The organism is Cupriavidus sp. DB3 (assembly GCF_020418465.1).
GTDB lineage: Bacteria > Pseudomonadota > Gammaproteobacteria > Burkholderiales > Burkholderiaceae > Cupriavidus > Cupriavidus cauae.
In genome coordinates this window covers 341,059-398,729 of record NZ_JAIZPL010000005.1, presented here as the reverse complement: position 1 = coordinate 398,729, position 57,671 = coordinate 341,059, and the positions used below count along the sequence as shown (strand labels likewise).

50 protein-coding genes (2 of these 50 only partly in view) are annotated in these 57,671 nt (G+C 63.3%); 36 read left to right on the top strand and 14 right to left on the bottom strand.

Going from position 1 to position 57,671, the window contains the following annotated elements; genetic code table 11:
- Positions 1-319, bottom strand: the 5' end (the start) of a protein-coding gene (argH, locus tag K7G19_RS18185; RefSeq protein WP_226108448.1) for an argininosuccinate lyase. Its footprint begins 1,091 nt before the window's first position; the window shows 319 of its 1,410 coding nt (coding positions 1-319); the start codon lies at positions 317-319; its stop codon lies beyond the left edge, outside the window.
- Between the two features lie 285 nt (positions 320-604).
- Here argH and K7G19_RS18180 point away from each other — a divergent pair, with 285 nt between their 5' ends.
- Both K7G19_RS18180 and K7G19_RS18175 read left to right on the top strand, forming a co-directional pair.
- Positions 605-955, top strand: coding sequence for a type II toxin-antitoxin system RelE/ParE family toxin (locus K7G19_RS18180; RefSeq protein ID WP_150084390.1), 351 nt, complete (start codon positions 605-607; stop codon positions 953-955).
- Positions 936-1,253, top strand: coding sequence for a DNA-binding protein (locus K7G19_RS18175; protein ID WP_149317732.1), 318 nt, complete (start codon positions 936-938; stop codon positions 1,251-1,253). The genes K7G19_RS18180 and K7G19_RS18175 overlap by 20 nt, the downstream gene beginning before the upstream one ends.
- A 44-nt stretch (positions 1,254-1,297) precedes the next feature.
- Here K7G19_RS18175 and ppc read toward each other — a convergent pair whose 3' ends face one another.
- Entirely contained in the window at positions 1,298-4,378 is a 3,081-nt protein-coding gene (gene ppc, locus K7G19_RS18170) for a phosphoenolpyruvate carboxylase (protein WP_226108446.1), read from the bottom strand.
- Positions 4,379-4,540: 162 nt separating this feature from the next.
- Between ppc and hemC the strand changes: the two genes are divergently transcribed.
- From hemC to K7G19_RS18155, 3 genes are read left to right on the top strand one after another with little or no spacing between them, the layout of a single operon-like run.
- Positions 4,541-5,566, top strand: a complete 1,026-nt coding sequence (hemC, locus tag K7G19_RS18165) for a hydroxymethylbilane synthase (RefSeq protein ID WP_226108445.1) — start codon at positions 4,541-4,543, stop codon at positions 5,564-5,566.
- A gap of 9 nt (positions 5,567-5,575) precedes the next feature.
- On the top strand, positions 5,576-7,924 hold the full coding sequence (gene hemDX, locus K7G19_RS18160) for a fused uroporphyrinogen-III synthase HemD/membrane protein HemX (RefSeq protein WP_226108444.1): 2,349 nt from the start codon (positions 5,576-5,578) through the stop codon (positions 7,922-7,924).
- A 3-nt stretch (positions 7,925-7,927) separates the two neighbouring features.
- Positions 7,928-9,118, top strand: a complete 1,191-nt coding sequence (locus K7G19_RS18155) for a heme biosynthesis protein HemY (protein ID WP_149317736.1) — start codon at positions 7,928-7,930, stop codon at positions 9,116-9,118.
- 214 nt (positions 9,119-9,332) lie between these two features.
- Here the strand turns inward: K7G19_RS18155 and K7G19_RS18150 are convergent, their stop codons facing one another.
- Positions 9,333-10,898, bottom strand: a complete 1,566-nt coding sequence (locus tag K7G19_RS18150) for a deoxyribodipyrimidine photo-lyase (protein ID WP_226108443.1) — start codon at positions 10,896-10,898, stop codon at positions 9,333-9,335.
- A gap of 142 nt (positions 10,899-11,040) precedes the next feature.
- Between K7G19_RS18150 and K7G19_RS18145 the strand changes: the two genes are divergently transcribed.
- The 7 genes from K7G19_RS18145 to K7G19_RS18115 all read left to right on the top strand — a co-directional run bounded on the left by K7G19_RS18145 (position 11,041) and on the right by K7G19_RS18115 (position 16,958).
- The gene (locus K7G19_RS18145; protein WP_226108442.1) at positions 11,041-11,781 is read left to right on the top strand and encodes a 16S rRNA pseudouridine(516) synthase; all 741 of its coding nucleotides are present in this window, start codon (positions 11,041-11,043) and stop codon (positions 11,779-11,781) included.
- Positions 11,782-11,915: 134 nt separating this feature from the next.
- Positions 11,916-12,488, top strand: coding sequence for a YqgE/AlgH family protein (locus K7G19_RS18140; RefSeq protein ID WP_006575892.1), 573 nt, complete (start codon positions 11,916-11,918; stop codon positions 12,486-12,488).
- The gene (gene ruvX, locus K7G19_RS18135; RefSeq protein ID WP_223819794.1) at positions 12,481-12,948 is read left to right on the top strand and encodes a Holliday junction resolvase RuvX; all 468 of its coding nucleotides are present in this window, start codon (positions 12,481-12,483) and stop codon (positions 12,946-12,948) included. The genes K7G19_RS18140 and ruvX overlap by 8 nt, the downstream gene beginning before the upstream one ends.
- The gene (gene pyrR, locus K7G19_RS18130) at positions 12,945-13,520 is read left to right on the top strand and encodes a bifunctional pyr operon transcriptional regulator/uracil phosphoribosyltransferase PyrR (protein WP_226108441.1); all 576 of its coding nucleotides are present in this window, start codon (positions 12,945-12,947) and stop codon (positions 13,518-13,520) included. Before ruvX ends, pyrR begins: the two co-directional genes overlap by 4 nt.
- A 121-nt stretch (positions 13,521-13,641) precedes the next feature.
- Positions 13,642-14,613, top strand: a complete 972-nt coding sequence (locus K7G19_RS18125) for an aspartate carbamoyltransferase catalytic subunit (RefSeq protein ID WP_226108440.1) — start codon at positions 13,642-13,644, stop codon at positions 14,611-14,613.
- Between the two features lie 97 nt (positions 14,614-14,710).
- Positions 14,711-16,021: a dihydroorotase gene (locus tag K7G19_RS18120; RefSeq protein WP_157072054.1), complete on the top strand. Its 1,311-nt coding sequence runs from the start codon at positions 14,711-14,713 to the stop codon at positions 16,019-16,021.
- Between the two features lie 130 nt (positions 16,022-16,151).
- Entirely contained in the window at positions 16,152-16,958 is an 807-nt protein-coding gene (locus K7G19_RS18115) for a 1-acyl-sn-glycerol-3-phosphate acyltransferase (RefSeq protein ID WP_226108438.1), read from the top strand.
- 47 nt (positions 16,959-17,005) lie between these two features.
- On the opposite strand, the gene K7G19_RS18110 is transcribed toward K7G19_RS18115, so the two are convergent.
- Positions 17,006-17,854 carry a symmetrical bis(5'-nucleosyl)-tetraphosphatase gene (locus tag K7G19_RS18110; protein ID WP_226108436.1) on the bottom strand — a complete coding sequence of 283 codons (849 nt, stop codon included), beginning with the start codon at positions 17,852-17,854 and terminating at the stop codon, positions 17,006-17,008.
- 236 nt (positions 17,855-18,090) lie between these two features.
- Between K7G19_RS18110 and rfbB the strand changes: the two genes are divergently transcribed.
- The 23 genes from rfbB (at position 18,091) to K7G19_RS17995 (ending at position 45,844) form a co-directional block, all read left to right on the top strand.
- Positions 18,091-19,155: a dTDP-glucose 4,6-dehydratase gene (gene rfbB / locus K7G19_RS18105; RefSeq protein ID WP_226108434.1), complete on the top strand. Its 1,065-nt coding sequence runs from the start codon at positions 18,091-18,093 to the stop codon at positions 19,153-19,155.
- A complete protein-coding gene (gene rfbD, locus K7G19_RS18100; RefSeq protein ID WP_226108432.1) occupies positions 19,145-20,062 on the top strand; it encodes a dTDP-4-dehydrorhamnose reductase in 918 nt (305 codons plus the stop codon). Before rfbB ends, rfbD begins: the two co-directional genes overlap by 11 nt.
- 11 nt (positions 20,063-20,073) lie before the next feature.
- Complete coding sequence (gene rfbA, locus K7G19_RS18095; RefSeq protein ID WP_226108637.1) at positions 20,074-20,952, top strand: glucose-1-phosphate thymidylyltransferase RfbA; 879 nt, start codon at positions 20,074-20,076, stop codon at positions 20,950-20,952.
- Positions 20,949-21,509, top strand: a complete 561-nt coding sequence (gene rfbC / locus K7G19_RS18090) for a dTDP-4-dehydrorhamnose 3,5-epimerase (protein ID WP_226108430.1) — start codon at positions 20,949-20,951, stop codon at positions 21,507-21,509. Before rfbA ends, rfbC begins: the two co-directional genes overlap by 4 nt.
- An 89-nt stretch (positions 21,510-21,598) precedes the next feature.
- Positions 21,599-23,014: a mannose-1-phosphate guanylyltransferase/mannose-6-phosphate isomerase gene (locus K7G19_RS18085; RefSeq protein ID WP_226108428.1), complete on the top strand. Its 1,416-nt coding sequence runs from the start codon at positions 21,599-21,601 to the stop codon at positions 23,012-23,014.
- A complete protein-coding gene (locus K7G19_RS18080) occupies positions 23,001-23,837 on the top strand; it encodes an ABC transporter permease (protein ID WP_370639574.1) in 837 nt (278 codons plus the stop codon). The genes K7G19_RS18085 and K7G19_RS18080 overlap by 14 nt, the downstream gene beginning before the upstream one ends.
- A gap of 4 nt (positions 23,838-23,841) precedes the next feature.
- Positions 23,842-24,615, top strand: coding sequence for an ABC transporter ATP-binding protein (locus K7G19_RS18075; RefSeq protein WP_370639573.1), 774 nt, complete (start codon positions 23,842-23,844; stop codon positions 24,613-24,615).
- A 125-nt stretch (positions 24,616-24,740) separates the two neighbouring features.
- Positions 24,741-26,123, top strand: a complete 1,383-nt coding sequence (locus K7G19_RS18070; protein WP_226108426.1) for a phenylacetate--CoA ligase family protein — start codon at positions 24,741-24,743, stop codon at positions 26,121-26,123.
- Positions 26,120-27,685, top strand: a complete 1,566-nt coding sequence (locus K7G19_RS18065; RefSeq protein WP_226108425.1) for a polysaccharide deacetylase family protein — start codon at positions 26,120-26,122, stop codon at positions 27,683-27,685. The genes K7G19_RS18070 and K7G19_RS18065 overlap by 4 nt, the downstream gene beginning before the upstream one ends.
- Complete coding sequence (wecB, locus tag K7G19_RS18060) at positions 27,682-28,797, top strand: non-hydrolyzing UDP-N-acetylglucosamine 2-epimerase (RefSeq protein WP_226108423.1); 1,116 nt, start codon at positions 27,682-27,684, stop codon at positions 28,795-28,797. The genes K7G19_RS18065 and wecB overlap by 4 nt, the downstream gene beginning before the upstream one ends.
- Positions 28,798-28,831: 34 nt before the next feature.
- Positions 28,832-30,001 (top strand): glycosyltransferase, encoded by a 1,170-nt coding sequence (locus K7G19_RS18055; protein WP_226108422.1) that lies wholly within the window; start codon positions 28,832-28,834, stop codon positions 29,999-30,001.
- A gap of 71 nt (positions 30,002-30,072) precedes the next feature.
- Positions 30,073-31,200 carry a glycosyltransferase gene (locus K7G19_RS18050; protein WP_226108631.1) on the top strand — a complete coding sequence of 376 codons (1,128 nt, stop codon included), beginning with the start codon at positions 30,073-30,075 and terminating at the stop codon, positions 31,198-31,200.
- Complete coding sequence (locus K7G19_RS18045; protein ID WP_226108421.1) at positions 31,197-32,195, top strand: NAD-dependent epimerase/dehydratase family protein; 999 nt, start codon at positions 31,197-31,199, stop codon at positions 32,193-32,195. Before K7G19_RS18050 ends, K7G19_RS18045 begins: the two co-directional genes overlap by 4 nt.
- 2 nt (positions 32,196-32,197) lie before the next feature.
- The gene (locus K7G19_RS18040) at positions 32,198-33,208 is read left to right on the top strand and encodes a glycosyltransferase family 4 protein (protein ID WP_370639572.1); all 1,011 of its coding nucleotides are present in this window, start codon (positions 32,198-32,200) and stop codon (positions 33,206-33,208) included.
- Positions 33,209-33,211: 3 nt separating this feature from the next.
- Positions 33,212-35,131: a nucleoside-diphosphate sugar epimerase/dehydratase gene (locus K7G19_RS18035; protein ID WP_226108420.1), complete on the top strand. Its 1,920-nt coding sequence runs from the start codon at positions 33,212-33,214 to the stop codon at positions 35,129-35,131.
- A gap of 52 nt (positions 35,132-35,183) precedes the next feature.
- Positions 35,184-36,158 carry a glycosyltransferase gene (locus tag K7G19_RS18030; protein WP_226108419.1) on the top strand — a complete coding sequence of 325 codons (975 nt, stop codon included), beginning with the start codon at positions 35,184-35,186 and terminating at the stop codon, positions 36,156-36,158.
- Positions 36,155-38,326 carry a glycosyltransferase gene (locus tag K7G19_RS18025; RefSeq protein WP_226108418.1) on the top strand — a complete coding sequence of 724 codons (2,172 nt, stop codon included), beginning with the start codon at positions 36,155-36,157 and terminating at the stop codon, positions 38,324-38,326. The genes K7G19_RS18030 and K7G19_RS18025 overlap by 4 nt, the downstream gene beginning before the upstream one ends.
- On the top strand, positions 38,323-41,262 hold the full coding sequence (locus K7G19_RS18020; protein WP_226108417.1) for a glycosyltransferase family 4 protein: 2,940 nt from the start codon (positions 38,323-38,325) through the stop codon (positions 41,260-41,262). The genes K7G19_RS18025 and K7G19_RS18020 overlap by 4 nt, the downstream gene beginning before the upstream one ends.
- Complete coding sequence (locus K7G19_RS18015) at positions 41,262-42,332, top strand: glycosyltransferase family 4 protein (protein WP_226108416.1); 1,071 nt, start codon at positions 41,262-41,264, stop codon at positions 42,330-42,332. Before K7G19_RS18020 ends, K7G19_RS18015 begins: the two co-directional genes overlap by 1 nt.
- Positions 42,329-43,312, top strand: a complete 984-nt coding sequence (locus tag K7G19_RS18010; RefSeq protein WP_226108415.1) for a glycosyltransferase — start codon at positions 42,329-42,331, stop codon at positions 43,310-43,312. Before K7G19_RS18015 ends, K7G19_RS18010 begins: the two co-directional genes overlap by 4 nt.
- Before the next feature lie 143 nt (positions 43,313-43,455).
- On the top strand, positions 43,456-44,358 hold the full coding sequence (locus K7G19_RS25120) for a glycosyltransferase (RefSeq protein ID WP_226108413.1): 903 nt from the start codon (positions 43,456-43,458) through the stop codon (positions 44,356-44,358).
- A gap of 17 nt (positions 44,359-44,375) precedes the next feature.
- Positions 44,376-44,966 carry a histidine phosphatase family protein gene (locus tag K7G19_RS18000; protein WP_226108411.1) on the top strand — a complete coding sequence of 197 codons (591 nt, stop codon included), beginning with the start codon at positions 44,376-44,378 and terminating at the stop codon, positions 44,964-44,966.
- 26 nt (positions 44,967-44,992) lie between these two features.
- A complete protein-coding gene (locus tag K7G19_RS17995) occupies positions 44,993-45,844 on the top strand; it encodes a hypothetical protein (protein WP_370639571.1) in 852 nt (283 codons plus the stop codon).
- 402 nt (positions 45,845-46,246) lie between these two features.
- Here the strand turns inward: K7G19_RS17995 and K7G19_RS17990 are convergent, their stop codons facing one another.
- Genes K7G19_RS17990 through K7G19_RS17970 form a run of 5 tightly spaced genes read right to left on the bottom strand, consistent with a single transcriptional unit; the run spans position 46,247 to position 51,087 of the window.
- Positions 46,247-47,821, bottom strand: coding sequence for a hypothetical protein (locus K7G19_RS17990; protein WP_226108407.1), 1,575 nt, complete (start codon positions 47,819-47,821; stop codon positions 46,247-46,249).
- Positions 47,793-48,212: a GtrA family protein gene (locus K7G19_RS17985; RefSeq protein ID WP_226108405.1), complete on the bottom strand. Its 420-nt coding sequence runs from the start codon at positions 48,210-48,212 to the stop codon at positions 47,793-47,795. Before K7G19_RS17985 ends, K7G19_RS17990 begins: the two co-directional genes overlap by 29 nt.
- Positions 48,213-48,269: 57 nt before the next feature.
- The gene (locus K7G19_RS17980; RefSeq protein WP_226108403.1) at positions 48,270-49,025 is read right to left on the bottom strand and encodes an SDR family NAD(P)-dependent oxidoreductase; all 756 of its coding nucleotides are present in this window, start codon (positions 49,023-49,025) and stop codon (positions 48,270-48,272) included.
- A gap of 2 nt (positions 49,026-49,027) precedes the next feature.
- Positions 49,028-50,329: an FAD-binding oxidoreductase gene (locus K7G19_RS17975; RefSeq protein ID WP_226108401.1), complete on the bottom strand. Its 1,302-nt coding sequence runs from the start codon at positions 50,327-50,329 to the stop codon at positions 49,028-49,030.
- A complete protein-coding gene (locus tag K7G19_RS17970; RefSeq protein WP_226108399.1) occupies positions 50,323-51,087 on the bottom strand; it encodes a UbiA family prenyltransferase in 765 nt (254 codons plus the stop codon). Before K7G19_RS17970 ends, K7G19_RS17975 begins: the two co-directional genes overlap by 7 nt.
- Positions 51,088-51,162: 75 nt before the next feature.
- On the opposite strand from K7G19_RS17970, the gene K7G19_RS17965 reads away from it, so the two are divergent.
- Positions 51,163-51,980 (top strand): IS5-like element ISJp4 family transposase gene (locus K7G19_RS17965; protein WP_086004422.1). Its coding sequence is split into 2 segments (ribosomal slippage): positions 51,163-51,511 and positions 51,511-51,980, totalling 819 coding nucleotides; the frame shifts between segments, so codons are not numbered across the junction.
- Here K7G19_RS17965 and K7G19_RS17960 read toward each other — a convergent pair.
- The 5 genes from K7G19_RS17960 to K7G19_RS17940 all read right to left on the bottom strand — a co-directional run.
- Positions 51,955-52,674, bottom strand: coding sequence for a haloacid dehalogenase-like hydrolase (locus K7G19_RS17960; RefSeq protein ID WP_226108398.1), 720 nt, complete (start codon positions 52,672-52,674; stop codon positions 51,955-51,957). The genes K7G19_RS17965 and K7G19_RS17960 overlap by 26 nt on opposite strands.
- Positions 52,675-53,318: 644 nt before the next feature.
- Positions 53,319-54,419, bottom strand: a complete 1,101-nt coding sequence (locus tag K7G19_RS17955; RefSeq protein WP_226108397.1) for a glycosyltransferase family 4 protein — start codon at positions 54,417-54,419, stop codon at positions 53,319-53,321.
- Positions 54,409-55,677: a lipopolysaccharide biosynthesis protein gene (locus K7G19_RS17950; protein ID WP_226108396.1), complete on the bottom strand. Its 1,269-nt coding sequence runs from the start codon at positions 55,675-55,677 to the stop codon at positions 54,409-54,411. The genes K7G19_RS17955 and K7G19_RS17950 overlap by 11 nt, the downstream gene beginning before the upstream one ends.
- On the bottom strand, positions 55,677-56,807 hold the full coding sequence (locus K7G19_RS17945) for a glycosyltransferase (protein WP_226108395.1): 1,131 nt from the start codon (positions 56,805-56,807) through the stop codon (positions 55,677-55,679). The genes K7G19_RS17950 and K7G19_RS17945 overlap by 1 nt, the downstream gene beginning before the upstream one ends.
- Positions 56,808-56,962: 155 nt before the next feature.
- Positions 56,963-57,671, bottom strand: partial view of an exopolysaccharide biosynthesis polyprenyl glycosylphosphotransferase gene (locus K7G19_RS17940; RefSeq protein WP_223819792.1) — the 3' portion only. It continues 608 nt past the right edge of the window; 709 of the gene's 1,317 nt are visible here — the last part of the coding sequence; its start codon lies off the right edge, out of view; its stop codon occupies positions 56,963-56,965.

Below are 57,671 nucleotides of genomic sequence, written 5' to 3'. Positions count from 1 at the left end.
CGGCATCGCCGACCAGCGCGGTCAGCCGCGCCTCGATATTCAGGTGAACGTCTTCCAGGTCCAGCTTCCATTCGAAGCTGCCGGCCTCGATTTCGCCGCGGATCTGCGCCATGCCGCGCTCGATCTCGGCGCGGTCGGCGTCGCTGATGATGCCCTGCCGGGCCAGCATCGCCGCATGCGCCAGCGAGCCCTGGATATCGAACAGCCCGAGGCGCTTGTCGAAGAACACCGAAGCGGTGTAGCGCTTCACCAGGTCGGACATCGGTTCGGAGAAGCGGGCGGACCAGGCTTCGCCTTTCTTGGCAAGTTGGGAGGTCATGGCGGTAGGGAACTGGACAGTGCCCACGCACCGAGGCGTGCCGGGCAACGGAAAGGAGGATAGGAAAAGCGGCAATTATATCGTTGCCGGGCACCGTTGACGGACGGGAACACTTTCACCGTGCCGCCGAGCCTACGCTCGAGCGTCCATTCCAACGCGGCAGCACGCCGCCACCGAAGGCCCAGCCGCCGAGACATGGCGACCACGACATGCGGCCGCAACGAGACGTAAGGCGTCCCTTTCCCTCCGAAAATTCGGTTGACCCCAATTCGTCTTTAAACGAAAATGACCCGCTACTTGATCGAACACTATGTCACGGCCGACGGACAGCGGGATCTCTTCATGGAGTGGCTGAGCCGCTTGCGCGACCGCGAGGCCAAAGTCGCGGTGATTCGTCGCGTGGCTCGCATGGAGCAAGCCAATTTTGGCGACTACAGGTACTGCCGCGAAGGGGTGTGCGAGCTGCGCATCGACGTGGGGCCCGGTTATCGGGTGTACTACGCGTTGCACGGACAGCGCGTCGTGGTGCTGCTATGCGGGGGCGACAAGCGCACTCAGCAGGGCGATATCGATCGAGCGGTATCTTATTGGCAAGACTGGCAACAACGAGGCGACGATGAGAAGCAGACCGCATGACGAGGCGATGGCCGAGCTGTACCGCAGCGATCCGGCGCTCGCGCTCGATGTCATCAACGGCATTCTCGAACATGGCGACCAAGGCGAATTGCTGACGGTGCTGCGGCAACTGGCGCAGGCGTTCGGCGGCGTGCAGGCGGTAGCGGAGCAGGCCGACCTCAATCCCACCCAGCTTTACCGCACGCTCTCGCCAAAGGGAAACCCGGCGCTGAGCAGCCTGACTGCCATCCTGAAGGCGATGGGATTGTGCCTGGCGGTGCGGCCGCTGAATTCATCCGCGCCGCGTCACGTGGCTTGACGGCAGCGCTGGAGGGCAGCGGGCTACCCTCCAGCCCCCGCCCCTCAACCCGTATTGCGCAGCCCCGCCGCAATCCCGTTGATGGTCAGATGGATGCCGCGCCGCACGCGCACGTCGTCGCCGTCCTTGCCGGCCCGGTAGCGCTTGAGCAGTTCCACCTGCAGGTGGTTCAGCGGGTCCAGGTAGGCGAAGCGGTTCTTGATCGAGCGGGCCAGCAGCGGGTTGTCCGCCAGCCGCTCGTGCTTGCCGGTGACCAGTCCCAGCATCTCGCCGGTCAGATGCCACTCGGTGCTGATCCGGTTGAACACGGCCTTGCGCAGCGCCGCGTCTTCGCACAGCTGGGCGTAGCGCGAGGCAACCGCCAGGTCTGTCTTGGCCAGCACCATGTCCATGTTGGACAGCAGCGTCGAGAAGAACGGCCACGTCTTGACCATGCGTCGCAGCGTCGCCACCAACGCCTTGCGGGCCTTGTCGTCACCGGCCTCGTCGAGCAGCGCGCGCACGGCGCTGCCGAAGCCGAACCAGCCCGGCAGCAGCAGGCGGCACTGGCCCCACGAGAAGCCCCAGGGAATCGCCCGCAGATCCTCGATGCGGCGGTTCTTCTTGTCCATCAGCTTGCGCGAGGCCGGGCGCGAACCCAGGTTCAGATCGGCGATCTCGGTGATCGGCGTGGTCGCGAAGAAATAGTCCTTGAAGCCCGGCGTCTCGTAGACCAGGTCCCGGTAGGCGACGAAGGCGCGGTCCGACAGCTTCTGCATGATGCTCTCGAACGCCGCCAGGTCTTTCGGCGCGTTCGCCGTCGGCAGCAGCGACGCCTCCAGCGTGGCGGCGATCACCGTTTCCAGGTTGCGGCGCCCGATCTCGGCGTTGGCGAACTTGCTGTTGATGATCTCGCCCTGCTCGGTCAGCCGGATCTGGCCGTTCACCGTGCCCGGCGGCTGCGACAGGATGGCCTGGTAGGTCGGACCGCCGCCGCGTCCGACCGTGCCGCCGCGGCCGTGGAACAGCCGCAGCTTGATCTTGCGCTGCGCGAACAGCTGCACCAGCGCCAGTTCCGCCTTGTACAGCTCCCAGTTCGAGGTCAGGAAGCCGCCGTCCTTGTTCGAATCCGAATAGCCGAGCATCACCTCCTGCTCGCCGCCCTGGTTCGCCAGCACCGCGGCGAAGCCGGGCAGATCGAGCAGCGCCTGCATGATGCCGCTGGCGTTGCGCAAGTCCTCGATGGTCTCGAACAGCGGAATCACCATCAGCTCCATGCGCGCCGGATCGCTCGTGCTGCCCAGCGTGCCGCGCAGCATGCCGGTCTCCTTCTGCAGCAGCATGACCTCGACCAGGTCCGACAGCGTCTCGGTGTGCGAGATGATGTAGTTGCGCGCCACGCGGGCGCCGTAGCGGGCGCGCAGCTCGCGGGCCGCCGTCAGCACGCGCAGCTCGCTGCGGGTTTGCTCCGAATAGGTATGCCAGGGCAGCGTCAGCAGCCGCGGCTGGCGCAGCTCGGCCAGCAGCAGCTCGAGCTTGCGCTCCTCCGGCAGCGCGGCGTAGTCCGCCTCGACGCCCGCGGCCGCGAACAGCTCGGCGATCACGGCCTCGTGCACGTCGGACACCTGGCGCATGTCGATCGACGCCAGATGGAAGCCGAACACGCCGATCGCGCGGTGCAGCGCATCGATGCGGGCACGCGCCAGCGCCTCGCCGTGGTGCTCGCGCAGCGAATCGATGACGACTTCGATGTCGGCGGCGAAGGCCTCCGCGCTGGCGTAGGGCTCGGCGTCGGCGACCGGATGGCGCGGCGCCGCGCGGCCGGTCAGCGCATGGCAGGTCGCGGCCAGCCGCGCGTAGATGCCGATCAGCGCCCGCCGGTACGGCTCGTCGGCGCGGTGCTCGGAGCGGTCGGGCGAGGCCTCGGCCAGCGCCAGCAGCGCGGGGCTGGCCTCGACCATCAGCGTGGACATCGACAGCTCGGCGCCCAGCGCGTGGACCTCGTCCAGATACCACTCGAGGATCAGCAGCGCCTGCTGGCAGGCCGCGTGCTCCAGCGTGTCGGCGGTGACGTTGGGATTGCCGTCGCGATCGCCGCCGATCCACGAGCCCATCTGGAAGAAGGGCGGCAGCGGGCCGGGCTCGGTCCTGGCGCGGCGCGAGGCCGGGTAGACCGCGGCGATGTCCTCCTCCAGCTCGGTCATCAGCTGCGGAATGCCGCGCAGGAACGTCGTGCGGTAGTACGACAGCGCGTTTTCGATCTCGTCGACCACCATCAGCCGGGTATTGCGCAGCATCCGGGTCTGCCACAGCGTGGTGACCTTGGCGCGCAACTGCGCAGTGTTGTGCGCCAGTTCGCGCGCGGTCATCGGCAGGTCGCGCTCGGCCAGCAGGCGGGCGATCTCGCGCTCGGCGTCCAGGATGCTCTTGCGCTGGACCTCGGTCGGGTGCGCGGTCAGCACCGGCACGATCAGCGCTTCATCGAAGAACTTGCGCAGCTGCTTGCCGGTGACCCCGGCGGCGTCGATCGCCTGCAGCGCGCGGGCCATGCTGCCCGGCTGCGGCGGCGAGCCGGCCAGCGCATGGACGCGCCGGCGGCGGTTGTGGTGCTGGTCTTCGGCGATATTGGCCAGATGCGAGAAGTAGCTGAAGGCGCGCACCACCTGGTTGGTCTGGTCGCGCGACAGCCGCTTGAGCAGGCGGTCCAGTTCCGCAGCAGCGGCGCGGTCGTTCTCGCGGCGGAAGCGCACCGCGGTCTGGCGGATGGTTTCCACGACCTGGAAGGCTGCCTCGCCTTCCTGCTCGCGCAGCACGTCGCCGAGCAGGCGGCCCAGGAAGCGGATGTCCTCGCGCAGCGGCAGGTCCTTGTCGCTGGCCGCCTTGCGTGCCGGTGCGGCCGGCACCACTTCGAGGTGGGAGGCCGGTTTTGCGGCGGCGCGGCGGGCCGTTCGAGCCGAAGGCGCGGAAGGGGCCGAACGGGCGGTGGAGGGTGCCGCCTGGGCCGATTCCCCGTTCTCGGCGTTGTCGGGCGAAGCGCCGGGCGTCCCGGGCTCGGCCGGCCGATTCGGCTCGTTCCCGGCGGTTTCCGATCGGCCTCGGACAGCGCGGATCCGGCGGCCGGCCGGGCGCGCAGCTGGCTGCGTCATGCAATCTCCTCTGCGTTTGGTTCTGATGTGGCTGGTGTTTCCGATCGTTCCGATCGCCTGCCGGACCCGCTGTTGCCCCGGCTCTTCGGCCTTCGGGCGCCACGCCGCCAGCGTCCGGGGCGGCGGCCGGAGCGGCAGGGGGTGCGTGCTACCATTCGCGGCATGCAAGCTTCCGTCCCTTCCGCATCCTCATCCGCCGCGCCGGGCAGGCTCGTGATCGCGTCACGCGAAAGCCGACTGGCCATGTGGCAGGCCGAATATGTGCGTGCTGCGTTGCAACAATACTATCCCGCGTGCGATGTGTCCATTCTGGGTATGACTACCCGGGGCGACCAGATCCTGGACCGAAGCCTCTCCAAGGTCGGCGGCAAGGGCCTGTTCGTCAAGGAGCTGGAAGTGGCGATGGCCGAGGGCCGGGCCGACCTGGCGGTGCATTCGCTGAAGGACGTGCCGATGGAGCTGCCCGAGGGCTTCGCGCTGGCCGCCGTGATGGAGCGTGAAGATCCGCGCGATGCGCTGGTGTCGACGCGCTTCGCCTCGCTCCACGAGATGCCGCCCGGCACCGTGGTCGGCACCTCGAGCCTGCGCCGCGAGGCCGCGCTGCGCAGCCGCTATCCGCATCTGGTGGTACGGCCGCTGCGCGGCAATCTCGATACCCGGCTGGCCAAGCTCGATCGCGGAGACTACGGCGCGATCATCCTGGCCGCGGCCGGCCTGAAGCGTCTGGGCCTGGCCGATCGCATCCGCGCGCTGCTGGACCCGGCGACGTCGCTGCCGGCGGCCGGGCAGGGCGCGCTCGGCATCGAGATCCGCTCGGATCGGCCCGAGCTGGCCGCCTGGCTGGCACCGCTCAATCATGTTCCCACCGCGCTGGCGGTCGGCGCCGAACGCGCGGTATCGCGCCGGCTCGGCGGCTCCTGCCAGGTGCCGCTGGCCGCCCATGCTTATTGGAATAGCAGCGGGGATGGCAGCCGGGATGGCAGCCGCCTCCAACTGGACGCCTTCGTCGCCACGCCCGACGGCTCCCGCAGCGTGCATGCGCAGCGCGCGGCCGAAGTCGGCAGCGCCGCCGATGCCGAAGCGCTGGGCAACGCCGTCGCCGACGCGCTGCTGGCCCAGGGCGCCGATGCGCTGCTGGCCGTCGCGCTGCGGAACGACGGCGCGCCGGCGGGCCCCGGCGGCCACTGAGGGGAAGCGATGCCCCGCCCGACCGTCGTTGTCACACGACCCGCCGGGCAGTCCCGGCAACTGACCGAGGCGCTGCAGGCCGCGGGTCTGGACGTACTGAGCTTTCCGCTGCTGGCGATCGGGCCCGCGGCCGATGACGGCCCGCTGCGCGCGGCGCTGGCGCGGCTGCCGGAGTTCGCGCTGGTCGTGTTCGTCAGCCCCAACGCGATTGCCTATGCGCTCGATGCGCTCGCGCTGGCGCAGGGCGGCGCCGCGGCCTGGCCGGAATCGGTGCCGGTCGCGGTGGTCGGGCCCGCCAGCGTGGCGGCGCTTGCAGAGCGCGGCATCGCCGCGCCGCGCCACCGCGTGATCTCGCCGGCCGGCGCCGATGGCGCCGCAGCCGACATCGATCCTGCCGAGGCGCGTTTCGATTCCGAGGCGCTGTGGGCGCAGCTCGACGTGCCGGCGCTGGCCGGCCGCGAGGTGCTGATCGTCCGCGGCAACGGCGGCCGCGACTGGCTCGGCGACAAGCTGCGCGAGGCCGGTGCCACCGTGCTGGCGGTCGAGGCCTATCGACGCACGATGCCCGTGCCGGGCTCGATGCAATGGCAGGCCGTGCGTGACGGCCTGAAGCCGGGCGCGGCGCCGCAGGCGTGGCTGCTGACCAGTTCCGAAGCCGTGCGCAACCTCGACCAGCTGGTGCGCGACAACCTGTCGCCGCAGGAAGACGCCGCGCTGCGCGAGGTGCAGTGCATTGCCCCGCATGCGAGAATTGCCGAGCAGGCGGCGGCCCTGGGCTTCACGCGCGTGCTGCTGGCCGCGCCGGGGGACGAGGGCCTGCGGGCGGCCTGCCTGCGTTGGGCGGAGCCGTATCGGAGTCAATTGCAGGCGACGGCGCAATCGGCTTCACAGCCGGCGTCGCAATCGGCGTCGCAACCGGCGTCGCAACCGGCGTCGCAACCGGCGTCGCAACCGGCGTCGGAATTGGCGTCGCCCGCGGTATCGCAACCTGTGCCGCCATCGATGTCGCCGTCGGTCTCGCAGTCGGAGCCTGGCCCGACTGCCGCGCCCGTCCCCGCGGCCGCTTCGACCGCGCCGGCTCCGGCGCCGGGACCCGCAACGCATCGGCAGGCGCCATCGCTCGCCGCATCGGCGGCACCGGCGAGCCCGCCCGCCGCGCCGCCCCCAATCCCGCCCACCGAATCACCGCAATCCACGTCAACGAAGGTCGATCGCGTGACGCAACAGCAAACCTCCACCGCTTCCTCCTCTTCTCCACCGGCCGGCATGCCGCCCGGCCCGACGCCCGCTGGCGCCTCGCCCGGCGAGCGGCCCGCTTCACGGGGCCGCGGCGCCCTGGCCTGGCTGCTGCTGGCGATCTTCGTGCTGGTCGCCGGCGGCGCGTTCTGGTGGCTGCAGCAACGGGTCGACCGGCTGACCGAGGAACTGGCGCGCCGCCAGCAGAACAACGACGCGCTGGTACAGGAGTCTCGCGTGCTGACCCGCGAGGCGCAGACCACCGTCAAGGAAATGCAGGCGAAGGTCGGCGCGCTGGAGGCCCAGGTCGGCGAGACCCGCGACAAGCAGGCCACGCTCGAGCAGGTCTACCAGGACCTGATGCGCAACCGCGACGACTGGGAGATCGCCGAGATCCAGCAGCTGCTGACCAACGCCGGCCAGCAACTGCAACTGACCGGCAACGTGCAGGTCGCGCTGTCGGCGCTGCAGAGCGCCGACGTTCGCCTGGCCCGCTCCGACAAGCCCGAATACAACCAGCTGCGCCGGGCGATCGCGCGCGACATCGGCCGGCTCAAGGCGATGCCCGACACCGACCTGACCGGCGCCGCCATCAAGCTCGACGAAGCCATCAACCAGATCGACGCCTTGCCGCTGCTGTCGAGCGAACGGATGCTCGAACGCAGCGAAGGCACGCCGCGCGGCACGGCGGCCGCGTCCCAGCCCGGCGCGGCCTCGGCCGTTGCCGCAGGCAATGGCGACGGCACCGGCAATCGCGTGACGCAGTGGTTCGCCGGCGTCTGGGGTACCGTGCGCGACGAGCTGATGCGCGTGATCCGCGTGCGCCGGGTCGACGATACCGAGGCGCTGCTGCTGACCGGCGACCAGGGCTGGTTCCTGCGCGAGAACGTCAAGCTGCGGCTGCTCAACGCGCGGCTCGCGCTGCTGTCGCGCAATGAGCAGGTGTTCCGCAACGATCTGGCCGCGGCGCACGGCATGATCGAACGCTATTTCGATACCAAGAGCCGCCGCGTGCAGGCCGTGCAGACCCTGCTGAAGCAGGCGCAGGCCGGCGCGGTGGCCGTGCAGCTGCCGACGATGTCCGACAGCCTCGGCGCGCTGCGTTCCCTGAAGAAGGAGTAGCGCATGCGACTTCTATTCTGGGTGGCGATCCTGTTTGGCGGCGCCGTCGGGCTGGCGCTGTTCACGCAGTTCAATCAAAGCAATGTGGTGCTGTTCTACCCGCCGTATCGGGTCGAGCTGTCGCTCAATCTGGCGCTGGCGCTGCTGTTGCTGCTGTTCTTCATAGCCTGGACCGTGCTGTCGGCGATCCGGCATCTGTCCGAGATGCCCCGGCGCGCCGCGGCCTATCGCGAGCGCAACCGCATGCTGAAGGCCCAGGCCGCGTTGCGCGAGGCGATCGAGAACCTGTTCGCCGGCCGCTTCGCCCGCGCCGAGCGCACCGCGCGCGAGGCCCAGGTCTGGCCCGAGCAGGCGCAGACCGCGGCGCTGATCGGCGCCCGCGCCGCGCACCAGATGCAGGAGGCCGATCGGCGCGACGGCTGGCTGGCCCAGGTCACCGCACCCGAGCGCGAGCAGGCCCGGCTGGTGTCGCTGGCCGAGATGCTGGTCGACGCGCGCGATGCCGATGGCGCGCTGGAAACCATCGCCCAGCTGCAGGCGCAGGGCGGGCGGCAGATCCATGTGCAACGGATCGCGCTGCGTGCGCATCAGCATCTGAAGAACTGGAGCGAGGTGCTGCGGCTCGCGCGTTCGCTGGAGAAGCGCAACGCGCTGCATCCGGTGCTGGCACTGCGTCTGAAGCAGCTGGCCTGCGAGGCCATGCTGGAGGAACGCCGCCACGACGCCGACGCGTTGCAGGACTTCTGGCGTTCGCTGTCGAACGACGAGCGCCGCGCCGCCCGCATCGCCGAGCCGGCCGCGCGCTATTTCTCGGCGCTGGGCCGCCAGCAGGAAGCGCGCCGGATCGTCGAGGACGCGTTGAAGGTCAACTGGGACAGCCGGCTGGTACTGCGCTACGCCGACTGCGCCGAGCCCGGCCAGGCGCTGCCGCAGATCCAGCAGGCCGAGAAATGGCTGGCCCAGCATCCGAACGATGCCGAGCTGCATTTCACGCTGGGCGTGCTTTGCCTGGGCGAACAGCTGTGGGGCAAGGCGCAGTCCAATTTCGAGCGCGCGCTGAAGTACGCCACCAGCGAGGAACAGCGCCGCCTGCGCGTGCGCGCGCATCTGGCGCTGGCGCGGCTGTTCGAGCAGACCGAACGGCCGGAGGACGCGCAGCGGCATTATCGGGAAAGCGCGCTGCTGGCGGCGTAACGCTTGCTGGTGGTGTGACACCGCGGGTGGTGTAACACCGCTGGTGGTGTGGCACTGCTGGTGGCGTACCCCAGCCTGAGGGCGTAACACGCCTTGGGGCCTGACACGGCTGAGGAGTAACAGGGCTGGTCGCGTCACGCGAATACCCGGGCAGCCGTGGTTTGCTCCCTCTCCCGCGCGCGTGAGCGGGGCCGGGGAGAGCGCAAGGTGGCTGCTATCCCGATCGCTCGCTCGCGGCCGCTGCCGCGGGCGCTCCCACTCCCGCCTTCACCACCGCATACCGCTCCAGCGTTTCCTGCCGCGCCAGGTCGTGCTGCACGACCGGGCGCGGATAGTCCTTCCCCAGCGTGATTCCCGCCGCCGCCAGCACCGCTTCCGGCGCGGTCCACGGCGCGTGCAGATATTTGTCCGGCAGCGCGGCCAGCTGCGGCAGATAGCGCCGGATGAAAGCGCCCTCCGGGTCGAACTTGCGCGACTGCGTAACGGGATTGAAGATCCGGAACCACGGCTGCGCATCGCATCCCGTCGATGCGGCCCATTGCCAGCCGCCATTGTTTGCCGCGAAGTCGTAGTCGTTCAGCAGGTCGGCGAACACCGCTTCGCCGCGGCGCCAGTCGATGCCCAGATCCTTGACCAGGAAGCTGGCGCTGACCATGCGCAGGCGGTTGTGCATATAGCCGCTCTGGCGCAGCTGAAGCATCGCCGCATCGATCAGCGGATAGCCGGTCCGCGCCTCGCGCCATGCGGCGAAGTACTGCTCCGCAACGGGCCCGGTGCGCCAGCGGATCGCGTCATAGGCGGCGTGGTACGAGCGGCCATCGGCCAGGTCCGGCCGGTGGTGCAGCACCATGAAATAGAAATCGCGCCAGATCAGTTCCGACAGCCAAGTCGCCGCGCCGTTGGCGTCGGCACCGCCCTGCAGCATGGCCGCATGCGCCGCGCGCGCCAGCGTGCGGATCGAGATGGTGCCGAAGCGCAGATGCACCGACAGATAGCTGGGCCCGCGCACGGCGGGGAAATCGCGCCGGCGCGCATAGTCGCCCAGCCGGTCGAGGAAGGCATCGAACAGCGCGTGCGCGCCCGGACTGCCCGGCGCGAGCGGCACTGCCTCCGGCTCGGCCGGGGCGAAGCCGAGCGCGTCCAGTGTCGGCAGCGGCCGGTCGTGCGCCGCGGGCAGCGGCGCCAGCGCAGGCAGATAGGGCGCGACCGGGTAGGGCCGCAGATCGAAGGGCTGCAACGCCTTCAGCCATGCGTTCTTGTACGGCGTGAAGACCGAAAAGGGCTTGCCCTGGCCGTTCAGGATCTCGTCGCGCTCGAATACGACCTGATCCTTGAAGCTGAAATAGACGCGCGCATCGGCCGCCAGTGCGTTCGCCACGGCGCGGTCGCGGTCGATGGCCGCGGGCTCGTAGTCATGGTTGGCGAAGACGGCCTGCGCGCCGAGTTCGCGGGCGAGCGCGGGGATCGCCGTGCGGGCCGCGGCGTGCAGCACGATCAGGCCGCCGCCGGCCTTGCGCAAGGCGGCGTCCAGCGGGGCCAGCGAGGCGAGGATGAAGGCCACGCGACGATCGCTGGCCTTGCCGCGCGCCAAGCTGCGCGCCAGCAGCGGGTCGAGGATTTCCCGATCGAATACGAACACGCACCACACCTGGCGGGCATGCTTGAGGGCATAATGCAGCGCCGCGTGGTCGTCCACGCGCAGGTCGCGGCGAAACCAGACCAGCGCGCGGGCGAACGAACGGCCGACGCGGTACGGTTCGCGATGGGGGGATGGGTTCAAGCTCGATTCTCCGTGAGCACCGCGCCGCCGGTCGCGCGATCGTTTACCGTAGCATGACCCCCTGCGCCATTCCCCTGCAACGCGCCGCTTCGCCCCTGACCGCCCTGACTCCCTTCACTCCCTCACTCCCTCCTTACCGCCGATGAACGCGAAGACCGCCAAACCGCCCAAGACCACGCCGCTCGACCGCATCCTGCAATCGCAGGGCTTCGGCACGCGCCGCTATTGCGGGGATCTGGTGGCGGCCGGCATGGTCGAGGTCGAGGGCGAGCTGTGCGAGGACCCGCGCGCCGAATTCGTGCTCGAAGGGCTGCGGCTGACCGTCGATGGCGAGGACTGGGTCTGCCACGACAAGGCCTATCTGATGCTGCACAAGCCGACCGGATACGAATGCTCGCAGCGGCCGCTGCATCATCCCAGCGTCTACACGCTGCTGCCGGTGCCGCTGCGCGAGCGCGGCGTGCAGGCGGTCGGCCGGCTCGACCAGGACACCACCGGGCTGCTGCTGCTCAGTGACGACGGCCAGTTCATCCACGCGCAGACCTCGCCCAAGCGCAAGGTGCCCAAGATCTACGAGGTGACGACGGCCGAGCCGGTCACCGAGGCCCAGGCCGCGGCGCTGCGCGAAGGCGTGCAATTGGAGGACGAACCGGCCCCGATTGCCGCGCTGGCCTGCGAGATCGTCGGCGAACGCGCGCTGCGGCTGACGCTGGCCGAAGGCAAGTATCATCAGGTCAAGCGGATGGTCGCCGCGGCCGGCAACCATGTCGCCGCGCTGCACCGCAGCCGCATCGGCGGACTGGCGCTGGACCCGGCGCTGGCGCCCGGCGAATGGCGCTGGCTGACGCCGGCGGATCTGGCCGAACTGGCGCGCAAGGACTGAGGCGGGGGCCAACCGCGGCCGCGATGCTGCGGCGCAACGGCTGTGGGGCGGCGCGCACCGTCCAGCTCCCTGCGCGGGCCCGGACGAGGGAATCTTTTCCGGAACATTGGCGCTGATTTGATAAAATGCAACGCATGGCGACGTCCGCAGCCCCCATCAATCTGACGAATCAATTCCTGATCGCCATGCCCGGCATGGCGGATCCGACTTTTACCGGCGCCGTCGTCTACATCTGCGAACACAACGAGCGTGGCGCGCTCGGCCTGGTGATCAACCGGCCGATCGACATCGACATGGCCACGTTGTTCGACAAGATCGATCTCAAGCTCGAAATCCAGCCCGTTGCGCAACAACCCGTCTATTTCGGCGGCCCGGTGCAGACCGAGCGCGGCTTCGTGCTGCACGACCCGGTCGGCGTCTATGTGTCGTCGCTGACGGTGCCCGGCGGCCTGGAGATGACCACCTCCAAGGATGTGCTCGAGGCCGTCGCCAACGGCAGCGGCCCGCATCGCTTCCTGCTGACGCTGGGCTATGCCGGCTGGGGCGCAGGCCAGCTGGAGGAAGAGCTGAGCCGCAACGGCTGGCTGACCGTGCAGGCCGACCCCGAGATCGTGTTCAGCGTGCCTCCCGAGGAACGCTTCGCCGCCGCCATTCGCCTTTTGGGCATCGACATCACCATGCTCTCCGGCGAGGCGGGGCATGCCTAGCGCGGACGCGGCCACGCCGCTCCACAAGCCGGCGCCGCAAGGCGCGCCCGTGTCTGCCGTGCCAACCGACGGCACCGTATTGGGTTTCGACTACGGCGAGCGCAAGATCGGCGTGGCGCTGGGCAACTTCATCACGCGCGAGGCGCGGCCGCTGACCATCCTGCCGAACATCACCGTCGAAGGGCGCTTCGAGGCCGTCGCCGCGCTGATTGCCGAGTGGGCGCCGGTGCATCTGGTGGTGGGCCTGCCGCTGACCCCGGAAGGCGGCGAACAGCCCGCGACCAAGCTGGCGCGTCGCTTCGGCAATCAGCTCAATGGCCGCTTCAATCTGCCGGTGACCTGGGTCGACGAGCGCTACAGCTCGCTGGAGGCCCAGGCCGCCGGCGCCAGGCCGGGGGCGCTCGATCACGAAGCCGCCCGCATCATCCTGCAACAGTATTTCGACCAACTCCCGCTATGATTTCCAACGTCACCCTCGACGCCGAGGCGCTCTACCGCGCGCTGCGCGACCACGTGCAAGGGATGCTGTCCGCGGCATCGGGCTCGGCCTCGGGCTCTGCCTCGGGCGGCGCGCCCTGGTCGATCGCCGGCATCTATTCGGGTGGCGCGTGGATCGCCGAGCGGCTGGCGGCCGATCTGCAGCTGCCGCATTATGGCGTGATCAATGTGGCCTTCCACCGCGACGATTACGCGAAGAAGGGCCTGCACAGCCAGGCGCAACCGAGCACGCTGCCGTTTTCCGTGCAGGACAGCCATGTGCTGCTGATCGACGATGTGCTGGCCACCGGCCGCACCATCCGCGCCGCGGTCAACGAACTGTTCGACTACGGCCGGCCCGCGCGCGTCGCGCTGGCCACGCTGGTCGATCGCGGCGGCCGCGAGCTGCCGATCGGGGCGGACTTCGTCGGCGAGCGGATCACGCTGCCGCGCGGCACGAACCTGGTGTTGTCGCGCGAAGGCGAGGGGGCCGGCATCCGTTTTTCCTTTGCCACCGAAACGCTGAACGGCAACCACGATTCCGCCGCCGGCTGACCGGCACGCATTACCGCAGTAGAGAACGAGCACACAAGCCCGAGCCAAGGCAAGCACCAGCACAAGTACCAGCACCCGCGCACCCGTACCGAGCCAAACCGCACCCGCCCACGCCTCACCCATGACCAAGACGTTCCGCAACCCGCAGCTCACCAGGAACGGCGAGCTCAAGCATCTGCTGTCCATCGAGGGGCTGTCGCGCGACATGATCACGCACATCCTCGACACGGCCAGCCAGTTCGTGTCGCTGTCGGACTCCGACCGCGACGTCAAGAAGGTGCCGCTGCTGCGCGGCAAGAGCGTGTTCAACCTGTTCTTCGAGAACTCCACGCGCACCCGCACCACCTTCGAGATCGCCGCCAAGCGGTTGTCCGCGGACGTGCTGAACCTGAACATCAATGCCTCGTCGACCAGCAAGGGCGAATCGCTGCTCGACACCATCAACAACCTGTCGGCGATGTCGGCCGACATGTTCGTGGTGCGGCATGCCAGCTCGGGCGCGCCCTACCTGATCGCCGAGCACGTCGCCCCGCACGTGCACGTGATCAACGCCGGCGACGGCCGCCATGCGCACCCGACGCAGGGCCTGCTGGACATGTACACGATCCGGCATTACAAGCAGGACTTCACCGGGCTGACCGTGGCGATCGTCGGCGACATCCTGCACTCGCGGGTGGCGCGCTCGGACATCCACGCGCTGACCACGCTCGGCGTGCCCGAGGTGCGCGCGATCGGTCCGCGCACGCTGCTGCCGTCGGGGCTGGAGCAGATGGGCGTGCGCGTCTTCCACAACATGGAAGAGGGGCTCAAGGGCGTCGACGTGATCATCATGCTGCGGCTGCAGAACGAGCGCATGAGCGGCGCGCTGCTGCCGTCGGCGCAGGAATACTTCAAGGCCTTCGGCCTGACGCCCGAACGTCTGGCCCTGGCCAAGCCCGACGCGATCGTGATGCACCCCGGGCCAATGAACCGCGGCGTCGAAATCGATTCGGCCGTGGCCGACGGTCCGCAGTCGGTGATCCTGAACCAGGTCACCTTCGGCATCGCGGTGCGGATGGCGGTGATGGGCATCGTCGCCGGCAACAACGACTGAATGACTGAAGCGCGATCCACCGGGCAATCGTCGGCCTCGTGACGGTCGCCAGGCACCAAAACAAGCCGCAATGGCAAGCGATAGCAAGCGACACGATATGAAGATCCACATCAAGGGTGGCCGCCTGATCGACCCGGCCGGCAATATCGATGCCCAGCAGGACCTGTTCCTGGCCGCCGGCAAGATCGTCGGCATCGGCAGCGCGCCGGCCGACTTCCAGGCCAACAAGACCATCGACGCCAGCGGACTGATCGTCTGCCCGGGCCTGGTCGACCTGTCGGCCCGGCTGCGCGAGCCGGGCTACGAATACAAGGCCACGCTCGAATCCGAAGTGGCCGCGGCCACCGCCGGCGGCGTCACCAGCCTGGTGTGCCCGCCCGATACCGACCCGGTGCTCGACGAGCCGGGCTTGGTCGAGATGCTGAAGTACCGCGCCCGCACGCTGAACCAGACCCATGTGTACCCGCTCGGTGCGCTGACGCTGGGGCTGAAGGGCGAGGTGCTGACCGAGATGTCGCAGCTGACCGAAGCCGGCTGCGTCGGCTTCTCGCAGGCCGAGGCGCCGATCCTCAACACCCAGGTGCTGCTGCGCGCGTTGCAGTACGCGCAGACCTTCGGCTTCACGGTCTGGCTGCGGCCCGAAGACCCGTACCTGGGCGGCGGCGTCGCGGCCAGCGGCGCGGTCGCGTCGCGGCTCGGGCTGTCGGGCGTCTCGGTGATCGCGGAGACCGTGCGGCTGCATACGATCTTCGAGCTGATGCGCTCCACCGGCGCGCGCGTCCACCTGTGCCGGCTGTCGTCGGCGGCGGGCCTGGAACTGGTGCGGCAGGCCAAGCGCGAGGGGCTGCCGGTCACCTGCGACGTCAACATCCACCACGTCGCGCTGACCGACATGGACATCGGCTATTTCAATTCGCAGATGCGCTTCTCGCCGCCGCTGCGCAGCGGGCGCGATCGCGACGCCATCGTCGCCGCCCTGGCCGACGGCACCATCGACGCGCTGTGCTCAGACCACACGCCGGTCGACGACGACGAGAAGTTGCTGCCATTCGCCGAAGCCACGCCGGGCGCGACCGGGCTCGAACTGCTGCTGCCGCTGACGCTGCGCTGGGCCGACGAACACAAGGTGCCGCTGGTCAAGGCGCTGGGCCGCATCACCAGCGAGCCGGCACGCGTGATCGGCCTGCCGGCCGGCCGGCTCGCGGTCGGCGGCGCGGCCGACGTCTGCCTGTTCGATCCGAATGCCGTGTGGAAGGTCGAGCGCCGCTCGCTGAAGAGCCAGGGCAAGAACTCGCCGTGGCTCGGCTACGAGATGCGCGGCCGGGTCACGGCCACGCTGGTCGGCGGCCAGCTGGTCTACGAGCTGGCCGGCCAGCCGCGCAACGGCGAGGCGGTGGCCGCCCGCTGATCCCGAGGCTCGGCGTCGGCCCTGGCAGACCGACACTTCCCTCGCCCGCTTGCGGGAGAGGGGCGGGGGAGAGGGCAGCAGCCCTTGACCCGCCGCCACGGTTCCGACGCCTGCTATTTCCATCGATCCCATGATCGCCCTGCGCAAGCTCGCCCTCTGCCTGCACCTGCTGCGCGGCCTGCTGACCTGCGCGGTCCTGTTCCCTTGGCTCGGCAAGACATCTCGCCAATGGCATATCCGCCGCTGGTCGCGCCGGCTGCTGCGCATCTGCGGCGTCGACATCGAACTGATCGGTGCCGTTCCGGCGACCGGGCGCGGCGCCATGATCGTCGCCAACCATATCTCCTGGCTCGATATCTTCGTGATGCACAGCTGGGAGCCGTCCCGCTTCGTCGCCAAGTCGGAGATCCGCGACTGGCCGCTGATCGGCTGGCTGTGCGAGCAGACCGGCACGCTGTTCATCGAACGCGGCCGCAAGCGCGACGCGCACCGCGTGCTGCACGACATCACCGACTGCATGCTGCAGGGCGATCGCGTCTGCGTGTTTGCGGAAGGCACCACCACCGATGGCGCCGACGTGCTGCCGTTCCACGCCAACCTGATGCAGGCGCCAATCTCTGCGGGCCTGCCAGTGCTGCCGGTGGCGCTGCGTTATTGCGACGCCGCCACCGGCGAGCGTACCGTCGCGCCGGCCTATATCGGCGACTTGACGCTGCTGCAGACGCTCGACGCGATCCTGCACTCGCCGCCAATCATCGCGCAGATCGCGTTCGGCCAGCCGCTTCAGGCGGACGACGGCGGGCGCCGTGCGCTGGCCGAGCATGCGCGCGAAGGCGTGGTCGCGTTGTGCCGGCAACTAGAGGGCGAGACGGCGGTGCCCGCCGGCGGACCGTCCGCCACCGCGGCGGCAACCACGGCCACCGGCAATCCGGTCTGATCGTCGGTGCGCCTGCACACCGACATCCCGTCGAGGGGATGACAAAATCAGCCTAAAGGATCACAATATTGCGGGCAATCGACCTGGATGACCTCGCGGTCGGCCGGCTCGGGTGCCAGGCGGGCTGCGGTCAGCCGGCCGCCCCAGACGCAGCCGGTATCCAGCGCCATCAGGTCGGGCCGCATCACCAGCCCCAACGTGGACCAGTGGCCGCAGACGATCGTGGTATCGCCGGTGCGGCGTGCCGGCACGTCGAACCAGGGCAGCAAGCCATCGGGCGCCTTGCCCAATCCCTCCTTGGTCTTGAAGTCCATCACCCCGTCGACGGTACAGAAGCGCAACCGGGTCAGCGCATTGATCACGACGCGATGCCGCTCGATGCCGCGCAGCCCCTCGTGCCAGCGGTTCGCTGCATTACCAAAAACATCCGCGAGAAATGCTTTCCAGTCCGATCCCTGTAGCTTCCGCTCGACTTCGCCGGCAAGCTCGAGCGTCTGCTCGACGGTCCATTGGGGCAGCACGCCGGCGTGGATCAGCAGGAAGCCGTTCTCATGGAGGGCCAGCGGCCGGTGGCGCAGCCAGTGCAGCAGCTCCTCCCGGTCCGGCGCCTGCAGGATGTCATTGAGCGTGTCAGACGAACCCGGATTGCGTACGCCGGCGGCGACGGCTAATAGATGGATATCGTGGTTGCCCAGCACCGACTCGGCCCGCTTGCCCATTGCCCGGACTCTCCGCAAGGTATCCAGCGACGCCGGCCCGCGGTTTACCAGATCCCCGACGAAGCGAAGTGGCGCATCGTCGGGGATTTTGGTGACAAGTTGTTCCAGGGAGGGACAGCAACCTTGCAGGTCGCCGACGGCGTAGGGGTAAGGGGCTGGCACCGAGGAATGGGGCATAGAGGTAAAAAAGAGAGCCGGAGGCGGCTTTTTGTCGATTGTAAAGAGGGGGGGCGTGAGCCGTTACAACAGGCTACAAAAAGATGACTGGCCCGGGTAATCCCGGGGGGGCGCTCGGATAGAATACCGCCACTTCTGAGAACACTGATGATCCTGCCGTCCCACCCACGGATCAAGGTGGGCGCCGGGCTATTGTCCCGTTTTCGAAACATATCGATTGTTAGGGAGAAAGGGGTTTGCCGCACATCCTAGTGACTGGCGGCGCTGGTTTCATTGGCGCCAATTTCGTTCTGAACTGGCTGGGCAATGCCGACGCAGACAGTGTCATCAATGTCGACAAGCTGACGTACGCCGGCAACCTGAAGACGCTCGCCTCGCTCGACGGCGACCCGCGCCACGTTTTCTCGCGCACCGACATCTGCGATCGCGCCGCGCTGGATCGGCTCTTGGCCGAATATCAGCCCCGCGCGGTCCTGCACTTCGCCGCCGAAAGCCACGTCGACCGCTCGATCCATGGCCCCGGCGAGTTCATCCAGACCAATATCGTCGGCACCTTCACGCTCCTCGAGGCCGTCCGCGCCTACTGGAACGAGCTCGACGACGCCCGCAAGGCCGCCTTCCGTTTCCTGCATGTGTCGACCGACGAGGTGTTCGGCTCGCTGGGCCCGAACGATCCGCCGTTCTCCGAGACGACGGCCTACGCGCCCAACAGCCCGTACTCGGCCTCGAAGGCCGGTTCCGACCATCTGGTCCGCGCCTACCACCACACCTACGGCCTGCCGGTCCTGACGACCAACTGCTCGAACAACTACGGGCCGTATCACTTCCCGGAAAAACTGATCCCGCTGATGATCGCCAACGCGCTGGGCGGCAAGCTGCTGCCCGTCTATGGCGATGGCCTGAACGTGCGCGACTGGCTGTACGTGGGCGACCACTGCTCCGCGATCCGCGAAGTGCTCGCGCGCGGCCGGCTCGGCGAGACCTACAACGTGGGCGGCTGGAACGAGAAGACCAATCTGGACGTGGTCCACACGCTGTGCGACCTGCTGGACGAACTCAAGCCCAAGGCTTCCGGCTCCTATCGCGACCAGATCACCTTCGTCAAGGATCGTCCCGGCCACGACCGGCGTTACGCGATCGACGCGCGCAAGCTCGAGCGCGAGCTGGGCTGGACGCCGGCGGAAACGTTTGAAACCGGGCTGCGCAAGACAGTGCAGTGGTATTTGGACAATCAGGCCTGGGTGCAGGACGTGATGTCCGGGGAATATCGGAATTGGGTGGCGAAGCAGTATGCAGCGTGAGCCGTCATCTATCCCAACGATTCTTGTGACCGGAAGCAACGGGCAGGTCGGATTTGAGTTGCGGCGCAGCCTGGCACCGCTGGGCCGTGTTGTTGCGCTGGACCGTAAAGGTTGCGACTTATCACGGCCGGATAAGGTGCGTCAGGTGGTGCGCGACGTACGCCCGGATGTCATCGTCAATGCCGCCGCCTATACCGCAGTGGACAAGGCCGAAAGCGAGCCCGAGCTTGCCTACACGATCAACGGCACCTCGGTAGGTGTGTTGGCCGAAGAGACCAAGGCAAGCGGTGCGCTGCTGGTGCACTACTCTACCGACTATGTGTTCGACGGACGCAAGGAGGGCTGGTATGAAGAATCCGATCCGGTCGATCCGCAATCTGTATATGGGAAAAGCAAGCTGGCCGGCGAGCAGGCCATTGCTCAGATTGGTGCTACGGCAGTGGTGCTGCGTACGTGCTGGGTGGCCGGTGCCCATGGCGGCAATTTTGCCAAGACGATGCTGCGGCTGGCGTCAGAACGGGATAGCTTGCGCGTGATTGCCGATCAGTTCGGTGCCCCGACGACGGCGTCGCTGATTGCCGATGTCACTGCGCACATTGTGGGCCGGCATTGGCTCAACGGCACGCGGGAAACGTTTCCAGGGGGTATCTACCATCTTGCCGCAGGCGGGGAGACGACTTGGCACGGTTATGCCTCTGAAGTGCTCTCCCAGGCTGAGTCGAAGGGCGTTGCGTTGAAAGCTCGCGCCGCCAATGTCGCCCCGATATCCACCAGCGAGTATCCGTTGCCGGCCCCGCGTCCGGCGAATTCGCGGCTGGACACAGGCAAGTTGCAACTGACCTTCGGCATTTACCTGCCGGAGTGGAAGCAGGGCATTGCGTTCCTGATTGACCAGCTTTATTCGTGATTGAAAACGATATGCGCAAGGGCATCATTCTGGCCGGTGGTTCAGGTACCCGGCTTTACCCAATTACTCGTTCGGTGTCGAAGCAGCTTTTGCCAGTCTACGACAAGCCGATGATTTACTACCCGTTGTCGACCCTGATGTTGTCCGGCATCAGAGACATCCTTATCATCTCCACGCCTGAGGACACACCGCGGTTCGTGGATATGCTGGGCGATGGAAGCAAATGGGGGATCAATTTGCAGTATGCTGTGCAGCCGTCACCGGACGGTTTGGCGCAGGCGTTCATCATCGGGCGCGACTTCATTGGAAATGCTCCTTCCACGCTGATCCTCGGTGACAATATTTTCCATGGTCATGATCTGGTCGGTCAGCTGAACCGGGCAGCAATCAAATCCGCCGGGGCGACGGTATTCGCCTATCACGTTCACGATCCCGAACGTTATGGCGTGGTCGAGTTCGATGAGAACTTCCACGCTCTTTCACTCGAAGAGAAGCCAGTTGAGCCACGTTCGAATTACGCCGTGACTGGCCTTTATTTCTATGACAACCAAGTCTGCGACATCGCAGCGGCAGTGCGACCGTCAGCTCGGGGAGAGCTAGAGATTACTGACGTCAACAAACATTACCTGTCGATGGGTCAGTTGGATGTCGAGATCATGGGGCGTGGCTACGCGTGGCTCGATACCGGTACTCATGATTCCTTGCTGGAAGCGGCTAGTTTTATCGCTACGCTTCAAAACAGGCAGGGCCTCATGGTAGCGTGTCCGGAAGAGATCGCATATCGAAGCCGCTGGATTGACGCAGAGCAGGTGGCAAGATTAGCCGATCCTCTCGCCAAAAATGGATACGGAAAATACTTAAAGCAAATTATTTCGGAGCCGATCAAATGAACGCTATCCGCACCGAAATTCCGGATGTGATTATCATCGAGCCGAAGGTGTTTGGCGATGACCGAGGCTTTTTTTTTGAAAGTTTCAACGCGCGGCAGTTTGCCGAGGCCGCTGGTATTCAACGCAACTTCGTTCAGGATAATCACTCACGGTCCGCTCGCAATGTTCTGCGCGGACTTCACTACCAGATCCAGCATCCGCAAGGCAAGCTGGTACGAGTCTGTTCGGGTGAAGTACTGGATGTAGCGGTCGATCTTCGGCGACGTTCGCCCACGTTTGGTAAGTGGGTTGGTGTCAGGCTGTCAGCCGACAATAAACGTCAGCTGTGGGTGCCGGAAGGGTTCGCCCATGGCTTTGTGGTCCTGTCTGAGTACGCCGAGTTTCTCTACAAGACAACAGATTACTGGTATCCAGAGCATGAACGTAGCCTGCTGTGGAATGACCCAGCGTTGGCTATTGATTGGCAAATCAATGGCGAGCCCAAGCTAGCAGCAAAGGATGCTATCGGCAAGACACTCTCAGAAGCCGAGACGTTCGATATGGGTGTCTCTGCTTAGCTCATACTGGGAAGTGCGGAACGCGCCGCGATGTGCACACTTACCGCGGTGATCCAAACTTCTCAAGACTCGAATCGAAAGGATTATTCGTGAGTCTGATACCAACTATCCTGTGCGGCGGTGCCGGCTCGCGGCTGTGGCCATTGTCTCGCGAGCTGCATCCGAAGCCGTTCATTCGCATGCAGGACGGCGAGAGCCTTCTGCAAAAAGCGTTTCTGCGTGCGGTGAATCTTCCGGGCGTGGACACGGTGCTTACTGTGACAAACCGGGAACTGCTGTTCAAGACTGCCGATGAGTACCGCGACGTTAACCGTACAAACTGCGCCACCTCATTTCTATTGGAGCCGTTTGGCCGCAATACGGCCGCTGCAGTGGCGGTGGCTGCTCAGCATGTAGCCAGCACGTACGGTCCCGACAAAATGATGCTAGTGCTTGCAGCGGACCATCTCATCGCGGACCAATCGGCTTTTGCCGATGCTGTCCAGAAAGCTGTAGCGCTGGCCGGAGAGGGCCGAATTGTTACTTTCGGCATTCGCCCGGAACGCCCGGAAACCGGCTACGGCTATATCGAGGCCGATGGCGATAGGGTGGTCCGCTACGTCGAGAAGCCGTCAGTTGAGCGGGCTGGCGAGTACGTCGCGAGCGGGCGCTTCCTTTGGAACTCGGGCATGTTCTGCTTCACCGCTGCCAGCATGCTCAGGGAAATGCGAGAGCATTGTCCGGATATTTTGGACGCCACCTCAGTTGTCCTGCAGCACTCTCGTGGGGCCAAGGGCGACGGCTGGACCCAGGTTTCGCTTGACCCTTCCTGCTTCGAATCCGTGCGGGAGGACTCTCTCGACTATGCCGTGATGGAGAAGTGCACCCGGGCCTCCGTGGTTGCATGCAGCCTCGGCTGGAGCGATATCGGTTCCTGGAAGGCGCTGGCCGAACTCAGTCCGGCCGACGCCGACGGCAATCGGGTCGACGGCGAGGCGCTGCTGGCGGATGTGACCAATTCGTACGTAATGAGCCGTGACCGGGTGGTCGGCGCGATCGGGGTGGAGAACCTCGTGATCGTTGACACACCGGATGCGTTGCTGGTCGCTCACCGTGATCGCACGCAGGATGTTAAGCAATTGTACGCGGCACTGAAAGACCGTGGCCATGAGGCCCACAGGGTTCACCGGACGGTCAAGCGTCCATGGGGCACGTACACGGTGCTTGAGGAAGGTCCGCGATTCAAAATCAAGCGCATCATTGTCTCCCCTGGTGCCAGCCTCAGTTTGCAGCTGCATCACCATCGAAGCGAGCATTGGATCGTCGTGAGCGGAACGGCGAAGGTCGTCAACGGCGAGCGCGAATTCTTCGTACGCACTGACGAGTCCACCTACATTCCGGCGGGCCATAAGCACCGCTTGGAGAATCCTGGTCTGGTCGACCTCGTGATGATCGAGGTCCAGAGCGGCGACTACCTCGGCGAGGACGACATTGTGCGCTTCGAAGACGCCTATGGGCGCGTTTGATATGGATATTGCGATTTCGGAACAACAACGGGCCGATCTGGGCCGTCACGCCGGCACGGATGATCTGCTGGTAGGCATTACATCGGCACGCATCTGGGGAACACTCGGATGGCACGACATCCGTCAGCGCTACAGGCGCTCGGTGATCGGCCCGTTCTGGTTCACGCTGAGCACCGCAATTATGGTGGTGGTGTTGGGAGCGCTGTACTCAACGCTACTGCATCAGCCGATTCACGACTATCTGCCGTATTTAGCAGTTGGCTTGGTGGTTTGGCAGTACATTGGCGCGGTAGCCAATGAGGGGTGTAATTCCTTTATCGGCTCGGCGTACCTCATCAAGCAAATTCGGATTCCATTGACGATCCATGTGTGTCGGATTGTCTGGCGAAATTTCGCCATTATGTTGCATAGCTTGCCCGTAGTGATGATTTCATTGCTGGTATTCGGCCACTATCCGAGCTGGGAGTATCTACTGGTACCAGTCGGTCTGCTGCTATTGCTATTGCATGGCGTGTGGGCGGGCGCTGCGCTGGGTGTCCTGTGCGCACGCTTTCGTGACATTCCGCCGATCGTCAACAACCTCGTTCAGGTGGTGTTCTTCTTTACCCCCGTGATGTGGTCGCCAGAGATCCTCAAGGATCGATCCTGGATTGCGGAGTACAACCCCTTGTATCACTTAATCGAAACCGTGCGCGCACCCATCACAGGCCGACCGTTGCAGTGGCAATCATGGGCATGGTCGCTTGGCCTATTAGTGGTTGGCTTTGCCGTCACCCACGTTTTAATGCGCCGCTACCGTGATCGCGTTCCCTATTGGCTTTGATATCGTGAGTTCCTACCTGATTGCGAATGAAATCTCGGTCGAGTTTCCGATCTATGAGAATTCGCACCGCTCGTTGAAGAAGGCGGTGCTGAATCTCACCACCGGTGGGCGTATCGGCCAAGACGCTGGCCGGCATGCCATCGTCACGGCGCTCGATCAACTCAGCTTCCGGATTGGAGATGGGGAGCGCGTTGGTCTGGTTGGCCACAACGGGTCCGGCAAGACGACGCTGTTGAGGACCTTATCTGGCGTCTATGCGCCGGTACGCGGCAAATTGGAAACGCGAGGCAAGATCGCGTCGCTGTTGGATGTCTCGATGGGACTGGACCCGGATGCGACTGGATTTGAGAACATTTACCTGCGAGGCATCATTGACGGTCTCAAGCCGGCGACCATCAGGAGCAAAATTGACGAGATCGCGGATTTCAGCGAGCTTGGCGAGTATCTGAACCTGCCGGTTCGTACGTACTCAAGCGGCATGATGCTCCGGCTTGCGTTTGCAATATCGACCAGCGTCGAAGCCGACATCCTTATCATGGACGAGTGGCTAAGCGTTGGTGACGCAGATTTCAACGCCAAGGCCGCCAAACGTTTGGAGCGGTTGATCGGCAACGCATCTATTTTGGTGCTCGCCTCGCATGATGCCCAACTGGTCGATCGCATCTGCACACGTCGGATCGTCATGGAGCATGGCCGAATCGTGTCGGACACGCCGGTGGAGCGTCCTGCGGCGCCGGTTGACACCGAGGTGGAGGCCAAGGTCGAAACGCACAGCTAACGACGTCGCGCCTGAGGGCGCTTGGCCGAGGTCTGCCGTTGACTGGCAGCGATCACCTGCCGTTATGTATCGTGTACGCGCATCCCGGTGCGCGGATAGCGAACGACCGCACCACAAGAATGTCTATGCGAGCCGATCACCCACTATTGCGCTGCGGCGCCACCTTGCTTGCGTACCAGCCGTTTCGGCTGATGCATGGGATCGCGGGGGGCTATGTCGCCTATCCCATTGCAGAGCGCGCTGAAAAGCGCAGTGTTTCACCGAAGGTTTCTGAATTGTGCGCCCATTATGCGTTGCCGATGGCCGAGCGTCGCCGCATCGCAATGGATCGGCTGACCGAGACCCTGCAGTTCGCCGGGACTGAGGTGCCCTACTATAGGGACCTGTTCCGCAGAATCGGTTTTGACCCGGTCAAGGTGCGAAATGATCCCCAACGGCTCGAGTCGCTGCCTTATCTCACTAAGGACATTATTCGAGAGCAGGGTGAGCGTCTGCTATCGCGGCCACTGGCCGAGACCCGCCACCACGTGTGCAAGACCGGTGGCTCGACGGGCTTGTCGTGCACTATTTTCTATGATCAGGAGGCAGCCGATTACTCCTCCGCGGTCACCTATTTCGCCCGCAGGCGTATCGGCAAGCCGAGGCATGGCTTCGAATTGCACTTCGCCTGCAAATTTCCCGGCCATACTGTGTCGCAGTGGCCGTCCCGCGAAGACTTCAAGTGCTTTGCGATGAATCGAAGCAACATCTTCTTCGACCGCATAGACGATGTCGGGCTGGAGGAGATGTGGCAAACGATCAAGCGTCGGAGGCCGTATCTCGTCCACGCGCATCCTTCGACGATTTACGCGCTCGCCTGTTATGTCGAACGCCGCTACGGCAGCGGGCACGCTTTCGAGGTTTTCGAGTCGAGCGGCGAACTGCTTGAGCCGCGTGCGCGCGAAGTGATTGGTCGCGTCCTCAAGTGCAGGGTGGTGGATCGCTATGGTTTGGCCGAGTTGGGTGTCATGGCTTATGAGTTGGGCGGAGGCGGTACCGGACTGCAGGTGATGGACTCCGAAGGATGGGCGGAGAGCCGTATGACGACCGACGGTGTGGACGGCACACACGAGCTTGTCTTTACCGGTTTTCGCAATCGCTTGATGCCGCTTATCCGCTATGCGACTGGCGACATGGCGCGAGTCGAAGTTCGTGAGGACGGTGTCTATCTAACCGATGTGGTCGGTCGTATCCACGATGTCGTGCCGATCAACGGCGTCGACCATCCCACTCATCACATACAGGACATGCTGGACCACCGCGTAGGGGGAATCCAGGAATTCCAGATCGACTTGCGCACCAGCCCCCCGACCCTGCGCATCGTACTCGAACCGTCGGCTGACCCCGAGGACACCCTAAAGAAGTTGCGAGGCTTCTGGGGCGACGCATTCACGGTCGCTTTTGTCGGCCATGACGATTTGATTCGGGTAGGCCGGCGGGCGAAGTTCCGCCATGTGGTGACGGGATGATTGGCGTTCTCTACCCCTACGTCGCGCAAACACCGGGCCGTCTGGTGCTGGCGGCACTCCGCCGGTCGGTGAGCCGTACGCAGGCCGTCCCGGTGGCCCGTGCCGCGCTGGCAGATGGCCCGTCGATGCTGTTGCTGGTCGAGGGGACGCATGCATGGAGCGCCGACTTGCTGGCTTGGTTGCATGCAGGTCGTCGCAAGCTGGTGATATTCGGGCAGATCCCCGAAGCCCTGCGTGGCGCTCTTGGATGGTCGCCGCGGCAATGGCCTGACGATCTGGCCGCGGCCAGCCGGAGCGAGGCCGCGCCAGCATACGGCTCCAGCGTCAGCCGTGCGACGGTGTCCTATGGACCAGCCGCTGCGTTGCTCGGCGGCAAGCCATGGCGGCGCCCCTTTGAGCGCTTCGATTTTGCCAACGAGTGGAACAACCTCGGCTACGGCTCGATTCGTTCCGACGATTCGCCGTGGTCGGTGGGTGTGGCGCTCGATGCCGGTTCAGCCGAACTCGCGGCGGTCGAAATCGATGGCACCCGCTGTGCTTCCTACGTAGCCTTGGCCGAGCTCGGCGGGAGTGCTATTTTGTGGGTCAATCGCCCGGTGGGCGTCATCGATTCGTTTGAGTGGCGACTGGTCGAGACTTTCTTCTCCAGCTACCGCGCCGATGAGCTGCCCTGCCAGCCGGTGCTACGCGAGATTCCCTGGGGTTACGATGCTGCCGTCACGTCGCGCCTTGATTGCGACGAGGATGTGGAGTCGGCTCGGCCATTGTGGCAGTCGTATCGCGAGATGGAGGTACCGTTCAGCCTCGCCGTGTTGGCCCGCCATTTGTCGGACACGAACCACCATGCGATCCTGCGCGATCTTGCCACGGACGGCGGGGCGCTGTTGTCCCATAGCGTCACGCACGCGCGCGACTGGGGCGGCGACTACGAGACGGCCCTGCAGGAGGCGGGGCACTCCGCTTCCGTGATCGGGGAGATTACGGGCCGGCCGGTGCGCTATGCCGTGTCCCCATTTCATCAGACGCCCCATTACGCACTGCAGGCGCTTGTCGATGCGGGGTACCGCGGCTGCGTGGGCGGCATTGCCTGCAACGATCCCGAATTCGTGTTGGCGCGTGGAGGCACCCTGGCCGGTTTGCCGGATGGTTTTGTCGGCCATAGCCAGCAATGCATGCTGCACGGTCACAGCTTGCTGTCGGACGGGGATCCGTTGCAGGTCTTTCGGGAAGCCTTCGACCTGGCCTTCGACGCAGCGACGCTGTTCGGCTATCTTGATCACCCATTCTCGGCCCGCTATGCGTATGGCTGGGCCAGCGAGGCGCAGCGCATCGCAGCGCATCGCGCGCTGATCGCGCATATCCGCGAGCGCGCCGCGCGTCCACTGTTCTTGAACGAGGAGACCGCCCTCGATTTCCTGCTGTTCAAGTCGCGTGCAACTGTACAAGAGGGTGCAGAGGGCTATCTGGTTTCACTGTCTGCCCCCCACTGTGGCGGCTTGAGCCTTTCGCTGGACTACAAGGGCGAATGCCTGCCCGTGACGGAAGGAGAGCGGTACCGATGAAAGTCATGGTGGTCATGGGTACGCGGCCGGAGGTCATCAAGTTGGCGCCGGTCGTCGGTGCGCTGCGGTCGGTAGCCGAAACCGTGGTCTGCTCGAGTGGCCAGCACCGCGAGATGCTTGAGCAAGCATTGTCTGTGTTTTGCATTGAGCCGGATATCCGCCTCGACGTCATGGTGCCCGGCCAGTCCTTGAATGCGCTCGCCGCAACGCTGCTTTCGGCGCTCGATCGTGCCATCGAACAGGCCAGACCGGATTGGGTCCTGGTGCAAGGCGATACCACTACCGCGTTCTGCGCAGGCATGGCCGCGTTTCATCGGGGCGTACCGGTGGGGCATGTGGAGGCGGGACTGCGTACCGGCAATCTGGCGAGTCCGTTCCCGGAGGAGGCGAACCGTAGCTTGCTCGCTCGGCTGACGACGCGGCATTTCGCGCCGACGCGGCGCGCGCGCGCGAATCTGCTTGGCGAAGGTATCGCCGAGAGTACGGTGGTGGTGACCGGCAATACCGTGGTGGATGCTATAGGCATGGTGAGGCAGAGCTGGAGCAGCACGCCGCCAGCATTGCCTGCGGAGGTCCACAGTAGCGAGGGCCATGTGTTGGTTACTTGCCATCGGCGCGAGAACTTCGGCGACGTGATGCACGGCATCTGCCGCGCGCTGCGTCGCCTCTGCGCGCGTTATCCGCACCGTCGGTGGCTATTCCCGGTCCACCCCAATCCGGCCGTGCGCGAGCCTGTTCGCCGTGAATTGCACGGCATCGAAAACCTTGTACTAATGGATCCAGTGGACTATGCAGGCAGCCTCTACTTGATCAGCCGCAGCGCGCTTGTCGTCAGCGATTCCGGCGGCATTCAAGAGGAGGCACCAACCTTTGGCGTACCGGTCGTGGTGATGCGCCACCATACCGAGCGCCGCGAGGGTCTCGACGCAGGCTTCGCGACCCTCGCGGGCCAGTCGCCCGACAAGATCGAGGCGGTAGTAGCAGGCTGGCTTGACGACCCCGACCGCTGCGGAGCCTTGCGTAACCGGGACAATCCTTACGGCGATGGCCGGGCCGCTGCGCGGATTGTGGCGAGCTTGCAAGGTCAGCCCATCGGAGACTTCGGTGGTTGAGGCAGTGAACTCGTCTAAACCGGGAGACTGTCTGATGTTTTCGACGGCAGATTGGGACGAGCCCTATTGGACCAACAAGCAACATACAGCGACCGTGTTGGCCGGCATGGGTTGGCGCGTGCTGTATGTGGAAAGCGTTGGACTACGCACGCCACGCATGGACAGCCGACGCGACTGGTCGCGGCTATGGCGGCGGCTATGGCGCGGCTTGCAATCGGTTCTCGTCGGTCCGCCGCAACGCGCGCCCGGGATCTGGGTTCTGTCGCCACTGATCGTTCCGGCTAAGCATCATTGGGCGATGGTTCGCTGGTTCAATCAGGCATTACTGCGTGCGACGATCACCCGCTTTGCCCGCCGCCATCGTTTTGCCGCACCCCTGGTGTGGACCTATCACCCATTTATGCTGGATGCCGTGGCTGACGTGGAACACGGCCCGCTCGTGTATCACTGTGTCGATGACATTGCAGCGGTGCCCGGTGTCGACGTGCGGGCGTTCCATGCTGCCGAGCGTGAGCTGCTTCGGCGCGGCGACACCGTCTTCGCCACCGCTACGGCCCTGAAGGAGCGCTGCGAGGCCGTCAACCCGAATACCCATTTCTTGCCTAACGTAGTGGATGCTGGGCATTTTGGCCGAGCGCTAGAGCCGGGGCGGGTTCCCGAAGATGTACGTGTTCTTTCGCGTCCGCGGTTGGTCTATCACGGCGTACTTTCCGACTTCAAGGTCGACTTCGCGCTGCTGCTGGAGGCAGCGCAGGCGCGGCCGGACTGGCAGTGGGTACTGATCGGAGAGGAGCGCGAGGGGCAGCGCAACGCGCAACTCGCGAAGCTTAGAGAGCTACCGAACGTCCATCTGCTCGGCTACCGCAGCTATGGTGAATTGCCCGATTACCTGCGGGCGATGGACGTCGGTCTGCTACCCACACTGCTGAACGACTATACGCGGTCGATGTTTCCGATGAAGTTTTTCGAGTACCTAGCCGCAGGGCTGCCAGTTGTCTCGACACCGTTGTCGTTCACTGAGCATCAAACTGAGGGTATCGAAGTGGGACTGGGTGCTACGCAGTTCGTCGTGGCGGTGGAGAAGCAGCTCGCTCGCGGTCGGCTGACCCGCGAGGAGGCGGCGAGATTTGTCGGCGACAATACGTGGACAGCCCGCACAGCCAAGATGCTGGCATGTGTCCGGTCAGGAGGAACAGCGGCATGATGCGAGCTGACCTTCCACGTCATGCCGGCACACCGTTCGCAATCACCGGCACCCCGACGGAGGTACGGCCGCTGCGTGTACTGCACGTATATCGCACCTATTTCCCTGATCCGCCCGGCGGGCTACAGGAGGCGATCCGGCAAACCGCGCAATCGTGCGGCGCTTACGGAATCGAGTCGCGCATCTTCACGTTGTCGCCGGACCCGACGCCCGCGGTACTGCAATTCCCGGAGGGAATGGTGGTGCGCAGCCGCTCATGGGCGGCTCCCGCATCGTGCGATCTGGGCGGGCCGGCTGCCCTGCTTCGTTATCGGCGGCTGGCGCGCTGGGCCGACGTGCTGCATTTCCATTTTCCGTGGCCGTTCGGTGACGTGTTGCGTCTGTTGGGATGTGTCTCCCGCCCGGCGGTGATGACTTACCACTCCGATATCGTCCGCCAGCGGTGGCTCGGCAAAGTCTATGGGCCGCTGATGCATCGCATGCTGAAGTCGATGTCGGCCGTGGTGGCGACGTCGCCTGCCTATGCGAGAACCAGTCCGGTTCTCGGGCAATTGCTTCCGCCGGAAAAGCTGCGCGTGATTCCGCTCGGTATTGCGGACTACGCCTCGAATCCGGGCGAAGGCACGGATGCCCGCACGTTGGCGCGACTGGGACTGTCCGGCCGCCCCTTTGTGCTTGCGCTGGGGGTGCTGCGGTACTACAAGGGTTTGCATACACTGATCGACGCTGCGTCGTCGATTGGTGCTGATATCGTGATTGCTGGCTCCGGACCCGAGGCGGAACGCTTACGAGCGCAGGCGGCCGCGCGCGGCGTCGCTAACGTGCACTTTGCCGGCCAGGTATCGGAGGAGGAGAAGAGGGTCCTGCTGCGCAGTTGCACGATTATGGTGCTGCCCTCGCAACTGCGTTCCGAGGCATTCGGGATGGTGCTGGTCGAAGCGGCGATGTTCAGCAAGCCGATGGTCTGCTGCGAGATTGGCTCCGGTACCTCGTATGTCAATCAGCACGGTGTGACGGGTTGGGTGGTCCCTCCCGAAACGCCGGCCGCACTGGCGGAGGCGGTCAATCGGCTCGTCGGTGACCCCGAGACGGCCGCGCGCATGGGCCAAGCGGCCCGTCTACGGTACGAACAGCTCTTTTCCAGCACGGCATTGGGACAGGCATACAGCGCGCTGTACCGCGAGGTTGTCGGCAGATGAATACGGTTCACCATATCTCCGCGAGGCGCGAAGCAGGCATGAATTGTCTGGTCACCGGAGCCACCGGATTTGTCGGCCGAGCGGTCGTGGAAGCCTTGCGGGCCGCTGGTGACACCGCCGTCCCGGTGGTGCGAGGGAAGGGCGAAAGGAGCAAGACAGATGTGTTATCGGTGGCCGTGGCGGACGACTTCGCCGACATTGTTCAGTGCTGGCCCGCCTCCGCTGTGTACGATTGCGTGATCCATCTGGCCGCCCGGGTCCACGTTACGCAGGAATCTTCCAGTGATCCCCTGCAGGCGTTCCGTGCCACCAATGTCGCCGGCACCCTGCGCGTCGCTCAAGCCGCCGCGCAGGTCGGCGTTCGCCGTTTCGTATATGTCAGCAGCATCAAGGCGGTTGACGCCATCGACCACGGCGCACCTCTGTCAGAAGCAGATACGCCGCGGCCGGTTGACCCATATGGCATTTCCAAGCTTGAGGCGGAACAGGCTTTGTTCGAATTGGGGCAGCGCACCGGAATGGCCATCGTTGTGGTCCGCCCTCCGTTGGTATATGGGCCCGGTGTGCGGGCCAATTTCCACGCCCTGATGCAAGCCGTAGCGCGGGGACTGCCACTGCCGCTTGGTTGCGCGGACGCGCCGCGTAGCATGATTGGCCTGAACAACCTCGTGTCAGCCATCCTAGCCTGCGCCCGCCATCCCGCAGCTGCGGGCAAGGTCTATCACGTTTGCGACGGCGAGGACGTATCTGTCGCCGAACTGGTTCGTTTGCTTGCCCGCGCGTTCGGTCGATCGCCACGGCTGGTGCCGGTCCCCGCTGCGGTGCTGCGCCTCGCGGCGCGCGCGACGAGCAAGCAAGATGCGATGAACCGTCTGTTCGAACCCCTGCGCGTGAATGGCAGCCGGATCGTTGATGAGCTGGACTGGCGTCCGCCACAAAGACTGTGGGCCGGCCTCCAGCAGACCGTGGACTGGTATCGAACGGAAGGAACATAGCGATGCCGTCAATGGAAGCTCTTCGACATCTGCTCGCGCCTGCCATCCTTGCGTTGCTTGGCTGCGCCGGCGTGCTGGTTCTTTTGCTGCGCACGGGCCTGGCGTGGCGGCTCGCGGTCGATCTACCGAACCACCGTTCGCTTCATACCCGTCCGACACCGCGGGTTGGTGGCTGGGGCGTGACACCGGTCAGTACACTGCTCATCCTGATCTTCAGCCCCGCCCTGGTTGGCGTGGCTCTGGCAACGCTCGCGCTGGGTCTACTGTCACATTTGGACGACCGCTACGGGCTACCTGCCCGACTGCGCTTCATCGCACATTTGCTTGCGGCGGCCGGGCTGTTGTGGGTCTTGCCGCCAACGGCGACGCCGTGGTTGGCACTGCCATTGATCTTCGCCTTGGTGTGGCTGATCAACCTCTACAATTTCATGGACGGCGCCGACGGACTGGCGGGCGGTATGGCTGTGTTCGGCTTTGGCGCATACGCAATCGCGGCATCGCACACCCAGCCGGATCTTGCCGGTGCCTCCGCGATCGTGGCCGGCGCTGCGCTCGGTTTCCTGCTGTTCAATTTTCCGCCGGCTAAGGTCTTCCTGGGCGACTCAGGCTCCATTCCGCTAGGCTTTTTAGCGGGTGGGCTTGGCTACTGGGGCTGGCATACTGGCGCCTGGTCCTGGTGGTTCCCTATGATGGTGTTCCTCCCCTTCATCGCGGATGCGTCAATAACCCTGCTTAGGCGCTTGCTCCAGGGCGAACGGTTCTGGGAGGCGCATCGGCAGCACTATTACCAGCGCATGATCCAGATGCGGGGGGCGCATCGCGGTATTGTGCTGCGCTGGTACGGGCTGATGCTGTGCAGTACGTTTGTCGCTTTTTGCGCGATGGACATGCCTAGGCACCAAGCCATTGCAGCGATGGCCGCGTGGGTAGGCGCGGTCGTCGCGCTTGGTTGGAATGTCGACCGCCAATGGCGGCGCTTCAGTTTGAGGCGGCCGGATTCCAATAAGGTGTAACGCATGGTGCTAGCTCGACTCTCACGTCTTCGTGCCAAGTGGCTGTCGTTCACCGCTTTCGCCTTCGACCTCAGCGCGGTCGCCGTCGCGTGGCTGCTTGCCTATTCGATCCGCTTCAACGGTTTACCACCCGATCCTTACTTGATGTCCGCGCTGCGCGCGATGCTCTGGGTGGTGCCGCTATACGGAGCGATGTTCAAAGTGTTCGGCTTGTACCGAGGCATGTGGGTCTTCGCCAGCCTGCCGGATCTCATGCGGATCGCGAAGGCAGTGGCCTCCGGTGCGATCATGACAACCGTGGTGGGCACTATGCTTCAACCGGCGCCACCGGTACCACGATCCGTGCTGGCACTGGCGCCGATCCTGCTGCTGCTTGGAATGGGCGGCAGTCGGGCTCTGTACCGAGCGACCAAGGAGTTTTACCGTTATGGCGGATTGATCGCCCAAGGCAAGCCGGTGTTGGTGCTCGGTGCAGGCGAGGCGGCGGCTAGTCTCGCGCGCGAACTCAGCCGTTCGCCGAAATGGCGCTTGGTCGGGCTGTTGGACGATGATCCGGCAAAGCGGGGCCGAGAAATTCAGGGCTACAAGGTGCTGGGGCGCATCACTGAGCTGGGCCAGATTGCCGCACAGCACAAAGTCGAGCATGTGATTATCGCGATGCCGTCGGCTCCTCCTCAGGTTCACCGGCGGGTGGCTACACTGTGCGTCCGCGCAAATGTGCGCGCGATGGTGCTGCCAGCTCTGACCCCGCTGACGCAGGACGAGTCTTTTCTGTCGCGCGTGCGCCAGATCGACCTTGAGGATCTGCTTGGCCGGCAAGCTGTCAGGATTGACACGCCGCATATCGAGGCGCTGCTCAAGGACCGCGTCGTGATGGTGACAGGGGCTGGCGGCTCGATCGGGTCCGAGCTCTGTCGCCAACTGCTGAAGTTCGGTCCCGCGCAGCTCGTCGCTTATGAAATTTCCGAGTTTGCGGCCTATTCGCTGATCGAGGAACTGCGACACAAGTTTCCGCAAGTGAGCGTGGTACCAATGATCGGCGATGTAAAGGATTCGTTGCTGCTGGACCAGACCATGCGTCGCTATGCTCCGCATGTCGTCTATCATGCGGCCGCCTACAAGCATGTTCCGCTGATGGAGGAACTGAATGCGTGGCAGGCTGTGCGCAATAACGCATTGGGGACGTATCGGGTGGCCCGCAGCGCCATCCAGCATGGCGTCCGTCGCTTCGTGCTGATTTCGACCGACAAGGCCGTCAATCCCACCAATGTCATGGGCGCCTCCAAGCGCCTTGCCGAGATGCTGTGTCAATCGCTGCAGCAAACCACGCGCGCCACACTGCTGGAAACCGTGCGTTTCGGCAATGTGCTGGGCAGTGCGGGCAGCGTGATTCCAAAATTTCAGGAGCAGATCGCCCGTGGGGGACCGGTGACTGTGACCCATCCGGAAGTGATCCGCTTCTTTATGACGATTCCAGAAGCGGCGCAACTGGTTCTACAAGCGTCAAGCATGGGCGACGGCGGTGAGATCTTCCTGCTTGAGATGGGCGAGCCAGTCAAGATCGTCGATCTCGCGCGTGACCTGATTCGGCTGTATGGCTTCGACGAGAATCAGATCAAGATCGTGTTTACTGGGTTGCGACCGGGCGAGAAGCTGTACGAAGAACTGCTTGCTGATGACGAAACCACCCTGCCTACCCCGCACGACAAGCTGCGCATCGCCCGTGCGCGGCCGGTACCGGATCACTTGCTTCAGGAGGTGCTCCCGTGGTTGATGCAGCCCCGCATCCCGTCCGACGACGAGGTGCGACGCGACTTGCGCCGATGGGTGGCCGAGTACGCACCGGTAAGCAAGCCTATGTTGCAGTCGGTACCCTCGACGGGCCAATTCCGCGAAGGCAGCACGCCGCCCGCGGTAGGTTGATGGTGCATCCGATCGCCCCTTCGCGCTTCATATTCTCCTCACCCCGAGGCTGATGAAAGTCCTGTTCGCTACCTATCCAATGGCATTTCATACGCCTGGCGGCGGTGAGATCCAACTCCTGGCGTATCACAAGCACCTGCCGTCGCATGGTGTCGAGGTTTCGCTGTTCAATCCGTGGGACCCGCGTTTTCACGAGCACGATGTCGTGCATTTCTTCTCGTGTGTCGGCGGCTCGGTCCACTTCTGCAATTTCGTCAAGCAGCTTGGTCTGCCGCTGGTTGTGAGTTCGAGCCTGTGGGTGACCGAGGACACCTTGCACCTTTATCCAATCGGCGAAATTCGACAGCAGTTTTCGTTGGCCGACTTTGTGGTCGCGAATTCGGAGATCGAGTGCGATACGCTGGCGCGGGTACTAGACCTGCCGCGCGAGAAATTCGTGTCGGTGTTCAATGGGGTCGAGCAGGCGTTCTACGAACCCGTCTCAGGCGCGATATTTCGCAAGCAGTTCGGTATCACCGGGCCATTCGTCCTTAATGTCGGAAATATCGAACCCCGGAAGAATCAGCTAGCGCTGGTGCGGGCGATGAAGGCACACCCTGACATGCGGCTGGTGCTGATTGGACATCAGCGCGATCCTGACTATGCCAGTGCATGTCTCGAAGAGGGTGGCAACCAAGTCAGCTACCTAGGCCCGCTGCCCCACGACTCGCAATTGCTTCGCTCGGCCTATGCTGCCTGCGAAGTGCTCTGCCTACCCAGTACTCTCGAGACTCCGGGCTTGGCGGCGCTGGAAGCCTATGCTGCTGGCTGCGCCATCGCGGTAACGCAGGTCGGCTCCACCGAAGAGTATTTCCGCGAGGCAGCAGTCTATGTTGATCCCTTGGATATCAACAGCATCGCGATTGGGATCCAGTCCGCGCGACAGCGTGGTCGATCGGCCGACGCAGGCACCGAGCGGCGTGCATTAAGCTGGCCCGTGGTGGTCGGGCCTTTGAAGAATATCTATCACTCCCTTGTACGTAAATGAAACTCGAACTGCAAGCGCTGAATAACGTAGAGGCCACGATTGGATCGGATTTCCAATGGCGAGCGACCTCTAACGATCCTCAATTCGCTATTGTTGGATGGGAAAACATGCGGGGGCGGACCACCCGGTTATCGTTCCGTCTGGCGACTGGCCCGATGCCGCGCACGCCTTGCATGTTGTACGTCGACTGTGGCGAGGGCATGTCCGAGCATGGCGCAGTCTTCGTGGCTGTGGCGCCGGATGGCACGGTAGACCAGCACATTGACCTGCCGTGGTCGCTACGTGCGGTGCGGTTCGATCCGATTGCCTTTATCGGCGAATTCTCGCTTCATGACTTTGCGCTTGAGGTAATCGAGGCGTCGCGGCCGTTTGGCGAAGAGTGCGACGAGGCGGAAGCATGGACCTCCAACAGGGCATCGGACGGGGCCCGCGCGTTAGAGCCGACCTACGACAACTGGATGAAGGTCGCGGAGGTTTCCGCTGACGAGTATCCCGCGTACCGGGAACTCGTGCAGCGCTGGGACACTGCGCCGTGTATCAGCATCGTGATGCCGACGTATAACTCGCCGGGCGAATACCTTAGCAAGGCGATCGAGTCGGTGCTGGGCCAGCTTTACCCGAACTGGGAACTCTGCATTGCAGACGACAATTCCACCCAACCGCACGTGCGCCAGATACTCGACGAATACTGTGCGCGCGATGCGAGAATCAAGGTGGTCTATCGACCTACCAACGGACACATCAGCGCGGCAAGTAATAGCGCGCTTGCACTTGCTAGCGGCGAATTTACCGCGCTGCTCGATCACGACGACGAACTACATCCGCTGGCCCTTTACTACGTGGCCGAGGCAATTCGCAACAATCCCCGCGTCGGTCTGATCTACAGCGACGAGGACAAGATCACAGTCGACGGAGTCCGCTACGAGCCATACTTCAAGTGCGATTTCAACTACGATCTATTTCTGGGCCAAAACATGATTTCCCACTTGGGGGTCTATCGGACGTCGGTGCTGCGCGAAGTCGGTGGTTTCCGCGAAGGCCTGGAAGGTTCTCAGGATTACGATCTGGCGCTACGCGTCCTCGAGGCTGTGGGTCCGGAGGCGATTCATCATATTCCACGCGTGCTATACCACTGGCGCGTTCTGCCAGAGAGCACGGCTTCCAGCCATGAAGCCAAGCCGTATGCGGTGATCGCTGCTGCCCGGGCGGTGTCTGAACATCTGCAGCGCTGCAATGTTGAGGCCACGGTGGTACAAGCCGAAGGGGCGGTCGCGTACCAGCGCGTGCGCTACCACCTGCCAGAACAACAGCCGTCGGTGGAGATCATCATTCCCACCCGGGACGCAGCCGGCCTGGTCAAGCAGTGCGTCGATTCCATTCTCGGCCGCACGCTCTACCGCAACTATCTCATCACGATAGTGGATAACGGCTCGTGTCAACCGGAGACGTTTGCGCTATTCGACGGGTACACCGCCGAGACCCGCGTGCGTGTGGTTCGCGACGATTCCCCGTTCAACTATTCGCGGCTGAATAATCGCGTCGCTCTGGCCAGTCAAGCGGAACTTGTCTGCTTGCTGAACAACGATATCGAGGTGATCACGCCGGACTGGCTCGACGAGATGGTTTCTATTGCGATCCAGGACAAGGTGGGTGCGGTTGGTGCAAAGCTGCTTTATCCCGACGATACGGTGCAGCACGCGGGCGTGTTTCTCGGCATGGGCGGTCTGGCCGGCCACGGCCACAAACATATGCCGCGCAACGCGCCCGGTTATTTCTGCCGCGCTGTGCTTCGCAGCGCCATGAGCGCTGTGACGGCGGCCTGCCTGCTGATTCGCACGTCGATCTATCGGGAAGTCGGTGGACTCGACGAGCAGCTGGAGGTAGCGTTCAACGATGTGGACTTCTGCCTGCGCATTCGCAAGGCTGGCTATCGCAACGTATGGACGCCGTTTGCTGAGCTCTACCATCACGAATCGGCTTCGCGCGGCTACGAGGACACGCCGGAAAAACAGGCCCGCTTCCTGCGCGAGATCGCCTTTGTCAAGCAACGGTGGGGCGACGCCCTGTGGGCCGACCCGTACTACTCGCCGAACTTGACCATTGAGACCACGGACTTTTCCATCACGTTGAATCCACGTACCAGCGTCCAGCCATCCATCACACCATGAGTCTTACCACTAGCTGGGCAACGGCGCGCCGGCATCCTTCGGAGCATGCGCGCTTTTCTTTGCCAAACGCAATCTACTTCCTGCTCAAGTTCCGACAGGACCTGGCCGCGTTCGAGCACAGGTCTTTGAAGGGAAGAATGGAGCTGTATTTCTGGTGGCGATTCCTCGGCCGGAGGGACTACCCGGACTTCGACTGGGTGCTGACCGAGGAGGACGTCGCTTTCACCAGGCATCTGGACCCCATGACGCTTATCTCCGCGTATCCGAGGTGCGTGGCCTATTGGCTGGGTGGGACGTCGGACGACGTGCTTGACGAGGCGGCATTGCGCCCGCTGCTGTTACAGGATCGTTACGTCATCGGGCCGACGTCGGCCACGATCCCGCGCTTTCTCGGGATGCTGATCGACAGCCGCTCTGACTTGCGGCAGCACATGGACCTCGGCACTTTCGCCGGGCAGCTTGCCGCGCTGACGTGGTGGGAAACCCACGGTCAATGCGAGTATCCCCGACTCGCTTGGTCCACCAGGGATGCCTGGGCTCGGTTGAACGAACTCAACGAGGACGATGGCAGCGAGCTGTTCCCGGTGCCCAGGTTCCTGTCCTTGCTGGTCGACAGTCGTCCCGATCTGCGCAGCACGATGGATTTGTCCACCTTCTCGGGAAGGCTCGCGGCCCTGCTCTGGTGGGATGGGCATGGCCAGCACGAGTACCCACGTCTGCATTGGCTGACCGACAGCACCTGGCGAAGCCTCAATCAGCCGGCCGACGCGAATTTGGATCCGGCGTTCATGGTGCCCCGATTTCTGCCTCCATTGCTCGAGGGGCGGCCAGATCTGCGCTCGGCGCTCGATTTGTCGACCTTCGCAGGGCGGCTCGGCGCATTGATGTGGTGGGATGCCGATGGTCGCCGCGAGTATCCACGGCTGATATGGCGGACATCGCCAGTGTTTGACTGGCTCAATGAGCTAGTGACCCCGGAATTAAGCGAAATCGGCCCTGTGCCGCGTTTCGTTGCGGCGCTGGTGGCATCCCGTCCAGACTTGTACCAGCATTTCGATCTCAACAGTTTCGCTGGCTGGCTTGATGTACTGCACTGGTGGGATCGCCACGGGCGGCACGAGTATCGCGGCCTGTGTTGGCCCGTTCATGGTACCTGGGACAGCCTCAGCCAGCCCGCGCGGGAGCAGCCAGACCCGGTCTTCGCACTGCCGCGCTTCCTTGCGCCCTTGATCGCCAGTCGACCCGACCTGCGCGCACAGCTGAGCCTGTCCAGCTTCGCGGACCGACTTGCCGTGCTGGCTTGGTGGGACACGTCGGGTAGGAAGGAATATCCTCGGCTCGTTTGGCGTACGTCAACGGTGTTCGGCTGGCTTAACGAGATGGTGCCGTCCGATGCTAATGCTGCCTTCCTTTTGCCGCGCTTCCTAGAACCGTTGATCGAGACCAGGCCCGATTTGCATGGCTATCGACAGCATGACCGACTCTCAGCCCTGCTGGCTTTGCTAGACTGGTGGCAGAACTACGGCAAGCACGAGTATCCTGGCTTGGAGTGGTCCACTCGCGATACATGGGACCGTCTGGCCACGCTGGACGCTGCCGCGGATAGCGCTGCCGCAACGGTGCCCACGTTTCTGCGGCAAGTGCATCAGGATCGGTTTGACTTGCGCGAAGCGTTTGACCTTCGCCATAACGGTGGTGTCGAGGGGCTGTTGCACTGGTGGGAGACCGCGGGCAGGAACGAGTATCCGGCGCTTGCTCATCTCTCCTCGATCGCCGCCAGCCGAGGCGGTGCGGCGTCCCACGTAGTCAGGGAGCGCGTGCGTCCTTTGGGCGTCAACGTGGTGGGCTTTCCCCAAGGTGTGCTGGGGTTGGGCGAGGATGCGCGCATGGCCGGTCGCGTGCTGCAGCAAGCGGGTATCGACGTCGTACTGGTCAATGCTCCGATGAGCGGCCCGGCGAGAATCGATACATCTGTCACCAGCATGCTCAGCGCCGAGCTCAAATATTCGGCGAGCCTGTTCTGTCTGCCACCGCCTGAGATGGTTCGCCTTGCGCTTGAGGGTGGCCGGCGCATGATTGAAACGGATACGTACCGGATTGGCGCCTGGCCATGGGAATTGCCTCACTGGCCCAGTGCTTTCGGTAGTACGCATCGGTTCGTCCATGAGGTGTGGGCGCAGAGTCGATTCGTAGAGGCAGTCTATGCTCGCCTGGGCGGCCCCAAGGTGCATCGAATGCCGATGGCTGTGACGCTTCCACTGCCGCGGAAGCCGGAGCGAGAGCGTTTTGGCTTGAGCATTGACCGCTTCCTGTTCTACCTCATGTTCGACGGCAACTCCTGGCTTAGTCGCAAAAATCCGGTCGCTGGCGTGCGGGCATTCCAACAGGCATTTGCGCATGGGCAGAAGAGCGTAGGGCTTGTCATTAAGGCGATGAACGTTCACGATGACAATCCGATCTGGCGGGAAATTGTCGAGATCGCCGCAGCAGACGACCGTATTACCATTGTGTCGGAACGCATGGATCGCCAGGACACCGTCGACTTCATGGCCTGCTGCGATGCCTATATCTCGCTGCATCGAAGCGAGGGATTTGGCCGCATCATCGCGGAGGCCATGCTGCTTGGCCAGCCAGTAGTCGTAACGAATTTCTCAGGCAATGTCGACTTCTGCGATGCAGAGACGGCGTACCTCGTTGACGGCGAGCTGGTTCCGCTCAAACCGGATGAGTATTTGTTCCACGAAGGGCAGTACTGGTGTAATCCGGATATCGACATGGCCGCCGATCAGCTGAAGCGTCTGCTGGACGACAGCGCCGAGCGCAATCACATTGCACAAGCCGGCAAGGCACGCATCGTCAACAACTACTCGATAGAGGAGGTGGCGCGCAGCTATCGTGCGCGTTTGCGACATATATTCGGAGGAGACGCGCTCTAATGAAATTGATGATCTATGCCGTCGACGTGTTTCCTGGCGATGCGGTTGGCAATCATTGCCTCGCTATCGCTCGTTGCGCACAGCGTAACGGGTGGGAGGCGCGGGTGTATGCGCGTAACTTCGAGATGGGTGTGGCTGATGTACGGCCGGTTCAAGCCTTGCTCGACGAGATTGGCGCTGAGGACGTGCTGTTGGTTAGCTACTCCATTTACGATCCGTCGCTGAACGAGTTGTTGAGCTTGGCCTGCCGCAAGATCTGTTATTTCCATGGTGTCACCGACCCGGCGTTGCTTAGGGGATTCGAGCCGCGGACGGCGGAACTGTGCGAGCAGGCCTTGCGGCAAGTGCCCGCGCTGGCGGCCTTCGACCAGCTGTTGGCCAATTCCGTACATACCGCGGTGGCGCTCGGGCAGGCCACTGGACGTCTCGACACGGTTGTCATGCCTCCAGTCTTTGCCGACATGCGGGCTTTTCATGAGTACCACACGCACCTCGAACGCGGCCGCACCGACGTCAGCCTGTTGATGGTCGGCCGGGTGGTTCCCCACAAACGCGTCGAGGACGCGTTCAGCGTACTTGAGGCGCTGCTTCGGCGGGATGTTGCGGCCACGTTGTCCGTCGTCGGCACGATGCCGAATGCCGAATATTTCCGGTTCCTGATCAACCGGGCGCGCGCAATGGGCGTTCTTGAGGCGGTCGACTTCGAGGGCATGCTGGACGATGAGGATCTCCGCGATAGCTACGATAAGTCCGACATGCTGCTGGTAATGAGTCGCCACGAAGGATTTTGTGTGCCAGTGCTGGAGGCGATGCACTTTGGTAAGCCGGCCCTAGTGCGCGGCGGAACCGCAGCTGAGGAGTTGTGCATGCCCGACGACGTTCTGGCTCCCGACGCCGATCCGCAGGCGTGGGCCGACGCGATCATGCTTCGACTGCGTGTGGTACGTGAGCTCGGCCCTCTGCGTGCCCGCGGGTTCTATAAGAGCCGGGCATCCGAGATACTGGCGAAGGCGGACGATCACGTATGGAAGACGCTGCTGGTCAAAGCGATTGAAGGGGAGGTGCGATGAATCGTCTCAAGCTGCTTTTGACCACCTACAGTACGGCATTCGCGACCAGCGGGGGCGGCGAATCTGAGCTTGTGCAAGTTGCAGAGATGCTAAATGTATCCGGCATCCACGCCGACATTTATGGCATCGGCAGTCGCCCGTTCAGTTTCTACGACGGCATCATGCATTTCTCGGTGCATGCCGATGGCGATGCGATGCTGCGCGAGGCGCGCGCTCGCAGCAAGCCGATCTTCTTGTGGCCGAACGTATGGTGGAACCAGGCGCCGTCGGACATGGAAGTTTCGCGCATCGCGGAGCTTTGTACCGGTGCACGCAAACTGCTGTTCAAGTCGGAGGCAGAGTGGCGCAATTTCCGTCACTATGTCGAGGTGCCTGACGACAAGGTGGCAATCGTGCCGGCATGTGTTTCCGAGCGCTTTCTCGCGCCGGCCGATCGTGAGCTCGCCTCGACCGTCTGCAGTGTTTCGCACTATGCATTGTGCCTAGGCTTGATTGAGCCCGTAAAGAATCAGCTTCAACTTGTGCGCGCCCTGGCATCGCTGAAGATGGACGGAGTGTTCGTAGGCGGCGCGCGCGATGATGGCTATCATCGCCAGTGCGTCGAGGAGGCACATGCGGGCGTGGAATTTCTGCCATTCGTGCAACCATGCAGCGCGTTGCTGCGGTCCATCATTGATAATTGTAGTGTGCTGGTCGAAGTCAGCGCCGATCCACCTGGTCGCTCGAGCCTGGAGGCCGCAATCATGCGGAAGCCAGTGGTCGTCGCCGATGGTCCGTGGCAGCGTGAGCATTTTGGCGATGACGCTTGGTACGCGGCCGCTAATTCCGCTGAAGCGGTGGCACAGGCGATTCGAGCCGCACTAACCGACCCCGAACGGGACCACAAGATCGAAGCGACGTATCAGCGCATGATGTCGCGTCACTCCGCCGTCGTGATGGGGAAAAAACTGGTCGAGCTGTTGGAAACGGAGTGTGTCTGAAATGCGCAGGGTGCCTCGCTTACTGGTGGTCCAGCGGATTTCGCTATCGCACGACAAATTGATGTCGCGTTCGATTGCCGCCCGCTTCGGACCACTGCTAGCCTACGGGTCTGCTTCAGTGGGAACAGATTGTCGAGGGTGACGTGACCATCGGGCAGTTGCGGCGCTTCGATGCAGTATTGTTTAACAAGCACACGTCGAGTCGGGCTGTTGACATCATGAAGATGGCCAATGACCTCGGACTCACTACTATCTACGACATGGACGACTGGATCATCGATCTGCCGATGTACAGCGTCACTGACCTTAGCGACGATCTGCTCGCCAATATCATCTGGATGGTCCGCCATGCAACGGTGGCGACGGTATCGAATAGGGTATTGCAGGAAAAGCTTCGACGCATCCGTCCCTCGGTAGTCATCATCCAGAACGGTTTCGACCATCAATTGCTGCCGGCGGACAACGACAACTGGGTGGAAGCGCAGCCCCCGCGCATATTGTTCTCAAACACAGACGGCATCAAGTTGGTACGTTTCAAGAATGACTTCCTTCAAGTCGTCAGTGACTTCATGTTGCGGCATCCTGAGGTGGAGCTGGATTTCTGGGGAGACCGTTTTCCCGAGATGGGGAAAATCCCTCGCCTGCGCGCTCGTGGCTTTTTGGACAACGCAAGTTACAAACAGGTGCTTCTTGAGACAGGCTACACCTTCGCTATCGTGCCGCTCGGTGGTCGTGAGGATCCGGAGACACTGTTTTTTAATAGCTGCAAGTCATGCATCAAATACATCGACTATGGGAGCCTTGGCATTCCAGGCATATACTCGCGCACGCCCGTCTATGAGGACGCCGTCACCCACAAGGAAACCGCCTTACTGGTCGATAATGCTGCGGAGCACTGGGCGTGTGCAATGGAGGAGCTCTATCGCGATCGCATGTTGCGCGACCAGCTCCGACACAATGCGTACCGTGACACGCGCACCCGCTACGGCCTAGCCGGTCCGGCGCAGGTACTACTTGACCTGCTCCATCAAGCCCCGGAAGTCTGAAGGAATCAAAGATCAAAATGGACTTGCTGATTATCCGCCACGGGCAGTCGAACGCTAACGCGAACGGGCTCCTAATCGCCGACGACCGTGATGAGCTGTCCAAGCTTGGGCGGGAACAGTCGCTGCGATTGAAATCGACCTTGGCTGACTTCGGTTTCCAGCCGTCCCAAATTGTCTGCAGCCCCTGGCTCCGGGCTCGCCAGACCGCCGAACTGGTATTCGATCGGCATCCCTTGACGCTGGAAGCCCGCCTCGCCGAGACCCATCCAGGCATGTTCGGGACTTGGCTGGAGGGAGAGTTTAACCGGACCTATCCCGACTTTTGCCGGGATATCGCTAACCGTTATGAAGGCGGCGAGTCCCATCTGGAGATGGCCTGTCGTGTCCGGCAGTGGGTGGACGAGACGATCAAGCCGTCCATGGCAGAACCGGGCTTGCTTGCTGTCGTAGCTCATGGGGGTCCGATAAGCGTGGTGCTGCAGTATTTATTGGGTATTCCGATCGAGTCGCACTATCCTACGTTCACGGTGCCGAACGGCTCGTTCACGCTGTTGACGTGGCGTGCCGATTTGCAACGCTATTGCGTTGAGCGTCTGGGGCACGTATGAGAGAGGGGGTCACGATCTTCGAACCAGTGCTGGGACAGCAGGAAGAGGCGGTTCCAATCGATCCCGCTTTTCTGCCACTGCGCAGCGATAATGCCCGACCCGCGTGGCGCGAGTTGCAGTTGCTGATCGCGCTCTATCGCGAAGGGACTTACCTTCGCCATGGTCTCACCGGCTTGTTCTCGCCTAAGTTCGCCCTGAAGGCGCGCATGCCGGGGCAGCGCTTCCTCGAGTTCGCGCAGGCGGCTCTAGAGGCGGATGTGGTGTTCATCAACCCGTTTCCGCAAATCGGCTACTGGTCGTACAACGTATGGGTCCAAGGTGAGGGGGCCCACCCCGGACTCACGTGTGCGGCGCAGAAGCTGCTAGATGCCAGCGGAGTTGCGCTGCACGTGCGTGAGACGCCAAGGCATGGCCCGGGAACGTTGGCGTACTGCAATTTTTGGGTCGGCAGTGCAAGATTTTGGGAGCGCTACGTCGGCGGCGTGCTGGAACCGATTGCACGCTTTCTCGAAACCGAGCCGGAACATCCAGCTGCGCTTGAGGTGATGCGAGATACTGCGCATACCGACGCCGCGCCTTATTTGCCGTTCATCGTGGAGCGCTTGTTCAGCACCTTTCTATCGCAGAACGACGATTTGCGCGTGCGCCCTTACGTTATGGGCGCGCACGAGGTGCCCGACTATTGCATCAACGATTTTGAGCGTCTGTTGTATTCGCGTCTGCGGGACGAGGTCGACGCAGCAGATCGCACCGGCTACTTTCCTTCCGACCTGCGCGAACGGATGGACCTGGGATGCTGTCTTTGGCAGCAGCATTTCTTCGACCTGTACTGCTTGATACCGCATCCGCATACCGGCCGGAGGCTGTCGGCTGTCTAAGAGTCGCGTGCGAGCGAGGACGGCATAGTAGATCGTCGCCGCGACAAGGAGTCATCCTTTCAACGCAGTGCATCTGCGGTGCCAGTTTCCGGCGCGCTCCAACTAACTGACCGCACAATCGCTACGAGCAATCTGCTGTAATCGACCACCAAAAAATTTCCACCTGGCCATTTCGCTATCCCGCCATTCTGGCTGCAGGTCAGTGCGCAGCGTTTTCACAATGGAATCCCGACGGTAGAACGCTACGCTCCCGTCCATGGCAGTCCTGCAGTTCGACGGACCAGCCAACTGCACACTGCCCCTGCCTCTCCGCGCAGTTGGTTCGTCAATTCACAAATATGCGTTTATGTCCGACCGGGCCACGCTACAGGCCGAGATGGTCGGGTGCGCTACTCCCGCATCTCATGCGGCAACGTGGGCGCATTGCTCAATGCGTGCGTCGACATCCGCTACGGCGACCTTCTGAAGGAGCTTGTATCCCTGGAACTGGAACGAGTCCACTTCGCGATAGGCTTGCTTCGTCAGCAAACAGTTCGCACTTGCCTCGAACGACCATAGTGGCACGTGGACGAGGATGTAGTCTGGCCGGTATTTGCCCAGCCACGAATTGACGTCCTTTTTAGCGATGTAGTCGGCGTTGTAGCGGTTAGTGAGTCCGAGGATATCAACGAGATAGCGCTCAGAGTACCAGCCCACGGTACCGATCTCGACCGCCGCCAATACGGAATCGGGCGGCGTGTTGTGCTTGATCCAGTTGCCGATGTTCTTGTATGCGTCCATCGGGCCTCTTTCTACATTGGCGAGCCGGAAGCTGTGCTGCACGAACCAGGCTGTGGCCAGGGCTGCCGCCACTCCGATGGCTATTCCAGTCACGCGTCCCACCGGCAGCTGCGCCGTCCGCGCTATCGCGTGCCATGCACCTGTGGCCGAAAACAGCAGCGCGAAGTAGTAGAAAGGCGCGTAGTACCAGTGGTAGTTCGGGATATTGGCGATGGTGTAGAAACCGCCCAGTAGGGCCAGGTAGGCTAGCACCAGCCAGGTAGTGCGTTCACGCCATGACATGGCGACGCCGAGCAGGCACGACGGTATCAGAAACCACAGCATACGGGAGCTATTGCCGAACACCCAACCGTACATATACTCGATGTTGAGAAAGATCAGGCCGGTTCCCCAGAATCCGGATTTCCCCTGGCCGATCTTGGCGCCGCCCGTGGCTGGAAGGAAGGCGCCGTAATAGAAGTAATTGAAAAGGAAATTGGCGCCGATTAGCAGTACCGGGGCGGCGAGATAGCGGACGTGGGGGAGTTTGCGATGGCGAATAATATAGTCGGCAACGATCACGAGACCGAGGAATACGCCTTCACTGCGAGTCAGGAATAGTAGACCCAAAGTCACGCCGAGCCCGAAATAGGACTCGCGACGGTAGCACAGTAACGCCAGAGCTGACAGGAACAAGAATAGAGAAGTCTCCATCCCGAATGTCAGGTAGAAGTAATTGAAGGACACAACGAAAAGGCCGCACAGGAGTTTGCCCATGCGAGTGCCCGACGCCATCAGATTACTTCCCGCAACCGAGGCGCAGAACAGAAAGAGGCCTGAGATCAAGACCGTTGTTGCCTGCAGATTCTGGATCGCTGTATTGGCGGCGATCAACAGATAGGAGTAGAGCGGGGATGTGAGACCGTTGAACCTGTCGCCAACGTTGTAGACAAGTCCGTTCCCGTCGAAGAAATTGCGCAGATAGCGAAGGTAGATCAGCGCGTCGTCAAGTTGGAAGTGACGGGTCTTCCATGAAAGGAAGCCGCAAACCGTCGCCGTGATCACGAATAGCAGGGCGTTCTCGGCAAGATATCGTTTGGTCCCGTTGATGTTGGACAGCCCATATGGCATTGCTCGGCTTGCTGCCAGCGCGGCATCGGCCGAGGCACGGGCGATGTCAGTCTCGCGTTCACCGCGGGTTGGACTTTGAGAAGACATAAGTTTTATCCAGCCAGTACTTCGTTACGTAACCAATTGATAGACCGATCGCGCCCCCCACGAAACGGGCTTCCTCCGAACGGAACAGTGCTTCGGCGCCGAATTCGAATGCCCAAAACACCGCCGTCGTGGCGACACCCATCAGGGAGTAAAGCGCGAAATTTTGGACGCCGTGGGACAGGTTGCGATGCTGATAGCGGAAGATCCAGGTCTTATCGAGCACAAACTTCGTTAGTAGGCCCACCGCCGTGCCAAATAGCACTGACAATGGGATCGCGAAGCGATGATCGTATCCCAATAGGAAGAGCTTCTGTGCGCCAAGGTTCGCGATGATCGAAACGATTGCGAAAACGGTGTACAGGATGGCGATGTGCGTACGTGCTGTCGGCATGGAAAAATTCGAAGGCGCTGTAGAGACTTGCCGATCTTGTGATGACATCGTACTGGCTCAGATGTCCAATCGGTTGAAAATCATACGTGGCAAATGCCGGATCACCATCATGATCAGCGCCCATTTGGTTGGCGTGTAAATTGTGTGCTTGCCGGCGCGCATGCCTTCGGTGATGTCCTGTGCCACCTCCTCAACGTTTGCCAAGCGGGCGCCACGCTCTGCCAGATGTGCGGTCATGGGGGTGGAGGTCGGCCCCGGCTTGATCAGCACAACGTTCACGCCGGTGTTGGCAAAGCGGTGCTGCATTCCCTGTGCGTAGCGCGTGACCAAACCCTTCGCAGCCCCATAGACGTAGTTTGATTTGCGGCCACGATCGCCAGCGACAGAGCCAATGATGCCTAGCGTTCCGCGATTGGCATTTGCCATGTGGTAGGCGAACGCTTCGGCAAAGAGCACGGGGGAAATACCGTTGACGGTGAGGGCGTCGGCCGCGCTGCCAAGATCCTGCTGGCACTGCGCTTGATCTGGCAGGGAGCCATGCGCAATCAGCACAGTGTCGATCGGCCCTTCATCGACGATCGCGTCCACCTGCCGGCGGATAGCGGATGCACCAATGAACTCGCATTCGACCACCTGTACTTCGGCGTTGGGCCCGCGGACCTTGAGATCGGCGGCAATCATTTCGGCCTTGGCGCCGCTGCGGCACAGGAGTATCAGTTGCACATCTGCTTCGGTCACCCAGCGGCGCATGCAGTGTTCCGCGATGGAGGAGGTCGCGCCGACGACCACAATTCGCTTCTTATGATTTTGCAAGGCTAATGTCCCATAAGTCTGCGTGACAGGGCTGAACTGATACCTGGATCACGGAATGGTCGAAACTCCTGGATGCGCGGATAGCCGGCCTCAAACAATGCGCGCGGCATGCGTGCGTCCTTTGCGGGGTATAGTCGCCCGCCTGCCTCTGCGACGATGGCGTCTAGCCGTTCGAACAACTTGGTCGTGGAATCGCCAAGATTGGGGAAGTCCAAGGCTAGCGTTACACCGGGCTGCGGAAAGCTGAGCATGCCGGGTGCATGCCGGTTTCCGAAGGTTTTAAGCACGGCAAGGAAGGAACCCTGGCCGGAGCGTGCGATTTCGCTCATCATCGCATTAATCGCATCGTAGCCCGCCTCGCGTGGCACAACACTCTGATACTGGAAGAAGCCTCGCGGCCCGTACATGCGGTTCCATTCATGCAGGTTGTCCAGCGGGTAAAGGAACGCCTGGTAATGAACTGTGGCGTGGCGGGCGCGTCGCTTGTTCATCTCGTAGTAGAGGAAATTGAACGGGCGTAGCGTCAGGCGATTCACCAGCGAAATCGGCGGTACGAGAGGCATGCGCCGGATCCGGGTTTTGGGCTCGGGCCGCTCGCGCGTCTGACTCGGATTGCCTCGCATAAACAAGCCCCGCACATTATTGCCTCCGCTCAGGCAGTCGATCCACGCGACGGTGTGTTCCCACGCGGCTGCGGAGCCGTCAGCCAGAGCGAAGAATTCGTCGAGGCTGTGATAGGGTAGCGTCTCGGAATCGATCCACGCCCCTGCCACACGTCGGAGTTGCAATTCGGCGGTCACGATCACGCCGGTCAGTCCGAGTCCGCCGACGGTGGCCGCGAACCATCCGGGATGGTGTCTCGGTCCACATTCGATCGTGTCGCCGTTGGTGCGAACCAATACCAGGTTTCTGACATGGTCGCCGAATGTACCGAACCCGTGATGGTTCTTGCCGTGCACGTCGTTGGCGATAGCTCCGCCGACGGTGATCAATTGCGTTCCCGGTGTGACAGGGAGCATCCAGCCGTGTCGTAACGCGAGTTGCTGGATGTCCCGCAGCAGGACACCAGATTCGCAGGCCAGCCGGCCCTGATCTCTGTCGAAAAAAATAAAGCGGTCTAGACCGGTTGTCTTCCACAATACGTGGCCTGGATTGAGGCAGACATCGCCATAGCTGCGAGCCATACCCAACGGCAGGCCGGGCCCAGGCCCGGCCAAGCAGTCCGCAACCCGTGCTCGCTCGGTCAATTGCCTGACCTCGTGGTCTGGACTGGCTAGCCGCCCCCACGACGATACGGCTACCATGGAATCCCCAAACTGCCGAGCACAAACACAGCGGCGAAGGCCACCGCCGCTACTTGGCTTGCCCTGTCCTTGACGGCGAATACCAGCGGGTCATCATGCATTTCGCCCCGATGGGCCTTCATCCACACCCAGCTGATCCAAAACAAGATGATAGGGATCGAACCCCAAATGTATTGGGGCATCGGGTACAGCGTTACGACCGCGTTTGTTTGTAGATAAAGCGCGAGCACCAGAACGGACGCATAGCCGGCGCTGATACCCAAAGTCTGAATCAGCTGTGCGTCGCTGGTGTAGTAACCGCGGCCGTGTACCTTTTCCTTGCCGCTTTTGAGTTGAACCTCCAGTTCCGCATAACGTTTGACAAAGGCCAGCGACATAAACAGGAAGGTCGAGAAGGCAAGCAGCCAGAACGTCAGCGAGAGCCCGACAGCGGCTGCGCCGGCGACGATCCGCAAGGTGTACAACAGCGCGAGTACGAGGCAATCAATGAGGATGATGCGTTTGAGTCCCCACGAGTAGGCACAGGTCAATGCGACATAGAAGACAAGCCACACTAGGAAGGCCGCATTTACCAGCGCGCCTAGAACAAGGCTTATCACAAGCAACACCGGCGCAAGCGCAGCGCCTTTCCACGCGGGTACTTGACCCGATGCAAATGGGCGCAAGCGCTTGCGCGGATGTTGGCGATCGCTTTCGAGGTCCAGCAGGTCATTTGCGATGTAGACCGACGACGCGCAGATACTAAGAGACCGTTTCAAAAAGAGCCCCGGGGGGCTGTTAACCTTTTCGGCAAGCTGTTAACCTTGGCCATCTGAACAACTGGAACCGAGGGGATGAGCGCGCCGATCATTGATGATGAACTGTGGGCACTGATCGAACCTTTGCTGCCGCCGCCGAAACCGCGACGCAAGAAATATCCAGGGCGGCTCCCGGTTTCGAACCGGGCTGCACTGAACGGCATCCTGTTCGTGTTCAAGACTGGCATACGCTGGTGCGACCTGTCGACCAAGTTGGGATTCGGGTCGGGGCCGACCTGCTGGAGGCGCTTGCGCGATTGGCAGAAGGCCGGCGTTTGGAAGCGATTGCACGAGCTACTGCTGGCGAAGTTACGCGAGGCCGGCGAACTCGACTTCTCCCGAGCAGCCGTCGATTCATCGTCTGTGCGAGCCGTTGGGGCGGGCGAAAAACTGGTCCGAACCCCACGGATCGCTCGCGACCAGGTTCCAAGCATCACATCCTCGTCGACGCAAATGGCGTCCCCATCAGCGCAATCCTGACCGGGGCGAACCGCAACGACGTCACCCAACTGCTGCCGCTCGTCGACGCGATCCCGCCAATTCGCGGCGTGCGCGGTCGCCCGCTTCAAAAGCCCAAAGTCATCTACGCAGACCGTGGCTACGACTCCGAGCCGCATCGTCAGCGGCTTCGCGAGCGCGGCATCAAACCGGTGCTCGCCAAGCGCCGGACAGAACACGGCAGTGGCTTGGGCAAATTCCGCTGGGTTGTCGAACGTACTCACGCGTGGCTTCACAACTTTCGTCGTCTTCGCATTCGCTTCGAACGTCGAGCCGACATTCACGAAGCGTTCCTAAAACTCGGCTGCTCTCTCGTCTGCTGGAACATCTTCAGGCGCGCTGAGCCGTCTTTTTGAAACAGTCTCTAAAAGCCAGGAAGGCAACGAAGAGGGACTGCCAGACCGCGAGCCTATCAAGCTCATGCGCAGCGAAAGCCGGGACGAATAGGAGGATGTTCTTGAGCCATTGATGCATCCTCAATACCCGCGGCCATACAGTCAACCTCTGAGGTTCCGTGGGGAATACGCGTTCGATGGTGCAACAGGTGCCGGCTGCCCTTGCAAGCCCCGATGCGGCGTTGACGACTATCGCCTTCCGGGCGCAGCGCCAGACTGCGACATCTGCATGGGAATTACCAACGTAATCGAAGCCACCTTCTCCGAAACGTTCGCATAGCGATCTTGCCTTGCGGTGCCCGGCGAGATTGGTAACGCCGTCGCTTGCTAGTACCTCGTCGAAGATGGTGAGATGCTCCGCAATAGCTTCTGCGACGCTCCTATCGGAGGCGGTGCAAAGTATCAATCTACGCCCAGCCGCCTTCTGCAATCTTAACCATTCCAGCAGCTCCGCGTTGTATGGTAGACATGCAGGGTTGATCGAGACGAGCGCTGCCAGTCTTTCCTTCAGCACCGCTTTGCCTTTGGACAACCAGAAAGGAATGCGAAGCACATTGGCTGGACGGTCCCGGAGGACACGTAGCGCCGACTCATGAAGCATGTCGGTGTGAACCAGCGTGCCGTCGAGATCGACGACTAGCGGCGTGGAGGCCAACTATCTCTCCCTGTTATCGTTGTTCGCTATGCAGCAACCGTCTTGGGTCGATATGCGAAACTGGTCGTGTATTTGAACATCGGTCTGGTCGTGCGCTCGCCGCTTTGGCGAAGGTGGGTGACGCTTTTGAGCCGGTATTCTAGCGATATTCCGTACTCCGTCTAGGTGAACAGCCGAATTTAGCTCCGTCGCGGAGGCGACGGTAACGCCATTCAGGCATTCCGCGTGGAAGCGTCTGAAGCGCATTCAGGCATATGTCACATTCTCATCCGCCTTTAGCACTTAGCTGGGCTTACCATCGCTCGATCAACCGCATGGGGCGCCATGTGGTCCGGAAGTGCCTCAAAACTTTCCAGGCGGCGCGATGGCCCGGACCGTGATCCCAGGCAACATGGCAGGGACTGGACTACTCAACTGTCCGACAGCACGCGTGCACGCTGATGACCGGAACAAGGGCAGATTGTCACTTCCTTCATGGGCACATACGACTTGTGGGCCGTACCATCGAGCTCGCGGGAATCGTTGCAGTTGATGTTGAGATTGAAGACATGCCGCTTCAGCGAGGCAAGGTACACAAGTAGGTGATCGTTTGTCCTAAGCCTTGCCGCATGGCAATGCGCTTGGTCAGGACTGCCGGTTCCTCGTCAAGGCTCGATGCTGGGGCCCCTCTGGCAACCGAGCAATCTCTGCCAATGTTCGGCAATTGCGCCCACGTCAAAGCGTTTGGCCCGCTGTCGTGCCGACGGCGATAGCGCTCCGGCGCGGCCCGGACTACCGATTGTCCGGCAAACTGCATCGGCAAGCGCTTCGCTTTTTCTGGCCGGCACCAATATGCCGGCCAAGCCATTGGCCAATACCTCTCGTGGCCCCGTTTCGCAATCCGTCGCCACCACCGGTAACCCATAAGCCATCGCCTCAATCAACACCAAGCCGAAGCCCTCGTACCGCGACGACAAACAAAACAACGACGCCCCGCGATACAGCTCGGACAAATCCTGCCGTGTCGGCAACAACCGGACACATTGCGATAATCCCAGCCGATCCCGCTGGGCCAACAGCGCATCGCGCAGTTCCCCATCGCCGACGATATCCAGCCGCCAGTCCGGATACTGACGCGCGACAATTGCCCAGGCGTCCAGGAGCACATCAAACCCCTTGGCATACGTCAACCGCCCCACCGCCAACGCCACCTTCGACGTCCGCGGCGCCGGCTCCGCCGGCATCGCAAACGGCAAGGCATTCGGAATCGCCACCACATTCCGCGCGCCCAGCGCCCGTTCCCATTTCTCCCGATCCCGCTGCGTCAGCACGACCACATGCTCGCAAGTCCGCACCGCGAGCCGCCGCGCCAGCCGTCGCACCCGTCGCCCGAGGTCTTGGTCGTAATTGCAGTGTTCCCAGGCAATGCGGCGCACGCCAAGGCCCATGCAAGCCGGCAACGTAAACAACGTCAGCATCGTATCGACCTCGATCAGCACGTCGATCCGATGCCGCTTCAGATACCGCCGAATGCCGAGGACGGTCGACAAAAACCGTGTCTTGAACGATGGCCGCTGCGCGAACAGCGCGTCGTGCCGCACCGTCGGTTCGAGTTCGAAGCAGCTGGCAGCATCCCACAGGCTCAGGATATGCACCGTGTATCCGCGTCGCGCCAGCTCGTTGGCGATCACCGCGGTCATCCGTTCGGCGCCGGCGAACGCGTTCAGTGTTCCCGTCAGGAAGCAGAGGGTCGGCTTAGCGCTCATGGGTTGCCGTTGCGGTTTGCAGGGGGATAGCGGCCCGGCAGCGCCACCACAGCGCGAGCCCGATGACGACCGCGAAACCGTTGGCCAGTGCATAGCCCGCAACGGCGCCCCAAATGCCATAACGCGGTACGGCGATCAGGTCGAACACCAGGATCATGGCCAACGTGCCGGCCCATTTGAGCGCGACCCATTCGGGCCTGCGCAGATACACCGGCAGCAAAGTCAGGCCGACATCGACGAACAGCAACGCGGTGGCAAATGCCGCGACGCGCAGCAGCCCGACGGCTGCGCTGAACTGCTCGCCGTACAGCAGATGAATGATCCAGTCCGCGGCGCCCGCGATCATCGCCGCACCGGCAAGCCCTACCACGCCGAGCAGCAGCGCCAGCCATCCCACGTTGCGCCGCGCCGACGCCGGATCCGTCTGCCCGTAGACATAGACCGGCGCAGCGCCTGCCGCGATGATGGTGGCCGCCGCCGCGTAGTTGTCGAGAATCTGCATCGTCGCGGCGTAGGCGCCGAAGTCTGCGAGCGGCACCAGCGGCTGCAGGATCAGCTGATCGACGCGGCGCGCGGCCATCATCATCATGAAGCTGGCCCAGAACAGCGTGCCGCCGCGCAGCAGTTGACCTGCGAGCGCGGAATCGACAGTGATGCGCCGGTGCGGCACACGGCTCAGGTAATAGCCGGCGAGCAGCAGCGCGAGTACGATCGCCTCCACCGCGAAGGCGCTGGCGAAGGCCGGTGCGGCTCGGCTGCCGGCGGCAAACAGCAGCCCGACCATGCCGGCCTTGATGGTCAGCGAAATCAGGCTGAACACGGTGGCCGGCCGGTTGTTGGTATGCGCCTGCATCCAGGCGCCGACCACGCCAAACGGTTCGCGCAGCAGGATGGCGATGCCGAGGAGCAGCGCCACGGCCCAGACCTCCGCGGCGGCGCCTGCCACGGCCAGGTAGCCGCACATCAGCGCATAACCGAGCAGGCCGCCAAATGCGCGCAGCACGAAGGCATGCGCGAGCAGGCGATGCTGGGCCGCGCTCGCCGCATCGGCAACCAGCCGCGGTACCACCACTTCGCTGCCGCAGATCAGCGCGACCGACGCGGCGATGGTGACCACGGCTTGGGCATACTGGAAATGCGCGAAGCCTTCGGGTCCGAGCGCGCGCGCCAGCATCGCGACGATCGCAATGCCGGTGACGACCTGCAGCCCGCGCTCGGTCAGCATCCACAGCAGGTTGCCGGCGACCCGTCTGCGCATCAGGCGGTTCCCATGCGTGAGGGGGCCTTTGCAGCGGCAAGCGCGGCGTAGCGCGCCAGCCATTGGTCCGCGATGGCCTCGAGGCCGAGCAAATCCGCGATATGGCGGTGCCTTGCCGCTTGCTGTGCGATGTCGCCGCGTCCGTCGCGCAGGGCGCGAGCGAGGGCGGCTGCCAGCGCGTCGGCATCGCCGCGCGGTACGACCTGGCCAAAGCCGTCGACCATCTGCGCGACACCGGCCGCATCGGTCGCCACCACGGGGCAGCCGCAGGCCATCGCTTCGCCGACGACCAGCGGCATGCCCTCGATATCGGACGACAGCGCAAACACGTCCGCCGCATTGAGCAGGGCCGGGATATCGGCGCGCGTGCCGAGCAGACGGACGCGGTCGCCGATCGAGAGGGCGGCAATGCGGCGTTCCAGCGCGGCGCGTTCTGGGCCGTCGCCCGCGATCAGCAGTTGTGCGGAGGCAAGCGACGACGGCAGGCGGGCAAATGCCTCCAGCAGCAAAGCCTGGTTCTTCTCGGGGACGAGTCGTCCGACATGAAGCAGCAGCGGTGTGGCCGCATCGAGGCCCAGCGCCGCGCGCGTCTGCGCCCGCGCCGTGCCATCGGGCCGGAACCGTGCGGTATCGATGCCATTGGGCATCACCGCGATGCGCCCCGCCGGCACCGCGCCGGCCGCGATCATTCTTTCCCGGCCTTCGGCGCTGACATGCGTCGTCAGGCCGGCCCAGCGATCGGTCAGCCGATAGGCCAGCATGCGCGCCGTGCCGCCCTCGCGGGCACTGTGCGCGGTGCAGATCAGCGGCGGCATCGCGCGCGCCGGACCGGTCGCGATCAGGGCGCGGCCGAACAGGTTGGCATGGACCATATGCGCGTGGATGACGTCCGGCCGCCAGTGCTGGACGAAACGGCGCATCTGCCGCAGGGCCCGCGCCATCGACCACGGCGTCTTGCGCATGGCGAGATCCAACGTCTCGATGCCCGGCGGCAATGCGACCTCGCATCCCGGCGTCAGGCTGGCCACCGCGACGGCGTGGCCGAGTGCATCGAAGCGGCGGGCGAGCGCGGCGACCTGCTGCTCGGCACCGCCAAGGCGCAGGCCGGTGGTCAGCAGCAGAATGCGCATCGGCGATCGCGACAACTGCGGCGATTCCGTGGAGGCGGACGAGGCGGACGAGGCGGACGAATCCGACGCGAACGGCGAGCCAGTCGAGCCCAACGAACGGGCCGCATCCGGCGACAGTCCGGGCACCGGCGCCACGCCTTGCTCACGCGCTCGCATCAACGCGCCCCGTACCCGGTCAGCAGCGTCCGCACCGTCTTCACCGCCACCAGCAGGTCCAGCGCGAAGCTGCAATGCTTGACGTAGTACAGGTCGTAGCTGAGCTTGGTGACCGTTTCCTCGTGCGTGCCCGCATAGCCCTGCTGGACCTGCGCCCAGCCCGACAGCCCCGGCCTCACCAGATGCCGGTACGGGTAATAGGGGATCGTGTCGGCGAAGCGCTCGACCATCGGCACCTGCTCGGGACGCGGTCCGATCAGGCTCATGTCGCCCGTCAGCACGTTCCATAGCTGCGGAATCTCGTCGAGCCGGTATTTGCGGATCACGCGGCCGACGCGCGTCACGCGCGGATCGCGCCGGGCGGCAAAGCGCGCGGTGTCCTGCGGCGCGGTCTCCATGCTGCGGAACTTCAGCATCGTGAACGGCTTGCCGAGCAGTCCGACGCGGCTCTGCCGGAACAGCGCCGGGCCGGGGGAGTCCAGGCGGATCGCTAGCGCCACCACCAGCGCCGCGGGCAGCGCCAGCGGCGCCAGGCACAGTACCGTGGCCACATCGATCAGGCGCTTCAGATAGCCGTAGAAATAGTGCGCGGCATGATCGTCGAGGAAGTTCTCGTCGATATGGTCGAGCCCGAGCCGGCCGGTCAGCATCTCGCCCACACGCTCCACGGAGTAGATCCGCACGTGGCTCATCTTGTAGCGCGCCAGC

Excerpts from the sequence above, each read along its gene's own strand:
- K7G19_RS18035 (WP_226108420.1), top strand. The coding sequence starts at position 33,212 with ATGGTGCTAGCTCGACTCTCACGTCTTCGTGCCAAGTGGCTGTCGTTC.
- K7G19_RS18045 (WP_226108421.1), top strand. The coding sequence starts at position 31,197 with ATGAATACGGTTCACCATATCTCCGCGAGGCGCGAAGCAGGCATGAAT.
- K7G19_RS17955 (WP_226108397.1), bottom strand. The coding sequence starts at position 54,419 with ATGAGCGCTAAGCCGACCCTCTGCTTCCTGACGGGAACACTGAACGCG.
- K7G19_RS18145 (WP_226108442.1), top strand. The coding sequence starts at position 11,041 with ATGAACGCGAAGACCGCCAAACCGCCCAAGACCACGCCGCTCGACCGC.
- K7G19_RS17950 (WP_226108396.1), bottom strand. The coding sequence starts at position 55,677 with ATGCGCAGACGGGTCGCCGGCAACCTGCTGTGGATGCTGACCGAGCGC.
- K7G19_RS18000 (WP_226108411.1), top strand. The coding sequence starts at position 44,376 with ATGGACTTGCTGATTATCCGCCACGGGCAGTCGAACGCTAACGCGAAC.
- rfbA (WP_226108637.1), top strand. The coding sequence starts at position 20,074 with ATGCGCAAGGGCATCATTCTGGCCGGTGGTTCAGGTACCCGGCTTTAC.
- K7G19_RS17945 (WP_226108395.1), bottom strand. The coding sequence starts at position 56,807 with ATGCGCATTCTGCTGCTGACCACCGGCCTGCGCCTTGGCGGTGCCGAG.
- rfbC (WP_226108430.1), top strand. The coding sequence starts at position 20,949 with ATGAACGCTATCCGCACCGAAATTCCGGATGTGATTATCATCGAGCCG.
- K7G19_RS18025 (WP_226108418.1), top strand. The coding sequence starts at position 36,155 with ATGAAACTCGAACTGCAAGCGCTGAATAACGTAGAGGCCACGATTGGA.
- K7G19_RS18040 (WP_370639572.1), top strand. The coding sequence starts at position 32,198 with ATGCCGTCAATGGAAGCTCTTCGACATCTGCTCGCGCCTGCCATCCTT.
- rfbD (WP_226108432.1), top strand. The coding sequence starts at position 19,145 with ATGCAGCGTGAGCCGTCATCTATCCCAACGATTCTTGTGACCGGAAGC.
- K7G19_RS18175 (WP_149317732.1), top strand. The coding sequence starts at position 936 with ATGAGAAGCAGACCGCATGACGAGGCGATGGCCGAGCTGTACCGCAGC.
- K7G19_RS17975 (WP_226108401.1), bottom strand. The coding sequence starts at position 50,329 with ATGGTAGCCGTATCGTCGTGGGGGCGGCTAGCCAGTCCAGACCACGAG.
- K7G19_RS18030 (WP_226108419.1), top strand. The coding sequence starts at position 35,184 with ATGAAAGTCCTGTTCGCTACCTATCCAATGGCATTTCATACGCCTGGC.
- ruvX (WP_223819794.1), top strand. The coding sequence starts at position 12,481 with ATGCCTAGCGCGGACGCGGCCACGCCGCTCCACAAGCCGGCGCCGCAA.
- hemDX (WP_226108444.1), top strand. The coding sequence starts at position 5,576 with ATGCCCCGCCCGACCGTCGTTGTCACACGACCCGCCGGGCAGTCCCGG.
- K7G19_RS18180 (WP_150084390.1), top strand. The coding sequence starts at position 605 with ATGACCCGCTACTTGATCGAACACTATGTCACGGCCGACGGACAGCGG.
- K7G19_RS18080 (WP_370639574.1), top strand. The coding sequence starts at position 23,001 with ATGGGCGCGTTTGATATGGATATTGCGATTTCGGAACAACAACGGGCC.
- wecB (WP_226108423.1), top strand. The coding sequence starts at position 27,682 with ATGAAAGTCATGGTGGTCATGGGTACGCGGCCGGAGGTCATCAAGTTG.
- hemC (WP_226108445.1), top strand. The coding sequence starts at position 4,541 with ATGCAAGCTTCCGTCCCTTCCGCATCCTCATCCGCCGCGCCGGGCAGG.
- K7G19_RS18155 (WP_149317736.1), top strand. The coding sequence starts at position 7,928 with ATGCGACTTCTATTCTGGGTGGCGATCCTGTTTGGCGGCGCCGTCGGG.
- K7G19_RS18055 (WP_226108422.1), top strand. The coding sequence starts at position 28,832 with ATGTTTTCGACGGCAGATTGGGACGAGCCCTATTGGACCAACAAGCAA.
- K7G19_RS18140 (WP_006575892.1), top strand. The coding sequence starts at position 11,916 with ATGGCGACGTCCGCAGCCCCCATCAATCTGACGAATCAATTCCTGATC.
- K7G19_RS18070 (WP_226108426.1), top strand. The coding sequence starts at position 24,741 with ATGCGAGCCGATCACCCACTATTGCGCTGCGGCGCCACCTTGCTTGCG.
- K7G19_RS18010 (WP_226108415.1), top strand. The coding sequence starts at position 42,329 with ATGAATCGTCTCAAGCTGCTTTTGACCACCTACAGTACGGCATTCGCG.
- K7G19_RS17990 (WP_226108407.1), bottom strand. The coding sequence starts at position 47,821 with ATGTCTTCTCAAAGTCCAACCCGCGGTGAACGCGAGACTGACATCGCC.
- K7G19_RS18015 (WP_226108416.1), top strand. The coding sequence starts at position 41,262 with ATGAAATTGATGATCTATGCCGTCGACGTGTTTCCTGGCGATGCGGTT.
- K7G19_RS18125 (WP_226108440.1), top strand. The coding sequence starts at position 13,642 with ATGACCAAGACGTTCCGCAACCCGCAGCTCACCAGGAACGGCGAGCTC.
- K7G19_RS18020 (WP_226108417.1), top strand. The coding sequence starts at position 38,323 with ATGAGTCTTACCACTAGCTGGGCAACGGCGCGCCGGCATCCTTCGGAG.
- ppc (WP_226108446.1), bottom strand. The coding sequence starts at position 4,378 with ATGACGCAGCCAGCTGCGCGCCCGGCCGGCCGCCGGATCCGCGCTGTC.
- K7G19_RS18115 (WP_226108438.1), top strand. The coding sequence starts at position 16,152 with ATGATCGCCCTGCGCAAGCTCGCCCTCTGCCTGCACCTGCTGCGCGGC.
- K7G19_RS18120 (WP_157072054.1), top strand. The coding sequence starts at position 14,711 with ATGAAGATCCACATCAAGGGTGGCCGCCTGATCGACCCGGCCGGCAAT.
- pyrR (WP_226108441.1), top strand. The coding sequence starts at position 12,945 with ATGATTTCCAACGTCACCCTCGACGCCGAGGCGCTCTACCGCGCGCTG.
- K7G19_RS17985 (WP_226108405.1), bottom strand. The coding sequence starts at position 48,212 with ATGCCGACAGCACGTACGCACATCGCCATCCTGTACACCGTTTTCGCA.
- K7G19_RS18110 (WP_226108436.1), bottom strand. The coding sequence starts at position 17,854 with ATGCCCCATTCCTCGGTGCCAGCCCCTTACCCCTACGCCGTCGGCGAC.
- K7G19_RS18065 (WP_226108425.1), top strand. The coding sequence starts at position 26,120 with ATGATTGGCGTTCTCTACCCCTACGTCGCGCAAACACCGGGCCGTCTG.